The organism is Streptomyces sp. NPDC005004 (assembly GCF_053600675.1).
Genome location: NZ_JBSGAH010000032.1, coordinates 1 through 48747, shown reverse-complemented (window position 1 = coordinate 48747; position 48747 = coordinate 1). Strand labels below are relative to the sequence as shown.

Here is a 48747-nt window from a genome sequence, read left to right as displayed (position 1 = left end):
CTCCAGCTCTGCGCGGCTCGCCTCGGCGGCGGTCTGCTCCGCTCCGTCGAGCACCTGCCGCGCGAACACACCCGCTTCGATGGCCTGCACCGCGGCCGGTGCCGTGGACGGCGCCGACGGCAACCACGGCCACAACGCCTGACCTCCCCCTGAACCACCGTCAACGAAAGGAGACCGGACCCCATGTCCACGGAAGCCGTGACCCATCCGACCTACGGCAACTGGCGTCGGCCGAGGCGGCCGGGGCTCGGACCGCTCGGACTCGTCGGCACCTTCGGTGTCTTCGGCGGGCTCGTCATCACCCTGCTCGCCTCGCTGATCTCGCTCTACGCCGCGCTGGTCGTGCTCGTGCCGACCGTCGTGTTCCTGCTGCCGCTCGCCGTCCGCACCCAGGACGGCCGCAACGTCTACCAGTTGCTCGCCCTGCGCGTCGGCTGGCGCCGCCGCCGGGCCAAGGGCGCGCACCTGTACGTCTCCGGACCGCTGTCCGCGCGCCCGGGCGGCCGGTTCCGCCCGCCCGGGCTGCTCAACAAGGTGACCGTGTCCGACGGCCGCGACGCCTACGACCGGCCCTTCGGCGTGCTGCACCACCCCGCCCGCAACCTGTACACCATCGTCCTGGGCTGCGACCCCGACGGCGGTTCCCTGGTCGACGCCGACCAGGTCGACGTGTGGGTCGCGCTGTGGGGGGAGTGGCTGGCCCGGCTGGCCCACGAACCCGGGCTGCGCGGGGCGAGCGTCGTCGTGGAGACCGCGCCCGACACCGGCACCCGGCTCGCCCACGAGGTGCTGCCGCGCATCCACCCCGACGCGCCGGCCGCCGCCCGCGCCGTGATGGAGGAGGTCGTCGAGCGCTATCCGACCGCCTCCTCCGAGATGCACACCTACGTCACCCTCACCTACGGCGTCCCGCCGGGCCAGCGGCGCAAGAAGGAGGACGTGATCGCCGACCTCGCCGTGCGCGTCCCCGGTCTGCTCAGCGGTCTGGTGGCGGCGGGCGGCGGGGCGGCGTACCCGCTGACGGCCGAGCGGATCGCCGAGGTCGTCCGTGTCGCCTACGACCCCGCCGTCGCCGCCGACGTCCTCAACGCCCGTGCCCGGCACGGCGGTACGGGCCTGGAGTGGGACGACGCGGGGCCGGCCGCCGCCGTCGAGACGGTCGGCAGCTACCAGCACGACTCGGGCGTCTCCCGCACCTGGCTGATGACCCTGGCACCGCGCGGGACCGTACGCTCCTCGGTGCTGCGCGGGATGCTGGAGGCCGCGCCCGGCACCCGGCGCAAGCGGGTCGCGCTCGTCTACCGGCCGATCGACCCGGCGACCTCGGCCCGGATCGTGGAGTCGGACCGGCGCAGCGCCCAGTTCATGGCGACCTCGGGCCGGGGCATGGTGCAGGCCCGCGCCGCCTCCGAGGTACGGGCGGCGGAGCAGACGGCGGCCGAGGAGGCGGCGGGCGCCGGGCTCGTGGAGTTCTCCCTGATGCTGACCGTCACCGTGGACGACGTCGCGCAACTGGCCGACGCCAGCGTGGCGGTGCGCAATCTGACCGCCGCCTCACGGGTGCTGATGCGGCCCGCCGACCGGATGCAGGCGGCGGCGTTCAGCTGCACCCTGCCGGTCGGTGTCCTGCCGTGGGAGCAGACCCTGATCCCGCACGAGCTGCAGGAGGCGCTGTGAGCCGCCGCGCGGAGAAGCGGGCCGAGCGGTTGGACCGCGCGGCCGAGGAGAGGGCCCGCGCCGAACTCCTCGCCGGGCGCCCGGGACAGGACCCGTCCTGGACGGGAAAGCCGGCGGCTGAGGGCGCCGCGGGTCCCGCTGCCGAGCGCCGGGGCGGACGCGGCCGTGCGCGGAGGCAGCCTTCCCCCGCCCGGGAGCCGTTCGTGCCGCCACGCGGCTGGTACGGCGTCGGCGGCGGCCGGGTCGGATACATGGATCCGCCCACCATGTGGCGGGCCACCACCGTCCAGGCGTGCGGCATGTGGCCGTTCGCCGCGGGGTCGGGATCGCCCATGACCGGAGTGCCGCTCGGCCAGCACCTGTTCACCGGTGCCACCGTGTGCGGCGACCCGCTGAACTGGTTCACCCGGGCCCGCTTCATCTCCAACCCGTCGCTGTTCATGCTCGGAATGCCGGGCCTCGGCAAGTCCACGCTCGTCAACCGGATGCTGATCGGGCTCGCCGCCACCGGTGTGGTCCCGCTGGTCCTTGGCGACCTCAAGCCCGACTACGCCGACACCGTACGGGCGCTCGGCGGCCAGGTGATCTCCATCGGCCGGGGCCGGGGCGGCATCAACGTCCTCGACCCCGGGGCCATGGGCGCTGCGGCTGCCCGGATCGGCGGCGAGGCGGGGGAGGTGCTGAAGGCCGAGACCCACGGCCGTGTGCTCAACATGGTGGCCGCCCTGGTCACCATCGTGCGCGGGCGCCCCATGGACGACCACGAGCAGTCGGTGCTCTCCGCCGTCCTGCACCATCTGCGCGAGCGCACCCCGCCCGGCCGCGCCCCGCTCCTGCCCGACGTGCTCCGCGTCCTGGCCGAGGGCCCCGACCGGGTGCGGGCCGTCACCCTGGACCGGGGCGACGACGCCCGCTACCGGGACGCCGTGGACCCGCTGCACCGGTCCCTGCTCGGCATCCTGGACGGCCCGCTCGGCGACACCTTCGCCTCGCAGACCTCCACCCGGATCGACCCGGACGCCCCGGCCGTGTGCATCGACATCTCCGGCATCGGGGAGGCCGACACCCAGCTCACGGCCGCCGCGATGCTGGCCGCCTGGTCCGACGGACTCGGCACGGTCGCCGCCTCGCACGCCCTGGCGGACGCCGGACTCGCGCCCCGGCGCTGGTTCTTCACCGTCCTCGACGAGCTGTGGCGCCCGCTGCGCGCCGCCTCCGGCATCGTCGACCGCATCGACGCCCTCACCCGGCTCAACCGCTCCCTCGGACTCGGCGACGCCAAGATCACCCACACCCTGAAGGACGCCGAGGCGCTCGGCACGGACGCCGACCGGGCCAAGGCGCGCGGGTTCGTGGAACGCGCCGGGATGGTGGTGTGCGCGGGGCTGCCCCGGGCCGAGATGGAGGACCTCGGCAAGGTGGTCGGGCTGTCGCGGCGCGAGATCGAACTCGTCTCGTCCTGGTCCTCGCCGCCCGGCTGGGGCGTCACCGGCGACCACGAGGAGCCGCCGGGCCGGGGCCGCTTCCTCATCAAGGTCGGCGGCAGGCCCGGCATCCCCATCAAGGTCGCCATCACCGACGCCGAACGACGACTGCACAACACCAACACCCGCTGGACGGACGCCGAGGACGCCGTCGAGCGGGCCGTGCGCGCCAGTGCCGCACAGGTCGCCCTGGAGGCGGCCGAGGGACCCCGCGCCCTGCCCGCCGGGCTGCCCGGAGCCGCGGAGCCGGGGCGGTGGACGGCGTGAGCCGCGCGGGCTCCGGCGCCGGAGCGCACGACCAGCTGCCGTGGGCGCTCGCCACGCTCGCCGGGAGCGGCCTCGCCCTGTTCACCGTCGCCTGGGCGGGCGGCACGCTCGGCGCGGGTCTCGCCGGGCACGGCTGGCACGCCCCGCCGTTCGCCCTGTCCACCGCCGCCCGGCTGACCGGGGACGGCCCGGGCGCCCTCTGGCCCGGCGCCCCGGCCGGCGCCGTCTACACCGGGATGCTCGCTCTGCTCGCCCTCCTCACGGTCCCCGTCGTCGTCGCCGTCCGACTGCTCGGCGGGCGGTGGAACCGGCCCAAGGGGCTTGCCGGGCGCCGGGAGCTGGCCGCCATGTGCCCCAAGGGCATCGAGGCCCGCGCCCGCGAACTGCGGCCCTCGCTCAAGGGCCGCGAGCGGCTGCACCCGGACGAGACCGGCAACCTCCTGGGCGACCTCGCCCCCGACGGCCCCGAACTGCGCAGCAGCCACGAGGACGTGGAGCTGGACCTGATGGCGCCGCGCGCGGGCAAGTCCACCGGCATCGCCGTCCCGCGCGTGCTGCGTGCCCAGGGCGCGGTCCTGCTCACCTCCAACAAGTCCGACGTCTACGCCGTCACCCGCGCCATGCGCGCCGAGGCGGGCACCGTGTGGACCTTCGACCCGCAGGGCATCGCCCATTCCCCGCGCGCCATGTGGTGGAACCTGCTCGGGGAGTGCCACACGATCGAGGGGGCGCGCCGCCTTGCCGGTCACTTCGTCGCGTCCGTCAACGACGACACCGCGAAGAAGGACTTCTGGATCTCGGCCGCCCAGAACACGCTCACCGCGCTCTTCCTGGCCGCCGCGCGCGGCGGCGCCCCGGTCCACGAACTGCTGGGCTGGCTCGCCGACCCGGCCGACCGGACCCCGGTGGACCTGCTGAGGGAAGCCGGGATGACCGCCATGGCCGAGCAGTTGCAGGGCACCGTGCGCGGCGCGGTGGAGACGCGGGACGGCATCTACGAGACGGCCCGGCAGACCGTCTCCTGCCTCCTCGACCCCGAGATCCTCGCCTGGGTCACCCCCGATCCGGCGCTGCCCGAGTTCCGGCCCGACCGGCACGTCCTGGGCAGCGACACCCTCTACCTGCTGTCCAAGGACGGCGGCGGCTCGGCCGCGGGGGTCATCGCGGGCCTCGCGGACGCGACGATGCGGGCGGGCGTGGTCGCCGCCGAGCGCATGGGCGGCCGCCTCGACCCGCCGCTGACCGCCGTGCTCGACGAGGCCGCCAACGTCTGCCGCATCTCCGATCTGCCCGACCTGTACTCGCACTTCGGCTCGCGCGGCATCAACGTGGTGACCCTGCTGCAGAGTTACCGGCAGGGCGCCCGGGTGTGGGGCGAGGTCGGGATGGACGCGCTGTGGAGCGCGGCGACCGTCAAGCTGCTCGGCGCGGGCCTGGACGACGCCGACTTCGTGCAGAAGATCTCCACCCTCGTCGGCCAGCACGACGTCCGCACACCCAGCATCTCCCGCAGCAAGGACGGCACTTCGCGGTCCTACTCCTACCGGCAGGAGGCCGTCCTGCCCCCCGACCGCATCCGCGCACTGCCCAAGGGCACCGCCCTGCTGCTCGCGACCGGGGTTCGCCCCGCACTGATCAGGCTGCGGCCCTGGTACAAGGAGCCCGGCGCCGGAGAGATCTCGGCGGCGGCCAGGGCGGAGACGGAGGCCATCACGGCACGGGCCGTGAGCCGGCTGTCGCCCGTGACACTGGAGAAGCCGCCCGTGCCGTGGCGGCGGGACGCCGCGCCGAGGTGACCGTACGCAGCAGCACCTCGGCGGGGCCGTACCGGAACCGCCTCACCAGGCGCACGCTCAGGGCGAGCTGGGCCGCGTAGAGCACCGTGCAGCCCAGCAGCAGTGGTGCGGTGCCGACCCGGTCGTACAGACCGAGCCCGCAGCCGGTGAAGACGAGAGCGAGGACCAGGGACTGCGCCAGATAGTGGGTGAGTCCCAGGCGCCCGGTGGCGGCGAGGGCGGCCGCCGCCGGGCCGCGCCCCCCGAACAGCAGCAGCAGACCGCAGGCGTACGACACCGTCAGCGCCGGACCGGTCAGCACCGCGCACGCCTGCCCGACCAGGAACCACCGGTCGTCCAGCGGCCCCGCGGTGCAGCACGCGGAGACCACCGCGCCGGCCAGCCCGAGCGGCAGCCACCGCAGCGCCGTCCGCCGCAGCCACGCCCGGTCCCGGCCGCGCCGCCCGGCCAGCCCGGTGCGGGCGGCCACCAGCCCGGCCAGGAAGGCGGCCAGCATCTGCGGGGCGTAGAGCAGATCGGCGCCGAGCGCGGGACCCAGGTCCCGCAGATGCACGCCGAGCACGGCGAGGGCGCCACCGCGGTGGGCGGCGACCATACCCGCGACCCGGGGCGCGTACCGCGCCGCCGTGACCGGCTCGGTCAGGGCGACGGTCAGCAGGCCCTCGGCGAGCAGCAGCGCGAAAAGCCCCACCACCAGCCCGGCCGCCAGGCGCAGCGCGGTCCGCGCGCGCAGCCCCCGCAGGCCGTACAGCACCAGCCCGAGGACGGCGTACGTCATGAGGACGTCTCCGGGGTACAGCAGCACGGCGTGCGCGGCCCCGAGCGCGAACAGACAGACGCAGCGCCGCAGATGACGCGGTGCGAAGGGGTGCCCGGACCGCCGGGCGGAGCGCTCCTGGAGGACGAGGCTGTAGCCGAAGAGAAAGGAGAAGAGCGGGTAGAACTTGGCGGTCACCAGCGCGCTCACCAGCCACGCGGCCACCCGGTCCGCCCCGCTCGCGTCCGGCGCCCCGCCGAAGGCGGTGTAAGGACTCGCCATCAACTGGGCGTTGACCAGCAGAATCCCGAACAGGGCGCAGCCGCGCAGGACATCGAGTGCGGCAAGGCGCTCGGAACCGATGCCGGGCGTCCTCACAGCGCCACCATCCCGGTGCCGCACGCCAGTGCCGAGGACAAAAACCAGCCGAACGACGGCGCGAGCAGATGCCGCGTCGTCCAGAGCCGGGCCACGACCGGCCGGTCCCGCGCGTACACCACGGGCACGCTCCGTCCCACCGGCGGCAGCCCGCACAGCGGCCCGCACGTCCCCGGGTCAAGCAGCAGATCCCGGCCGAGGTGGTCGCGGAACAGCACCAGCCCGCCGGGGCGCCGGTCGGCCGCCGCGCGCGCCGTCACGATCCCGGTCACCCGCAGCCCCCGCGCCCACAGCCGTACGGCCGCCAGCAGCGCTCGGAACGCGAGCGCCAGACAGCCCAGGCCGAAGCCCGTGCACAGCGCCGGCACCAGCAACCCCGCGTTCATACAGTCCCTTTCGCCGCCCGTGCTCCGCAGACACAACGGGTGCGGCCCGGAGCCGGTTCACGCCGGGGCTGAACCGCCGTACGGTCCGGCGCCGTTGTACGGGCGCCCCATCCGCCGCACCGGCGCCGCAGCCCGTGCGGCCGCCCCACGAAGGGAGCCGTGGCCCGATGAGAGGGACACTGCGCACGAGACGGCCGTCCCGTCACCGCGCGGCCGCCGCCGTCGCGCTGGCCTGCGCCCTGACGGCAGCCGTCCAGCCGCCCGCCCACGCCGACCCCGAAACGCTGTCCCAGGTGCAGGCCAGGCTCCAGCGCCTCTACCACGACGCCGAGGTCGCCACCGACCAGTACAACGCCGCCGACGAGAAGGTGAGCGCGCAGACCGGGCGCGTGCGCGCTCTCAGGCGCCGGGTCGGCAGCACGGAGGCGAAGCTCGCCCGGCTCACCGCCCTGGCGGGAGCGGCGGCCCGCGCCCAGTACCGGGGCGGCGGACTGCCCGCCGAGATGCAGTTCGTGCTCGCCCCCGACCCCGAACGCGCCCTCGACGACGCCGCGTCGGCCCAGCGCGGTCAGCAGGCGACACAGGACCTGCTGACCGCCCTGGCGACGGCCCGCACGACGCTGCGCACCCGGTCCGCCGACGCCTCCGCCGAACTGCGGCGTCTGGAGGACAACCGCCGTACACGGGCGGCCCGGCGGAGCACCGTACGGAAGAACATCGCGGCCGCGCGGCGGCTGGAGTCCCGGCTGGCCGAGAAGCAGCGCAGGGAACTGGCCGCGCTGGAGAAGCGGCAGGCCGAGCGGTCGCAGGCCGCGTGGGAGAAGACGGGCGTTCCCGAGCGGCTGAGCACCAAGGGCAGCGCGGCGGGCCGCAAGGCCATCGCCTACGCCACCCGGCAGCTCGGCAAGCCCTACGTCTGGGGCGCCGCGGGCCCCGACTCCTTCGACTGCTCCGGGCTCACCTCCCAGGCGTGGCTGCACGCGGGCGTGACCATCCCGCGCACCTCGGAGGAGCAGTGGCGGCAACTGACCCACGTCCCGCTCGACCGGATGCGACCGGGTGACCTCGTCATCTACTTCTCCGACGCGAGCCACGTCGCCCTCTACATCGGCGACGGCAAGATCATCCAGGCTCCGCGCCCCGGCCGGTGGGTGTACGTCTCCCCGGCTGCGTCGATGCGCATTCTCGGCGTGGTGCGGCCGGACGCCTGAGCCGTGCCGTCGTCCTCGAACCGCCTGTCCTGCCCATGCCGTTGATCCAGGAGGGTGCCATGCCGACCACGCGGACCGAGAGCCCGGGTGCGGTGGGGAGCGAACCGGCCGAGACGCAACCGCCCCCCGAACCACCGAGGTTCATCCTCTATCTGGAGGGCGCCGCGTACGCCGGGGAGCTGCGGGGGCTGACCCTGTGGGTCCACCACGTGCTGCTGCCCGTCTACGGCAGGGAGGTCACGTCGTCCTCCCCTTGGTGCCCCCGCTGGTGGGAGCACCCGGAGGCGGTCGCCCTGCTGCACGGACTCTGGCTCGTCTGGGGCGAGTTGACCGGACCCGGCTCGGCGGTGACAGGTCCCGCCGAATGGCACCGGGACCATCTGCCGTCGGTCATGGACGCCCTGCGTGATCCGCAGGGGCCCTTCGCCGGGTGCAAACCCGGAACGCACCGTGCGAAGGAGGCTCCCGTCGTGGACGCCGTCGACCCCTTCGCGCCCCCGCCCCCGTCCGCCTGACCACATGAGGCAGCCGTTGAACCGGCGGACCCGGCCGGGCCGTTGTAGTCGCCAAGCGGAGGAACTGTCCGGCATACCGGGCCGTATCCGGCGACTTTCGCACGTCGCGCGGGGCGTCGTTCCACGGCCTCGCGGGACGGCCGACCACACGGAAGGAAGAGTGAAATGCCAGGATCGGACATCTCCGACGGGAGCGGCCACTCCAACGCCAGCTCCTACACCTCCATCAGGGTCTCAGACGGCGGGAGGCAGGTCGAGGACGGCCGCTCGGCCGTCCCGGACGACGCACCCGCGCTGTTCCAGGGCGCCGAACACGGTGTGTACGACGAGCGGCACCGCACCTACTACGCGGTCGACCCCGACCGGCGGGCCGTGGCCCGCTGGAACGCGCCCCAGAACCGCTGGGACATGGAGACGGCTCGCCGGCTCGTCGGGGGCCTGGTCAGCTGGGTGGCGGAGCATCGCGGCCGGATCGGACAGGCGGTCCGCGACGTCGCGCCCACCGCGCTCCAGGGCGCGTCCGCCTTCGCACCGGGCACCGCCGGCACCGCCCTGAACGTCGCGGGCATGGCCGCCCAGGGCGCCACGGCGCTGAACGAGTTCCGCACCCAGTACAACCAGTACCGGGCGGGCGGCCACGTGGACCCCGTGGACGTGATCGCCAGCACCGGACGGCTGTTGTCCGCGGGCGCGAACGCGGCGGGTGCGGGGCTCGGCGCGGAGTCCACCCTCGGCACACGGCTGACCGGAGCGGGGACCTATCTCGCCGCGGCGGCCACCGCCACCGACATCGTCCACCACGCCCACACCGACGACCCCCGGCGCCGCCAGGACCCGGCGAACGAGATGTACGGGCTGCACCAGAATCCGCGGCTCGGCGGGGGAGTGGGAGAGGTGCCCCCGGGCTGGCAGCCGACCCCCTCGGTGCCCTCGTCCAGTTCCGCCGCGTCGGTGACCACGCCCGCTCCGCAGCCTCCCGTCGCCGCTCCGCCCGCCGCCCACCTGCCTTCCGGCGGCAGCTCCGGCAGGCAGCCGGCCCCCTCCTCGGGCCAGGGCTCGTCCAGCGGCACGACGCACCGCGAGCGGCAGCATCACAAGAAGAAGAACGAGAGCAAGGGCAAGGAGGTCCGCAGGAAGTAGCGGAGACGCGGGAACCCCGCCGTGTCCCGGTCGGGGCACGGCGGGGCCCATCGGTGAAGGGGTGGTGCGGTGTCAGGCGGGGTGTACGGGCGGTTCGGGGACGGGGGTCTCCGCCGGGGCGTCCAGCCGGTCCAGGCGCTCGCGCATCCGGTCGGCGTCCGGGTGGTCGAAGTCGACGAAGACCGCGAGGGCCTGGGTCCAGCTCTCCCGGGCCGCCTCGGTCTCGCCCGCGTCGAGCCGCACGTCGCCGAGGTTGCCGAGGGTGGTGCCCTCGCCCCAGCGGTTGGCGATGTCCCGGTGGGCCTCCAGCGCCCGTCCGTAGTACGCGACGGCCTCCTCGTGGCGGTGCAGGCGGTGGTGGATCGTGCCCAGGGTGTCCAGGGCCACCCCCTCCACCCAGCGGTTGCCCGCCTCGCGCACGAGGGTCAGGGCCTGCTCCAGACAGGCGACCGCCTCGTCGTACCGGCCCTGCCGCTGGTAGGCGTCGCCCAGGTTGCACAGCGCGATGCCCTCGCCCCACGCGGCGCCGGTGGCCCGGTCGAGGACGAGGCCGCGGCGGGTGTACTCGACGGCCTTGTCGAGCAGCCCGGCCTGGAGGTAGGCGTCGCCGAGGTTGCCCACCGCCATCAAGCGGCCCCGCAGATCGCCGAGTTCACGGTGCCGCCGCATCGCCTGGTGCAGATGCTCGATGGTCTCCTCGTACCGCCCCGCCACCCGCAGCGCCGCGGCCGTGTCGGTCAGGGCCTGTGCCTCGCCGGTGCGGTCGTCCGCGGCGCGGGCGGCGGCGAGGCCGGTGCGCGCGGTGTCGAGCCAGTCGTGCGCGTGACTGCGCAGATAGAAGAAGCCCCACAGCACGGCGGGCAGCCGCCAGGCGATGCCGGTCAGCCCGGCCTCGGCCGCCTGGTGCACCGCCGAGACCAGGTTGGCCCGCTCGGTCTCGCACCAGTCCAGGGCCTCGTCGTGCGAGCCGAACTCGGGCGCGGGGCCGCAGTCGGGCAGCCCGCCCAGGGGGACGCGCGGACGGTTCGGGGTGATGTGCGGATAGGCCGCGTCGGCCGCGCGCAGATACCAGGCGAGCAGCCGCTCGACGGCCCGCTCCCGCTCCGGTGGCGCCTCCTCGGCCCGGACCCGCTCGGCGGCGTACACACGCAGCAGGTCGTGGAGGGTGTAGTGGCCGGGGAAGCGCTCGGTGAGCAGATGGGCGCGGGTCAGCTCGGCGAGCGGAGCGCGCACGTCGCACGGGGCGAGTCCGGCGAGGGCCGCCGCGGCGGACACCGGGACGTGCGGTCCGGAGTGCAGCCCGAGCAGCCGGAAGAGCCGCGCGGCGGGGGCGGACAGCGCCCGGTAGGACCAGGAGAACACCGCGCGCACGTCGGTCGTGATGTCGTCGCCCCCGGCGAACGCGTCCAGACCCCGCCCCGCGCGCAGCTCCTTGGCGACGGCACGCAACGGGAAGCCCGGGTGCTCGGCGGCGTGCGCGGCGACGATGGCGAGCGCCAGCGGCAGCCGGGCGCACCGCTCCACGATCTCGTCCACCGCCCCCGGCTCCGCCGCGAGCCGGTCGGCGCCGAGCCTGCGGGCCAGCAGATCGCGCGACTCGGCGGCCGACAACTGGTCCAGCGTCAGCGGACAGGCGCCCTCGCCCGCCACCAGCCCGGCCAGCCGGCTGCGGCTGGTGACGATCACCAGAGAGCCGGGGGAACCGGGCAGCAGCGGGCGCACCTGCTCGGTGTCGCGGGCGTTGTCGAGCAGCACCAGCATCCGCCGCCTGGCCAGCAGACTGCGGTAGAGCGCCGTCTGCGCGTCGAGCCCGGCGGGAATGCGCAGCGGATGGACGCCGAGCGCGTCGAGGAAGATCCGGACGGCCTCTTCGGGCGGCACCACCTGGCCGACCGGGTCGAAGCCGCGCAGATTGACGTAGAGCTGCCCGTCGGGGAAGCGGTCGGCCGCCTCGTGGGCCCAGTGCACCGCCAGCGTGGTCTTGCCCATCCCCGCCATGCCGCCGATCGCACTGATCACCACGGCGGGCGGAGCGCCCCCGTCGTCCGGCAACAGGGCTCGCAGCCGGTCGAGTTCGGCACTCCGTCCGGCGAACGTCGCCAGCGCCGCAGGCAGTTGCGCGGGCCGGGGGGCCCGTACGGCCGCCTCGTCGGCGGGTTCGGCAGGCCCGGCGGGTTCGGTGGGCCGGGGCGCGGGGGGTGGCGGCGTGCCCGGCAGCAGGGAGGCGTCGGCGGCGAGGATGCGTTCGTGGAGCTCCTGGAGGGCGGCACCGGGTTCGATGCCCAGCTCCTCCACCAGGGCGGCGCGTATCGCACGGTAGGCCGCCAGCGCCTCCGCCTGCCGTCCGGACCGGTACAGCGACAGCATCAGCAGCTCGGACAGCCGCTCCCGCAGCGGATGGGCGGTGGTCAGCGCCCTCAGCTCGGCGGTCACCTCGGCGTGCCGCCCGAGCGCGATGTCCAGGTCGAGGCGCGTCTCCAGAGCGTTCAGCCGTTCCTCGCTCAGCCAGGAGCGGCGGGCCTCGGCCAGCGGGCCCGGTACGCCGGTCAGCGGGGGGCCGGACCAGCCGTCCAGCGCGGAGTGCAGCAGCCGGTGCGCGGCGGCGACCTCACCGGTCGCGCGCAGCCGCCGCGCCTCCTCCGCCCGCTGCTGGAACACGGCCAGGTCCAGGGCGTCGTCGGGGACACGGGCGAGGTAGCCGTCCCCGACGGAGACGAGGACGCTCGGGGGCCGGGCGGGGGAGCGGTCGGGCTCGATGGCCTTGCGGAGGCGGGACACATAGGTGCGCAGCACGGACACGGCGGCCGGGGGCGGCTCGTCCCCCCAGACGGCGCTCAAGAGCTCGTCGAGCAGGACGGGGCGCCCCCGGCGTAAGAGGAGAGCGGCGAGGACCGCCCGCTGCTGCGGCGAACCGAGGTCCAGTTCGTCGGCGCCGCGCCACGCCCGCACCGGCCCCAGCACGGCGAAACGCAGGGCATTCTCAATGGCGTTCACGCCACGACCTTACTGAGCCGCGCCTGATCACCGGCGCCCTTGCCGGAACATGCGGTTCCGTCCCTATTACGGCAGGTCACACCCCTTGCGCCCGGACGAGGTGAACCGCCGCGCCCCGGCAGCCGTTGTGGTGCGCGGCAGCCGCCACGAGACAGGCACGAGGGAAGGGGCGCGGATGGGTACGAACGGAAGTGAAGCGGCGGACGCACCGGCGGGGGGAGACGGGCCCCGCTTCACGGTGGTGATGGCCGACGACGGCTCCGCCGCGATCGACGGCGAGCCGGTCCTGCCGGAGGAGGGCGAGTCGGTCGACTCCGCCGTCCTCGACGCCCTGCACCGGCACGCGCGCGAGAGCGGCGCCCCGGTGACGGCGGCCGTCCGCGACCCCTCGGCCGGATACGTGGCGCACGTGGAGGTAGCCCCGGACGGCTCCAGCAGGCTGCTGGGGCAGGAGGAGGAACGGCTGCCGGGGGAGGGCGCCGGGACGTCGGAGCGGAGCCTGGACGGCGCGGGACCGGTCGAGGCGGAGGACGCGGCTGTCGCGGCCGGTGCCCCCGAGGGTGCCGCCCCGCCCGGTGTCGTCGCCGGCAGTGCCGCTCCGGTCGGTGGCGCCGCCCCGCCCGGCACCGCCCCGGGACCCGCGGCGCGCGCCGACAGGCGCGCCCCCGACACCGATGACGCCGCCCCCGTCCCCCCACGCCCCCGCGCCCGCCAGTCCGACGACGAGTACGAGCCGCCCGGCTTCCTCGGCAGGCCGCTGGTCGTCGGTCCCGTGGCCCTCGGGGTGGCCGCCCTCGTGGTCGTACCCCTGGTGATCATCGGCAGCGGCGGCTCGGACGACGGCCACCAGCGGGAGATCGCCCGCGCGAGCGACGTGAAAAGCGCGTCCCCGGGAACCACCGGGGCACCCCCCACCGCCCCGGCCGCTCCCCGAACCGCCTCACCGTCGCCCTCCCCCACCACCTCCGAGCCGAAGAAGCGGCACGGGAAGCCGAAGAAGCCGAAGGCGAAGGGCGGAACCGGAGGCGGAGTCACGGTCACCGTCACCGCGCGCCCGCCCCGGGCCACCGCCACCGTCACGGCGAAACCCCCGGCGGAGACGGCCGGGACCGCCGTGAACCGGCTCGCCGCGAGCGACCCCGGGGGACGGCACATCTGCTACCGCGCGTACGTCTCGGGACAGGGCTGGCAGAAGCCCGTGTGCGACGGCACGATGGCCGGGACGACCGGACGGAACCGTGCGATCAAGGCCCTGGAGATCGCGGTGCGCGGCGTCGGCGGCTCGGCCGCCAACGCCTTCGTCCACAAGCCCGGTTCGACCGACGGCAAGGGCGTCTGGCAGCCCAGCTGGACCGCGGTGACCGGCGACGGCGGGAACTTCCGCGTCGGCGGCGCCGCCCACGGCGCCCCGGACATGCTGGGCTTCGCCGTCAACGTGGGCAGCGGCCGCATCTGCCAGGCGACCCGCCTCGTCGGCTCCACCGCCTGGAGCGGAACGGGATGCGCCGACGCCCGCCCCGCCTATGCCTTCGGCGGCACCCTGGACAACGACCGCCGCCTGGAGGCGGTCAGGTTCACCGTGTGACCGACCGACCGACCGACCGATCGGCCAACCGGACCGACCGACTGACCGCGAGGGCCGCCCCGCCCCGCGCCCGTTGTGGCACGCTTCGGGCGTGAGCAGACGACCCCCCGCCCCCGACCTCCGCGACCTCGTCCGGCTGCGCAAGGTCCGGGACCGGATGGACCGGGAGTACGCGCAGCCGCTCGACGTGGAGGCGCTGGCCCGGGGGATCGGGGTGTCGGCGGGGCATCTGAGCCGGCAGTTCCGGGCGGCGTACGGGGAGTCGCCGTACTCGTATCTCATGACGCGGCGGATCGAGCGGGCGATGGCGTTGCTGCGGCGGGGGGACATGAGTGTGACCGACGTGTGCTTCGCTGTGGGGTGTTCGTCGCTGGGGACGTTCAGTACGCGGTTCACGGAGCTGGTCGGAGTGCCGCCGAGCGTGTACCGGAGCGAGGCGGCGCGGGCCACGGTGGGGATGCCGTCGTGCGTGGTGAAGCAGGTCACCCGGCCGGTGCGGACACCGGTGCGGAAGGCGGGGCCGGAAGCGGTCAGGAATCGAGAAGCGCCCGAGGAGGGCCGCGGCTAGCGTGACGGGCATGGACCTCAGCATTCACGCCAGTTTTCTGCCCCAGGACGACCCGGAGGCGGCCCTCGCGTTCTACCGGGACCTGCTCGGTTTCGAGCTGCGCCAGGACGTCGGCTACAACGGACTGCGCTGGCTCACCATGGGCCCCGCCGGGCAGCCGGAGACGTCCGTCGTGCTGACCCCGCCCGCCGTGGACCCGGGCATCACCGAGGACGAGCGCCGTACCATCACCGAGATGATGGCCAAGGGCACCTACGCCACCCTGCTCCTGGCCACGCCCGACCTCGACGGCACCTTCGAGCGCCTGGCGGCGGCCGACGCCGACATCGTGCAGGAGCCCACCGAGCAGCCATACGGGGTGCGCGACTGCGCCGTGCGCGACCCCGCGGGCAACCTGCTCCGCATCCAGGAACGCCGCTGACGACCGCCCGCCGCACAGGTACCGATGGAGAGACGATGACCCAGGCCAACCGGGCCGACGAGCACGCCGCCGACCGTCACGACATGATCCGTGTGCACGGGGCGCGGGTGAACAACCTCAAGGACGTCGACGTCGAGATCCCCAAGCGCCGGCTGACGGTGTTCACCGGGGTCTCCGGCTCGGGCAAGAGCTCGCTGGTGTTCGGCACCATCGCCGCCGAGTCGCAGCGGCTGATCAACGAGACGTACAGCGCGTTCGTCCAGGGCTTCATGCCCACCCTGGCCCGGCCCGAGGTCGACGTCCTCGACGGTCTGACCACCGCGATCACCGTGGACCAGCAGCGCCTCGGCGCCGACCCGCGCTCCACCGTCGGCACCGTCACCGACACCAACGCGATGCTGCGCATCCTCTTCAGCCGCCTCGCCGAACCCCACATCGGCCCGCCCGGCGCGTACGCCTTCAACGTCGCCTCGGTCGAGGCCAGCGGCGCGATCACGGTGCAGAAGGGGAACAAGCGGACCGAGAAGGCCACCTTCTCCCGCACCGGCGGCATGTGTCCGCGCTGCGAGGGCCGGGGCGCGGTCACCGACATCGACCTCACCCGGCTCTACGACGACTCCAAGTCGCTGCGCGAGGGCGCGCTGACCATCCCGGGCTACAGCGTGGACGGCTGGTACGGGCGCATCTACACCGGCTGCGGCTTCTTCGACCCGGACAAGCCGATCGCCGAGTTCACCAAGCGGGAACTGCACGACCTGCTCCACAAGGAGCCCACCAAGATCAAGGTGGAGGGCATCAACCTCACGTACGAGGGCCTGATCCCGAAGATCCAGAAGTCGTTCCTGTCCAAGGACGTGGACGCGCTCCAGCCGCACGTCCGTGCCTTCGTGGAGCGCGCCGTCACCTTCACGGTCTGCCCCGACTGCGAGGGCACCCGGCTCAACGAGGGCGCGCGCTCCTCGAAGATCGAGGGCAGGTCCATCGCGGACGCCTGCGCGATGCAGATCACCGACCTCGCCGCGTGGGTGCGCGAGCTGGCGGACCCCTCCGTCGCGCCGCTGCTCACCGCCCTTGGCCACACCCTCGACTCCTTCGTGGAGATCGGCCTCGGCTATCTCTCCCTGGACCGTCCCTCGGGCACGCTGTCCGGCGGCGAGGCGCAGCGCGTGAAGATGATCCGGCACCTCGGCTCCTCGCTCACCGACGTGACCTACGTCTTCGACGAGCCCACCACCGGACTCCACCCGCACGACATCCAGCGGATGAACAACCTGCTGCTGCGCCTGCGCGACAAGGGCAACACCGTGCTCGTGGTGGAGCACAAGCCGGAGACGATCGCCATCGCCGACCACGTGGTGGACCTCGGTCCCGGCGCAGGTGCGGCGGGCGGCGCGGTCTGTTACGAGGGCGACGTCGCGGGGCTGCGGGCCGGGGACACCGTCACCGGACGCCACTTCGACGACCGGGCCCGGCTGAAGGAGAGCGTGCGCGAGCCCTCCGGCGCCCTGGAGATCCGGGGCGCCGACGCCAACAACCTGCACGACGTGGACGTGGACATCCCGCTCGGGGTGCTCACCGTCGTCACCGGCGTCGCCGGTTCCGGCAAGAGCTCGCTGGTGCACGGCTCTGTCCCGCCCGGCGAGGGGGTCGTCTCGGTCGACCAGAGCCCGATCCGGGGCTCGCGGCGCAGCAACCCGGCGACCTACACCGGGCTGCTGGACCCGATCCGCAAGGCGTTCGCCAAGGCCAACGGGGTCAAGCCCGCGCTGTTCAGCGCCAACTCGGAGGGCGCCTGCCCGACCTGCAACGGCATCGGCGTCGTCTACACCGACCTGGGGATGATGGCCGGGGTCGCCACCACCTGCGAGGAGTGCGAGGGCAGGCGCTTCCAGGCGGCGGTGCTGGAACACCGGCTCGGCGGGCGGGACATCAGCGAGGTGCTCGCGATGTCCGTGTCCGAGGCGCTGGAGTTCTTCGCGGACGGCGAGGCCCGCACCCCGGCCGCGCACCGCGTCCTGACCCGGCTGTCCGACGTGGGCCTCGGCTACCTCACCCTCGGCCAGCCGCTCACCACCCTCTCCGGCGGTGAACGCCAGCGACTGAAGCTGGCCACCCACATGGCGGAGAAGGGCGGGATCTACGTCCTGGACGAGCCGACCGCCGGCCTCCACCTCGCCGACGTCGAGCAACTGCTCGGCCTGCTCGACCGGTTGGTGGACTCCGGCAAGTCGGTCATCGTCGTGGAGCACCACCAGGCGGTCATGGCCCACGCCGACTGGATCATCGACCTCGGCCCTGGTGCCGGCCACGACGGCGGCCGCGTCGTTTTCGAGGGCACCCCGGCCGACCTCGTCGCGGCCAGGTCGACGCTGACGGGGGAGCACCTGGCGGAGTACGTGGGGACCTGACGGGTCAAGGCCCGGGAGTCCGGCCGACGTTGACGGGAAGGGGTCACGACATCGCGCGCATCCGGCTGATCTCGGCCGTCTGCTGCGCGATGACGTCGTCGGCCATCTCCTCGATCCGGACGCTGTGACCCCGGGCCTTCACATCCGTGGCCATGGTGATCGCCCCCTGGTGGTGGGCGATCATCAGCTTGAGGAAGAGGGCGTCGAACGCCTTGCCCCGGGCGGACGTCAGCCTCGTGAGCTGCGCCTCGGTCGCCATGCCGGGCATCGGCATGTGCGTGTGGGCGTGGGCGTCGCCGTGCGCGTGCCCGCCGCCGTCGGTGCGCAGCCAGCTCTTCATGGCGGCGATCTCCGGTCCCTGGGAGGCGGAGATCCGCTCGGCCAGGCGCTTCACCGCCGCCGACTGAGCGCGCTTCGGGGCGAGTTCGGTCATCCTCAACGCCTGGGCGTGGTGCTCGATCATCATCGTGGCGTACGAACGGTCAGCCGTGTCGGGGGAGTTGTCGTCCCCGCGCCGCCCTGCGGCCTCCTGGGCGGAGAGGGTGCGGTTCGCCTCGCCGGGTCTGCCGGGCGCGATGACCGAAGGGCCGCTCGCCGCACCGGACCTGGTGTCCGTACCGGCATCACAGCCCCCGACCGCGAACACGGCCGCCGTGGCCAACGAGGCCGCGACGAGGGACGCGAGGGACGCACGACGGATGAGCACGGTGATCTCCTGTCGCTGGCGGAACGGGCGGCGGTGCGGTGGGACGAACGGCGGGACGGTGGGCTCGGCCGGGCTCCCGGCGACCGAGAGTTTTCAGCCGTGTCACATTGCCCACTGTTGACCTGTGCATGACGCAGACGATACTGCGGGGGAGCGTGCACCGCGTCCACACGACCGGCACCAGGGAGGCAGCAGTGACCCTGTCGAAGAGATCCCGAACGCTCCACAGACGCCTGGGAGTCGGTGCCGCGGCTGCCGGACTCCTGGCCGCGCTGCTCACCGTCGCCCCGGCATCCGCGACCCCCGACCCCGGCGACGCCCCCGCCGCACGGCACCCCGTCTCCCGGAGCGAGGCCGCCGGGGCGGAGAGCGCCATCGCCGCCGGCGAGACACCCGGCCAGGACGAGATCGTCCACTCGTCCAACATCGAGCACCTCGCCAACGTCCCTAAGGACGCCCTGGCCGGCGTCAACTCCGACCTCGCCTTCCAGGGGAAGTACGCCTTCGCCGGGAACTACGACGGCTTCCGCGTCTTCGACATCAGCGACCCGAGGGCGCCGAAGACGGTCGCCCAGGTCCTGTGCCCCGGCTCGCAGAACGACGTCTCCGTCTCCGGCGACCTGCTGTTCCTGTCCACCGACTCCTCGCGCAGCGACGACTCCTGCGCCAGCACCGCGCAGCCCGCCACCGAGAAGTCGTCGTGGGAGGGCATGAAGATCTTCGACATCAGCGACAAGGCCAACCCCAGGTACGTCGCCGCCGTGGAGACCGCCTGCGGCTCCCACACGCACACGCTGGTGCCGGAGCGGAAGAACGTCTACCTCTACGTCTCGTCGTACTCGCCGAACGCGGCCTTCCCCGACTGCCGGCCGCCCCACGACGGCATCTCGGTCGTCAAGGTGCCGCGCGACGCGCCCGAGAAGGCCGCCGTGGTGGGCTTCCCGGTGCTCTTCCCCGGTGAGGGTCCGGACGGCGGCGGCAACCCCGGCGCCCCGACCAACCCGGGCGTGTCCAAGACGACCGGCTGCCACGACCTGACCGTGCTGCCCTCGAAGGACCTGGCGGCGGGCGCCTGCATGGGCGACGGCATCCTGTTCTCCATCAAGGACCCGGAGCACCCGAAGGTCATCGACCAGGTCGAGGACAACGTCAACTTCGCGTTCTGGCACTCGGCGACCTTCAACCAGAAGGCCGACAAGGTCGTCTTCACCGACGAGCTGGGCGGTGGCGGCGCGGCCACCTGCAACGCGGCGGTCGGACCGAACCGCGGCGCCGACGGCATCTACGACATCACCGGCCGGGGCGAGCACCGCAAGCTGGTCTTCCGGGGCTACTACAAGATCCCCCGCCACCAGGCCGACACCGAGAACTGCGTCGCCCACAACGGCTCGCTGATCCCGGTCAAGGGCAAAGACCTCATGGTCCAGGCGTGGTACCAGGGCGGTGTGTCCGTCTGGGACTTCACCGACTCCACACGCCCGGAGGAGATCGCGTACTTCGAGCGGGGCCCGCTGTCCACCAGCGCCCTCCAGCTCGGCGGCGCGTGGTCGGCGTACTACTACAACGGCTACGTCTACTCGAACGACATCGTCAAGGGCCTCGACGTCCTGAAGCTCGACGACCGGCGCACCGACCCGGCGCGGCGCGTGCGCCTGCCCGGGCTGAACGTCCAGACCCAGCCCGACTACTTCGACTGAGCGGCCGGCTCACGCCTCCCTGGAGAGCACCGACCTCAGGGTGCCGACGCGGTTCGTGGTGATCGCGTCGGCACCGAGGGAGATCAGACGGCGCATGGAGCGGCGGGTGTCCGGGGTCCACACCGAGAGCAGGTAGCCGTCGTGGTGGACCCGGGCGGCCAGGTCGCGGTCGACCAGGGAGAAGCGGTAGTTGAGCCAGCGCGGCCGGATCGCGTCGAGCACGCCGGGGCGCGGGCGCGCCAGGCTGGTCCAGGTCAGGGCGATCTCGGCGGAGGGGTCGGCGGCGCGGAGGGTGAGCATCGACTCGGCGCCCGCGCAGTAGTAGACCCGGTCCTTCGCGCCGCAGTCGCCGACCACGCCGAGGATCCGCTCCACCGTGCGGCGGTGGACCGGACCGCACAGGTCCACCAGGACCCGGGCGCCCTCGGTCGCCTCCAGCGCCTCGACGAGCGTCGGGACCCGGCCGTCGGTCAGCTCGCGGAGCCGCTCGGCCGTCAGCGTGGATAGCGGGCGCTCCGTCTCCCACAGCCGCTTCAGCGTCTCGTCGTGCAGCAGCACGGGGACGCCGTCGCGGGTGAGCCGTACATCGATCTCGACCGCGTCCGCGCCCTGGTCGAGCGCGGAGCGCAGCGAGGCGACGGTGTTCTCGCGGAAGCGGTAGGGGTCACCGCGGTGGGCGACGGCGGTCACGGTCTGCATGGGGCCATTCTGGCAGCCGAGTGGATCTCCGTGGAGTACCCGCCACTCCTCAGCGGGCGAGCCAGGCGTTCGTGTACGCGTCGATCTCCGCCGCGATCCGCGCCTTGCCCGCCGCGTCCAGGAAGGACGCCTCGACGGCGTTCTTCGCCAGCTCGGCCACGCCCCGCTCGTCCAGGTCGAGCAGACGGGCGGCGACCGCGTACTCGGTGTTCAGGTCGGTACCGAACATGGGCGGGTCGTCGGAGTTGACGGTGACCAGCACACCCGCGTCCACGAAGTGCCTGATCGGGTGCTCCTCGAGGGTGCGCACCGCGCGGGTGGCGATGTTGGAGGTGGGGCAGACCTCCAGCGCGATGCGGTGCTCGGCGAGGTGCGCGAGCAGCTTCGGGTTCTGTGCGGAGCTGGTGCCGTGCCCGATGCGCTCGGCGCGCAGCTCGGTCAGCGCGTCCCACACCGTCTGCGGGCCGGTCGTCTCGCCCGCGTGCGGCACCGAGTGCAGACCGGCGGCGATCGCGCGGTCGAAGTACGGCTTGAACTGCGGCCGGGGCACGCCGATCTCGGGGCCGCCGAGGCCGAAGGACACCAGTCCCTCGGGGCGGACGGCGTCGTCGGTGGCCAGCCGGGCCGTCTCCTCGGCGGCGTCCAGCCCCGCCTCGCCGGGGATGTCGAAGCACCAGCGCAGCAGCGTGCCGAAGTCCGCCTCGGCCGACTTGCGGGCGTCCTCGATCGCCTCCATGAACGGCCGCGCCGGTATGCCGCGCCGGGTGGAGGAGAAGGGGGTGATGGTCAGTTCGGCGTACCGCACCTGCTGGCGGGAGAGGTCGCGGGCGATCTCGTAGGTGAGCAGCCGGACGTCCTCCGGGGTGCGGACCAGGTCCACGACCGACAGGTACACCTGGATGAAGTGCGCGAAGTCGGTGAACGTGAAGTACTCCGCGAGCGCCTCGGGGTCGGTGGGCACCTTGGAGTCGGGGTGGCGGGCGGACAGTTCCGAGACGATGCGCGGGGAGGCGGAGCCGACGTGGTGGACGTGCAGTTCGGCCTTGGGCAGCCCGGCGATGAAGGCGGCGCGGTCGTCGCGCGCGGGGGCGCCTGCGGTGCTGCTGTCGGTGCTGCGCTCGGTCAAGGGGTCCTCCCCGGGGGAACGGCGCTCGCGGACGCACGGTGGTACGCCGGGCGCGGGCGATCGGCTGATCGGTGGTGCCCGGACATCCTAGGCCGGGCCGCCGACAACGCCCGAAAACGGTCTCGGAGCCGGGTGCGCGGTCCGCGTCGTGCCCTGTCCGGTGCCGCCTGTCACAGGTCGGACACCGAGCACCGGGAAGGTAAAAGCAAGGCTTTACGATGATCCGACGATCAGACGGAGGGGGATGGGTCACGTGAGCGAACAGCAGCCCGGCGCGGGTGAGGGATCGGGCTACGACCCGTGGGCGCCGCCCGCGAGCGGACCGTCGCTGGAGAAGGGCGCCCCGGTTCCCGGCTCCGCCCCGGCACCGGCCCCCGGCGCGCAGCCGCCCGCCCAGCAGCCGTCCGTGCCCCCGTCCTCGGTGCACGACCAGGCGACGATGACCTCCTTCCCGGCGACCGGTTTCGGCCCGCCGACGGTGGCCGGCCAGCCGTTCGCCGGTCCGCCGGTGGGCGGTCCTCCCGTCGGTGGTCCCCCTGCCAAAGGTCCCCACCTTCCGCCCCCGTCACAGGGCTGGAGCGATCCCTCCGTCCCGCCCCCGCCCTACGCCCCCACCGGCCCCGGCATGGCCGCCCCGCAGCCGCCGGGCGGTTACGGCTACCCCAACTACCCCGGCCCCGCGCAGGGTTACGGCTGGAGCGGCGGCCCGGCACTGCCGCAGAACGGCATGGGCACCTCCGCGATGGTGCTCGGCATCCTGTCCCTCTGCCTGTTCTGCTTCTACGGCATCCCGTCCATCGTGCTCGGCATCATCGCGGTGGTCCTCGGCGTCAAGGGCAAGCAGCGCGCCGACCGGGGAGAGGCCACCAACCGGGGCTCCGCCCAGGGCGGCTTCGTCATGGGCATCATCGGAATCGTGCTCGGCATCCTGGTGGTCGCCTTCTGGGGCGTGCTGATCGCGAAGTTCGCGCACGACTCCGACACCGGCTCCGACGACGACCCGTACGGCTCGTACAACTCCGCGCCCAGCGTGTCCGCACCGCTGCTGCCCCGCGCCTGACCCGGCACCCGGCGGAAGACACCGGACACCAGTCACCCGGCGCCCGACGGCCCGCCCCCCCGCTCCGGGAGGGCGGGCCGCGCCGTTCAGTCGCCGCGCAGCCGCTCCCGCGCCGCCATCAGCGCGAAGCCCAGCAGGTTCGGGCCCCGCCACCGCTCGGGGTCGCCGGCCCGCTCGTCGTCCGCCGCGAGGCCGATGCCCCACACCCGGTCCACCGGGCTCGCCTCCACCAGCACCCGCTCACCGGTGCCGAGCAGGAACGCGCGCAGCTCGTCGTGCGCCGCGAACTTGTGCACGCTGCCCTCCACGACGATCCCGAACCGCTCGCGCTGCCATGTGGATTCGTCGAAGCCCCGGACCAGCCGCCCCGCCTTCTTCGCCTGCGAGGGATGTGCCGAGGCCAGCACCCTGTCCTCGGCCTCCGCGTCCTCGAACAGCCGGGCCTTGGCGGCCATCATCCAGTGCTCGGCCGTCGCGTACTCCACGCCGTCCACGGTGAAGGGCGCCGGCCACCACTGGCTGAGACAGCCGGCGCCCGCCGTGCCGTCCGGGCGCGGCCGGTGCCCCCAGAAGTGCAGATACCTCACCCGGGCCCCCGCCCGGACCTCGCTGATCAGTGTCTCCAGGCCCTCGATCGTCCCCATGATCGCGAGTGTGGCACGCGGCGCCGACACTCCGTCCGCCCCGGCGCATGGCGACTCGACACCTGGTCGACAGATTCCGTCGCGTAACCAAAAGGCAACAACGGAATCCCTTGTTGGCTGGATATCGCTCTGTCAGGATCGGCACTCAAATCGAGCTGGAGCCACGCCACCCGGCCCCCACGGGGTGCACGGCGGAGGAGAGCGACATGCACATCCCGGGCACCGTCATCCCGGAACGATTCCCCGCACGCGACCGATTTGCCGACGGCGCGCAGTTCATCGCGGGCCGGACCGCCCGGGGCACCTCCGGCCGGACCCACACCGTGACCGACCCGGCCACCGGTGACGAGATCCTGACCTACGAACTCGCGGGCACCGACGACGTGGACGCGGCCGTCGCCGCCGCGCACGCCGCCTTCCCCGGCTGGGCGGCCACCACTCCCGGCGAGCGCTCCGACACCCTGCACCGCCTGGCCGCACTGCTCGCGGAGCGCGCCGAGGAGTTCGCCCGCGCCGAGTCCCTCCAGTGCGGCAAGCCGCTCAAGCTCACCCGCGAGTTCGACGTGCCCGGCACGATCGACAACACCGCCTTCTTCGCGGGCGCCGCCCGGCACCTCCAGGGCCAGTCCGCCGGGGAGTACTCCGGCGACCACACGTCGTACGTGCGGCGCGAGCCCCTCGGGGTCGTCGGCTCGATCGCGCCCTGGAACTACCCGCTCCAGATGGCCGCCTGGAAGATCCTCCCGGCCGTCGCGGCGGGCAACACGATCGTCCTCAAGCCCTCCGAGCTGACCCCGCTGACCGCCCTCCTCTTCGCCCGGGCCGCCACCGACGCGGGCGTGCCCGACGGCGTGATCAACATCGTCACCGGGACGGGTCCGGAGGCGGGAGAGCGGCTGATCGGGCACCCCCGGGTCGTCATGACCTCGTTCACCGGCTCCACCGCCGTCGGCCGGCGCGTCGCCACGCTCGCCGCCGGCACCGCCAAGCGCCTCCACCTGGAGCTGGGCGGCAAGGCCCCCTTCGTCGTCTTCGACGACGCCGACCTGGAGGCCGCAGCCAACGGCGCGGTGGCGGGCGCGCTCATCAACACCGGGCAGGACTGCACGGCCGCCACGCGCGCGTATGTGCAGCGCCCGCTGTACGAGGCGTTCGTGGAGCGGACCGCCGCCCTGATGGAGACCGTACGGCTCGGCGATCCGTTCGCCCCCGGCACCGACCTCGGGCCGCTCGTCTCGCACGTCCAGCGCGACCGGGTCGCCGCCTTCGTGGACCGGGCCCGCGGGTACGCGCGCGTGGTCACCGGCGGCGAGGCTCCGCGGGGCGCGCTCGAGGACGGCGCCTACTACCGGCCCACCCTGGTCGCCGACGCCGCCCAGGACAGCGAGATCGTCCAGGCCGAGATCTTCGGTCCCGTCCTGGTCGTCCTCCCCTTCGACACCGACGACGAGGGCCTGCGGCTGGCCAACGACACCCCGTACGGGCTGGCCGCCTCCGCGTGGACCCGTGACGTGTACCGCGCCAACCGGGCCACCCGTGAGATCGCGGCGGGCTGTGTGTGGATCAACGACCACATCCCGATCATCAGCGAGATGCCGCACGGCGGCTACAAGGCGTCCGGGTTCGGCAAGGACATGTCGGCGTACTCCTTCGAGGAGTACACGCAGGTCAAGCATGTGATGTTCGACAACACGGCGGTCGCGCGCAAGGACTGGCACCGCACGGTCTTCGGGGACCGCGCGCACCCGGACACCCTCTGACCGCCCCGCGTCCCCTTCTCCTCTCCGACCTCTTCTCCGACGGTTCTTCCGAAAGGGCACCACGCGCATGGAGCAGTACGAGCCCGACTGTCCGAGCCCGGCCGTGGCGGCCGCGATACGGCGCAGCCTGAGCGGCGGCCGGGCGGCGCTCACCCGCCGGTCCCTGCTGCGCGCCGGAGTGGGCGGCGCCTTCGCCGCCGGGGGACTGGCCGCCCTGAGCGCCTGCGGGATCCCCCCGGCCGGGCGGGCACCCGGCGGCATCTCCGCCGACGACCACTCGGCGCGGGAGAAGACGGTGAACTTCTCCAACTGGACCGAGTACATCGACGTCGCCGACGACAACAAGCGCCACCCCACCCTCGACACCTTCCGGCGGCGCACCGGCATCAAGGTCGCCTACACCGAGGACATCAACGACAACAACGAGTTCTTCGGCAAGATCAAGCCGCAGCTCGCCGCGGGCCAGGACACCGGCCGCGACCTCATCGTCGTCACCGACTGGCTCGCCGCCCGGATGATCCGCCTCGGCTGGGTGCAGAAGCTCGACCCGGCCAACCTCCCGCACGCCTTCGCCAACCTCTCGGCCCAGTTCCGCACCCCCGACTGGGACCCGGGCCGCGCCTACTCCTACCCCTGGCAGGGCATCTCCACGGTCATCGCCTACAACAAGAAGGCGCTCGACGGCGTCGAAGTGACATCCGTCTCGGACCTGCTCGACAATCCGAAGCTCAAGGGGCGCGTCGGCTTCCTCTCCGAGATGCGCGACAGCGTCGGGATGACCCTGCTGGACATGGGCAAGGACCCGGCGCGCTTCACCGACGACGACTACGACGCGGCGATCGCCCGTCTGCAGAAGGCCGTTGACAAGGGGCAGATCCGCCGCTTCACCGGCAACGACTACACCTCGGACCTCACCAAGGGCGACTTCGCGGCCTGTGTCGCCTGGGCCGGAGACGTGGTCCAGCTCAAGGCGGACAGCCCCGACGTCGACTTCGTCATACCCGACAGCGGATACCTGACGTCGACGGACAATATGCTGATCCCCAACAAGGCACGTCACAAGACGAACGCCGAGCGGCTGATCGACTTCTATTACGAACCCGAGCAGGCCGCCGCGCTGGCCGCCTACATCAACTACGTCACTCCGGTCGACGGGGTAAAGCCCTGGCTTGCCAAGATCGACCGGGACGCGGCGGCCAATCCGCTGATCGTCCCCGACAAGGCCATGCAGGCGAAGTCCCACGCCTTCCGCTCCCTGAGCCAGAAGGAAGAGACGGCCTACGAAGAAAAATTCGCGAAGCTCACAGGGGCGTGACGAGGATGAAGACGACGACAGACGGCAGCGGAGACGTCCGCCTCGACGGGATCGGCAAGACGTACGGCGATTTCACCGCCGTGCATCCGCTGGACCTGACCGTGCCCCAGGGCTCCTTCTTCGCCCTGCTCGGCGCCTCCGGCTGCGGCAAGACCACCACCCTGCGCATGATCGCCGGGCTGGAGGAACCTTCCTGCGGCACCGTGCGCCTCGGCGACCAGGACGTCACGCATCTGCCGCCGTACAAGCGGCCGGTGAACACGGTCTTCCAGTCCTACGCCCTCTTCCCGCACCTCGACATCTTCGAGAACGTCGCCTTCGGCCTGCGTCGGCGCGGCATCAAGAGCGTGAAGAAGCAGGTCGGGGAGATGCTGGACCTGGTCCAGCTCGGCGAGCAGGCGCGCAAGAAGCCGCACCAGCTCTCCGGCGGCCAGCAGCAGCGCGTCGCGGTCGCCCGCGCCCTGATCAACCACCCCAAGGTGCTCCTGCTCGACGAGCCCCTCGGCGCCCTCGACCTCAAGCTGCGCCGCCAGATGCAGCTGGAGCTCAAGCGCATCCAGACCGAGGTCGGCATCACCTTCATCCACGTCACGCACGACCAGGAGGAGGCCATGACCATGGCCGACACGGTCGCCGTGATGAACGCGGGCCGCGTCGAGCAGCAGGGCTCGCCCACCGAGCTCTACGAGAACCCGCGCACCACCTTCGTCGCCAACTTCCTCGGCACCTCCAACCTGATCGAGGCGGAGGTCGACTCCCGCTCCGGCGACGACATCGTGCTGCGCGCGGGCGACGGCAAGCTGCTGCTGCCCTCGGCCCGCTGCTCCGCCCCCGCGGCGACGGGGGAGAAGGTCCTCGCCGGAATACGCCCCGAGAAGATCGCGCTCACCCACGCCGACGACGCGGGCTCGGTCCCGGGCGGCCGCAACCGCCTCACCGGCACCATCGCCGACGCGAGCTTCATCGGCGTCTCCACCCAGTACGTGATCGACACCCCGGTCGCGGGCGCGCTCGCGGTGTACGCGCAGAACGTCGAGCGCGACACCCGGCTGGTCCCCGGCGCCGAGGTCGTCCTGCACTGGAACCCGGCGCACACCTTCGCCCTGGACGCCGCCCAGGACATCGACGCGGGCACCGAGGAAGAGGCGGCCGTCTGATGCCGACGCTCACCGAGGCGCCCCCGCCCCTCACCACGGCCGAACCCGCCGCGGCACCTCGCAGGCGTGGCCGCCTCACCCCGTACTGGCTGCTGCTGCCCGGCATCCTGTGGCTGGTCGTGTTCTTCGCGCTGCCGATGGTCTACCAGGCGTCGACCTCCGTGCAGACCGGTTCGCTGGAGAAGGGCTACCAGGTCACCTGGCACTTCGCGACGTACTGGGACGCCCTTGCCGAGTACTGGCCGCAGTTCCTGCGTTCGGTGCTCTACGCCGCCGCCGCGACCGTGCTCTGTCTGCTGCTCGGGTATCCGCTGGCGTACCTGATCGCCTTCCGCGCGGGCCGCTGGCGCAACCTGATCATGGTGCTGGTGATCGCGCCGTTCTTCACCAGCTTCCTGATCCGCACCCTGGCCTGGAAGACGATCCTCGCGGACAACGGTCCGGTCGTGCACGCCATGAACAGCCTGGGCCTGCTCGACCTCACCGACTGGCTCGGCTGGACGGCGGGCGACCGGGTGCTCGCGACCCCGCTCGCGGTGGTGTGCGGGCTGACGTACAACTTCCTGCCGTTCATGATCCTGCCGCTGTACACCTCCCTGGAGCGGATCGACGGCCGGCTGCACGAGGCGGCGGGCGATCTGTACGCCCGGCCCTGGACCACCTTCCGCAAGGTCACCTTCCCGCTGTCGCTGCCCGGCGTGGTCTCGGGCACCCTGCTCACCTTCATCCCGGCGGCCGGCGACTACGTCAACGCCGAGTTGCTCGGCTCGACCGACACCCGGATGATCGGCAACGTCATCCAGACCCAGTTCCTGCGGGTCCTGGACTATCCGACGGCCGCCGCGCTCTCCTTCATCCTCATGGCCGCGATCCTGGCCATGGTGACCTTCTACATCCGCCGGGCCGGGACGGAGGACCTCGTCTAAATGCCGCTCGTCACCTGGCTCAAGCGCCGGCTCGTGGTCATCGCGGGTCTGCTCACGCTCGCCTATCTGCTGCTGCCGAACATCGTCGTGACGGTGTTCTCCTTCAACAAGCCCAAGGGCCGCTTCAACTACGAGTGGCAGCGGTTCTCCACCGACGCCTGGAAGGACCCGTGCGGGGTCGCCGACATGTGCGGCTCGCTCTCGCTCAGCCTCCAGATCGCCCTGTGGGCCACGCTCGGCGCCACCGCGCTCGGCACGATGATCGCCTTCGCGCTGGTGCGCTACCGGTTCCGGGCGCGCGGCGCGGTCAACTCGCTGATCTTCCTGCCGATGGCGATGCCGGAGGTCGTCATGGCCGCCTCGCTGCTCACCCTGTTCCTCAACATGGGCGCGCAGCTCGGCTTCTGGACGATCCTGATCGCCCACATCATGTTCTGCCTGAGCTTCGTCGTCACCGCGGTCAAGGCGCGCGTGATGTCGATGGACCCGCGCCTGGAGGAGGCCGCCCGCGATCTCTACGCGGGACCGGTGCAGACCTTCTGCCGGGTCACCCTGCCCATCGCGGCACCCGGAATCGCCGCGGGCGCGCTGCTGTCCTTCGCGCTGTCCTTCGACGATTTCATCATCACCAATTTCAACGCGGGCTCGACCGTCACCTTCCCCATGTTCGTCTGGGGCTCGGCACAGCGCGGTACGCCCGTCCAGATCAATGTCATCGGCACGGCCATGTTCCTGGTCGCCGTGCTGTTCGTGCTGGTCTCGATGCTCGTCACGGGCCGGCGCGGCCGTCAGAAGGCGTGAGCCGTCACCAGGCGTAGAAGCCCTGTAGGGAGTTGAAATCATGGCCCCGAGCGCCATGAGCCGTGGAAAAGACAACTGGATCTCCGCTCTCTCCGAAGCCCAGCCGGTCCCGTACTGGCTGGAAGACCCCGGCAGGCCGCACGCCGAGGCCGCCCTGACCACCACCGAGACCTGCGACCTGCTCGTGGTGGGCGGCGGCTACAGCGGACTGTGGAGCGCGCTGGGCGCCAAGGAACGCGACCCCGGCCGCGACGTGGTGCTCCTGGAAGGCCGCGAGGTGGGCTGGGCCGCCTCCGGCCGCAACGGCGGCTTCTGCGCCGCCTCCCTCACCCACGGGCTGCCCAACGGCATGGCCCGCTGGCCGGGGGAGATCCACACCCTCCAGGAACTCGGGACGCGCAACCTCGACGAGATCGAGGCCGCCCTCGACCGCCACGGCATCGACTGCGACTTCGAGCGCACCGGCGAGATCGACGTCGCCACCGAGACCTACCAGGCGTGGGAACTGCGCGACTGGCACCGCGAACTTCAGGACAAGGGCCTCGCCGACGGCATGGAGTTCCTCGACCGCGACGCCCTGCGCGCCGAGGTGAACTCGCCCACCTTCGAGGCGGGGCTGTGGGACCGCCGGGGCGTGGCCATGGTGCACCCGGCCAAGCTCGCCTGGGGCCTGAAGCGCGCCTGCCTCGCCCTCGGGGTGCGGATCTACGAGCACACCCCCGCCCTCACCCTGAAGCCGTACGGCGCGGGCATGGCCGTCACCACGCCCTACGGCGCCGTCCGCGCCCGCAAGGTCGCCCTCGGCACCAACATCTTCCCGAGTCTGCTGCGCCGGGTGCGCTCGTACACCGTGCCGGTCTACGACTACGCGCTGATGACCGAGCCGCTGAGCCCCGCGCAACTGGAGTCGGTCGGCTGGAGGAACCGCCAGGGCCTGGGCGACTCGGCCAACCAGTTCCACTACTTCCGGCTCTCCGCCGACAACCGCGTCCTGTGGGGCGGCTACGACGCGATCTATCCGTACGGCGGCCGGGTGCGCGCGGAGTACGACGACCGGCCGGAGACCTACGCCAAGCTCGCCGGGCACTTCTTCACCTGCTTCCCCCAGCTGGAGGGCGTCCGCTTCACCCACGCCTGGGGCGGCGCGATCGACACCTGCTCGCGCTTCTCGGCGTTCTTCGGCACCGCCCACCGGGGCCGGGTCGCGTACGCGGCGGGGTACACCGGGCTCGGGGTCGGCGCGACCCGGTTCGGCGCCGACGTGATGCTGGACCTGCTGGACGGCGCGGACACCGAGCGCACCCGTCTGGAGATGGTGCGCAGAAAGCCGCTGCCCTTCCCGCCGGAGCCGTTCGCCTGGACCGGGATAGCGCTCACCCGCTGGTCGCTGGCCAGGGCGGACGCGCAAGCCGGGCGGCGGAATCTGTGGCTGCGGGCGATGGACCGGCTGGGGCTGGGGTTCGACAGCTGAGGCGTGGCGCGGGGGCGGCCGGGGTGGCGTGGTCTCAGGACCGCGCCGCCCGGGACCCGTCGCGTGACCCGGGTCACCCGAAAGAGTGCCGGAAAGCCGCGTAATGCTCCCCGGTCCACCTTCCTCTCCCTCCCGGGCGCGACGGCGTCCAGGTGAGAGAGGGAGGTCCGCATGACAGGGGCGAAGACGGCGGTCGAGTGGCTGGCATCCGTCGCACCGGATCCGGAAGCGTGCCGGTGGGAGTGGGAACGCAGCGCCCTCGGGGTGGCCCTGCTCCCCGCGGGCAAGGCGTGGGACGTGCTGATCCTGCCCGGTGACCTCGGCTATCCGACGCTCGACGTGCTCACCCGCGTCCTCGACCAACCCGGCCCGGTGCTGGCCGACTTCGGGGACAACCGGGTGGGATTCTTCGTGCCGCCGGGCACCGCGGCCCGCTGGCTCGGCACCGGTATCCGCACCGCGGGGTCCGGCACCTGGATCGTCGTGCCGTATCCCGGGCGGCCGGCGCACGGGGTGCGCTGGCTGGTCCCGCCGGACGGGTCCGGGACGCTCACCGACCCGGCGCTGCTGGAGCTGGCGATGCACGAGGCCGCCGCGGGGCTGGCGCGGGACGGAGACGGATAACCCCCGGGCGACTTGACAGGAGGATTGGTCTGGACCAGGTTTGGTGCGCCCCCTGACCTCCAACTCCCCCATTCCTGGAGGCATTTCGTGGATCGCTCCAGACCTCTGGTCGCCCTGCTCGCGGCAGCGGCCCTGGCCGTGCCCGGCGTCACCGCGCTCTCGTCGGCCGCCCGTGCGGCCGACGCGGACGCCGTGGTCAACGGCGGTTTCGAGTCCGGCCTCTCCGGTTGGACCTGCACCGCCGGCACCACCGTCAACTCACCCGTGCACACCGGTAGTTCCGCCCTCCAGGCGACCCCGGAGGGCAGCGACAACGCCCAGTGCACCCAGAGCGTGACCGTGCGCCCCAACTCCCAGTACACGCTGTCCGGTTGGGTGCGCGGCTCCTACGTCTACCTCGGCGCGAACGGCACCGGCACCACCGACGTGTCCACCTGGACCCAGTCCGCGCCCGACTGGCAGAAGCTCACCACCACGTTCACCACCGGACCGAACACCACCAAGGTCACGCTCTACACCCATGGTTGGTACGGCACCGGCACCTACCACGCCGACGACATCTCCCTCCTCGGTCCCGGCGGCGGCTCCACCACGCAGCCGCCCGCCGCACCGGGCGGCCTGACCACCGGCACCGTCACCGCGACCTCCGTCGCCCTGTCCTGGTCGGCGGTCTCCGGCGCGACCGGCTACTCGGTCTACCGCGACGGCACCAAGGTCCAGACGGTGAGCGGCACTTCGGCGACCGTGAGCGGCCTTTCGCCCTCGACGGCGTACAGCTTCCAGGTCACCGCCGCCAACGACGCGGGCGAGTCCGCCAAGTCGGCCGTCGTGACCGCCACGACCAAGGCCGACGGCGGCGGCGGCGGAGGCGGTTCGACCGACCTGCCCACCCACGCGCTCGTCGGCTATCTGCACGCGAGCTTCGCCAACGGCTCCGGCTACACCCGCATGGCCGACGTGCCCGACAGCTGGGACGTCGTCGACCTGGCCTTCGGCGAGCCGACCTCCGTCACCTCCGGCGACATCCGCTTCAACCGCTGCCCGGTCTCGGAGTGCCCGGGCGTCGAGAGCGACGCCGACTTCAAGGCCGCGATCAAGGCGAAGCAGGCCGCGGGCAAGAAGGTGCTGATCTCCATCGGCGGCCAGAACGGCCAGGTCCAGCTCACCACCACGGCCGCCCGCGACGCCTTCGTCTCCTCCGTCTCGAAGATCATCGACCAGTACGGACTCGACGGGCTCGACATCGACTTCGAGGGCCACTCGCTCTCCCTGAACACCGGCGACACCGACTTCAAGAACCCGACCACCCCGGTGATCGTCAACCTGATCTCCGCGCTGAAGACCCTCAAGGCCAAGTACGGCGGCAAGTTCGTGCTCACCATGGCGCCCGAGACCTTCTTCGTGCAGAACGGCTACCAGTTCTACGGCAGCGGCAAGTGGGGCGGGCAGGACCCGCGCTGCGGCGCCTACCTCCCGGTGATCTACGCCCTGCGCGACGACCTCACCCTGCTGCACGTCCAGGACTACAACTCCGGACCGATCATGGGCCTGGACAACCAGTACCACTCCATGGGCGGCGCCGACTTCCACATCGCCATGACCGACATGCTGCTCACGGGCTTCCCGGTCGCGGGCGACGCGAACAACGTCTTCCCGCCGCTGCGCCCCGACCAGGTCGCCATCGGCATGCCCGCCTCCGTGAACGCGGGCAACGGCTATGTCGCCCCCGCCGAGGTCACCAAGACCCTGGACTGCCTCACGAAGCGGACGAACTGCGGCTCGTACGCGACCCACGGAACCTGGCCCGCGCTGCGCGGTCTGATGACGTGGTCGGTGAACTGGGACCGCTTCGCGAACTGGGAGTTCCAGCGGACCTTCGACGGCTACTTCGGCTGAGCGTCCACGCGAGCGCCGTCAGCAGCACCGTGCCCAGGCACCAGGAGGCCAGCACGTCCAGCGGCCAGTGGAAGCCGCGCCGTACCAGGCCGTACGACACCGCGAGCACCAGTGCGGCGCCGACGGCCGGCACGGTGCGGCGGCTGGTCGGTGTGCGGCACCAGGGGAGGAGCAGCAGCACCGCCGAGCCGTAGGCGACGCACGCCGTCGCCGTGTGCCCGGACGGGAAGTAGCCGGTGGCCGGGGGCACCGCGGGGGTTCCCGGCCGCGCGGTCCACAGCTTCAGCGGCACGACCAGCGCGGGCAGCAGGGCCATCGGCAGGGCCGCCGCGAGCGGGGGCAGCCACCAGCGGGGCGCACCGGCCGAGCGTCCGCGCACCGCGGCGTAGCCGGCCGCGAGGAGCAGCACCGGGACGGCGACCTGGATGTCGCCGAGGTCGGAGAGCAGCTCCGAGAAGCGGTCCGGGTGGACCAGGTCCCGGCTGAGCCGGGCGTCCTCCCGCAGCAGCGGGCCGTGGACCAGCACCTGCCAGGTGAGCAGCGCGAACAGCAGACCGGGCAGCGCGATCAGGGCGGCGTACGGGGTGCGGCGGGGGAGGGACACGGGACCCAGCTTCGCAGGTCGGCGCGTTTTGTCCGAGGAGGAGGTCGGCCGCCCCGGAACAGGGGGGGGTGGTTCCGAGGCGGCCGTCCGGACCGGAAACGCCGCACGCCCCGGGGGGTTTGGGGCGGCGGCCGTCCGATCGGTGAGGAGATCCCGGAGCCGTCGGGCCCCGGCTGTGTGCGCGAGGGCACGACCAGGTCGAAGCTGGGGAGGCCCCGGCCTGAACCCGCCCGCAGTCCCCTGGGGGCGAGGTGTATCTCTCTTCTGGACGAGAACCTACGGCAGTCCTCGCCGCTTGGGCAGCCGGAATCCGGTCCCGCCATCCACCCCGCACACCTTCTTCACACGGCCTGCGGGTACGGCGCCCGGGGGCGCCGCACCCGGCCGGACCGGCCTACTGCCCGGGCCGGGTCCGGGGCCGTGTCCGCTCCGGCTCAGATGCGGGTGAAGGCCTGCTCGATGATGTCCAGACCCTCGTTCAGCAGGTCCTCGCCGATGACCAGCGGGGGCAGGAAACGGAGCACGTTGCCGTAGGTGCCGCAGGTCAGGACCAGCAGACCCTCCTGGTGGCACGCCTTGGCCAGCGCGGCGGCGGCCTCGGCGTTCGGCTCCTTGGTCCCGCGGTCCTTGACCAGCTCGATGGCGATCATGGCGCCGCGGCCGCGGATGTCGCCGATGATGTCGAACTTCTCGGCCATCGCCTCCAGGCGGCCCTTCATGACCTCCTCGATGCGCTTGGCCTTGCCGTTGAGGTCCTGCTCCTTCATCGTCTCGATGGCGCCGAGCGCGGCGGCGCAGGCCACCGGGTTGCCGCCGTAGGTGCCGCCGAGTCCGCCCGCGTGCGCGGCGTCCATGATCTCGGCGCGGCCCGTGACGGCGGCGAGCGGCAGACCGCCCGCGATGCCCTTGGCGGTGGTGATCAGGTCCGGGACGATGCCCTCGTCCTCGCACGCGAACCACTGGCCGGTGCGGCAGAAGCCGGACTGGATCTCGTCGGCCACGAACACGATGCCGTTGTCGTTCGCGAACTTCACGATCTCCGGCAGGAAGCCCTTGGCCGGCTCGATGAAGCCGCCCTCACCGAGCACCGGCTCGATGATGATCGCGGCCACGTTGTCCGCGCCGACCTGCTTGGTGATCTGGTCGATCGCCATCTTGGCGGCCTCGGGGCCCGCGTTCTCGGCGCCGGTCGGCCAGCGGTAGCCGTAGGCGACCGGGACGCGGTAGACCTCGGGCGCGAACGGACCGAAGCCGTTCTTGTACGGCATGTTCTTCGCCGTCAGCGCCATCGTGAGGTTGGTACGGCCGTGGTAGCCGTGGTCGAACACCACGACCGCCTGGCGCTTGGTGTACGCGCGGGCGATCTTCACCGCGTTCTCGACGGCCTCGGCGCCGGAGTTGAACAGCGCGGACTTCTTGGCGTGGTCACCCGGGGTCAGCTCGGCCAGCGCCTCGGCGACGGCGACGTAGCCCTCGTACGGGGTGACCATGAAACAGGTGTGGGTGAAGTCGGCGAGCTGGGCGCTCGCGCGGCGCACGACGGCCTCGGCGGAGGCGCCCACCGAGGTCACGGCGATGCCGGAACCGAAGTCGATCAGGCTGTTGCCGTCCACGTCCTCGATGACGCCGCCGCCGGCGCGCGTCACGAAGACGGGCAGCGTGGAGCCCACGCCCTGGGCGACGACCGCGGTGCGGCGGGCCTGAAGCTCCTGCGACTTCGGGCCGGGGATGGCGGTGACGACGCGGCGCTCCTGCGGAAGTGCGGTCATGCGGGGCTCCTGGGGGGTGATTACGGACGCTTGTCTTCTTTTCTCGCAGGTTAGGACCGTTGCCGGGGGGCGGTCATGCTCCATGTGGGCGTTGTCCGGCATGGCGGTTGTCCGCCGTGGACATAGCAGTGGGTGGGAGCCCCGCCCGACCGGTCCCGGACACCGGCCGCGTAACCGGTGAACTCCCCTTTCCGGGGCGTTAGATTGACTCGCTGACGGTGGACGGAGCGGCTGCTCAGGGGGCAACGGCGATGGAGAGCGACGGCACGCGGGACACGCACGGCACGGGAGCCGGACCGGTCCCACGTCCGGCGGTACCGGCCCAGGGGCCTGCCGTGCCGCCCATGCCGTCGGCGCCGCCCGGCATCTCGCCCAGGTCCGACGGCAACGCCTTCCTGGCCTGGCTGCGCGCTCCCCGCCCCGCCGCCCCGCCCGGCGTCTGGCGCTTCGGCCACCGGCCCCGGCCCGAGGAGGAGCCCGAGGTGATCCCCGGCCGCCAGTTGCTGAGCGGTGCGCTGATCTCGTTCCTCGTCGGCTGGCTGGTGTGGTCCCTGCTGTGGAACGGCTACCTCGGCGGCTGGTGGACCCTGCCCCTGGAGCTGCTCGCGCCCGACGCCTGGCTGGAGACCGAGAGCCGGATCGGCACCGCCGTCCTCTGGTACTCGTACTACACGCTCATCGGCGGCACCCTGCTCCTCGTCGTCTTCCGGCTCGGCCGCTGGGCCGAGGTCTGGCGGCGCTACGGACCCCCCGCCTGGATGTCCGCCACCCCGCCCGAGCCGCCGCCGCCCACCCCGGGGCAGGACCCCGCGAGCTGGCCCGAGCTGCGGGCCGCGGGCGCGCACGAGGCCGCCGACCGGCTTGCCGCCGACGCACAGGCGGGACACATGCGCGACGTGGACCAGGCGCGGATCGGCCGCGCCTGGCAGGGCGTGCGCTCCGGCCTGCACACCCTGGCCGCCTTCACCGGCGCGGTGGTGCGGGACGGCGCCGCCGCCTGTCCGCACCCCTCCGGCGAACGCGACCTGCCCGTGCGGCAGGCCCGCCACGACCTGCTCACCGGTCAGGTCCGGGTCGGCACCGCCGCCGACGACCCGCGCAACCCCTACCGCTACCGCGGCGCCGGGCTCGCCCTCGATCCCGAGCTGCTCGGCACCTCGCTGCTCGCGGTCGGCCCGGCGGGCTCCGGCAAGACCGGCAGCCTGATCCGCCCGCTCGCGGAGTCGATGTGCCTGCATGCGCTGGCCGGCCGGGCCGCGGTGGTGGTCGTCGGCGCGGCGGGCGCCAGCCTGGGACCCGCCGAGGCGTACGACGTCGTCATCCGGATCGGCCACCCCGACTCCGCCTACGACCTCGACCTCTACGGCGGCACCACCGACCCGGACGAGGCCGCCGCCATACTCGCCGAGGCCCTGGTCGGCGACCTGGCCGACCCGCACCCCGGCAGCGACAGCCGCCGCTCCACCACCGTCCTCGCCCAGCTCCTCGGCCCCTTCCACGCGGTCCACGGCCGCTTTCCTTCCGTGCCCGAACTGCGCGGGCTCCTCGACGGTGCCCCCGGGCCGCTCGCCGCGCTCCGCAAGGCGCTCACCGAGACCGGGCACGCCTCGCTGCTGCGCGAACTCGACGCCCGCGAACGCCAGTCGGCCCACCCCGACGACGTGGGCGCGGTGCTCGCGGACCGGATCGCGCTGCTGGACCGGCCTGCCTTCGCCTCCTTCTTCGACACCTCCGGGCAGTCCCGGCCGTTCTCGCTCAAGGCCCTCGACCACCCTGTCCGGGTCCGCGTCGACCTGCCCCAGCGCGGCCACGCCGACGCCTCGCGCATCCTGGCCCGGCTCGTTCTCGCCCAGTTCACGGCGAGCGTGACGGCCCGCGAGGACCGCTCCCTCTTCGCCTGTCTGCTCCTCGACGACGCGGGCGGGGTCGTCACCCCCGAGGCCGTGCGCGGCATCCAGCGGCTGCGCTCCGCCAACGCGGGCATCGTGCTCACCCTGCGGACCCTGGACGACGCCCCCCGGCCGCTGCGCGGCCCGCTGATCGGCGCCACCGGCTGCCGCGTGGCCCTGTCCGGCCTCACTCCCTGGGACGGGCAGGACTTCGCCGAGGTGTGGGGCAAGGAGTGGATCGAGACCCGCGACGTCACCGACCGCCAGATCATCGCCGAGACCCCGGCGGGCAAGGCCGTGCACATGCTGCGCCGCGTCATCACCGGCAAGGCGCCCACCGCCCGCGCGGTCACCGTCCGCCAAGTCGAACGCGAGCGGTGGTCCGCCTCCGAGCTCGCGCACGGGGTGCCGCCGGGACATGCGGTGCTGTCGTTGACCACCGTGCGGGGGGAGCACGCGCCGCCGTTGCTGGTGGATCTGCGGGGGTGAGGTGCGGGATCGTACGGTGAGGCAGAATCGGGGTGGGCCGTTCGTACGCGGCGGCCAATTGATCTCCGGTGGCGTCACACCGGACCGCTTCGACCTGAAGGCCCCATGCCCCCGACCCTCGCCTCGCTCGTCCACCACTCCGCGCTCAAGCTCACGGTCCGCGCGGGGGAGGACCGGCTCGACGTGCCGGTCCGCTGGGCGCACGTCAGCGAGCTGGCCGACCCCGTTCCGTACATGGAGGGCGGGGAACTGCTCCTCGTCACCGCGCTGAAGCTGGACGCCGAGGACCCCGAGGCGATGCGCCGGTACGTCAAGCGGCTGGCCGGAGCGGGGGTCGTCGGGATCGGCTTCGCCGTCGGGGTCAACTACGACGAGATCCCCGAGGCGCTGCTGGACGCCGCCCGCGAGGAAGGGCTGCCGCTCCTGGAGGTGCCCCGCCGCACCCCGTTCCTCGCGATCAGCAAGGCCGTCTCCGCCGCCATCGCCGCGGAGCAGTACCGCGCCGTCACCGCCGGCTTCGCCGCCCAGCGCGAGCTGACCCGGCAGGCCCTGACCACCGGCCCCGAGGGCCTGCTCGGCGCGCTCGCCGCCCAGCTCGACGGATGGGCCGCGCTGTACGACGCCTCGGGCGCCGTCGTCGCCGCCGCGCCCGAGTGGGCCCACCGCAGGGCCGCCCGGCTCACCGCCGAGGTCGAACGGCTGCGGGAGCGCCCCGCACCCGCCTCCTCCGTCGTCGGCGGCCCCGACAACGAGGACCGCGTCGAGCTGCACTCCCTCGGCACCGGCCGCCGCCCGCGCGCCGCGCTCGCCGTCGGCACCGCCGCCGCCCCCGGCACCGCCGAGCGCTACGCCGTCCACTCCGCCATCGCCCTGCTCACCCTCACCACCGAACGCTCCCGCTCCCTGCACGCCGCCGAACAGCGCGTCGGCGCCGCCGTGCTGCGCATGTTGCTGGCCGGGGAACCGGACCACGCCCGCGCCGTCGCCGGGGACCTGTACGGAGGGCTCCTCGACGCGCCGTTCCGCGTACTGGTCGCCGAGGCGGGCACCGGAGCCGACGGCGATCCGCTCGGCGCGCTCACGGAGGCCGTGGAGTCGGCCGCCGCCCGCTCCGGCGAAGCCGTCCTCGCCGTGTCCGACGGGGAGCGCCTGGTGGTGCTGGCCGCCGACGGGGGAGCGGCGGTCGCCGCCTGTCTCGCCCACGCGGGCGTCCTGGAGACCACCCGTACGGCCGCCGAGACACGGGCCGGCGACGAGAACGCGCTGGTCGTGGGGCTGTCGGCACCGGCGGGTCCCAGCGCGGCGGCCGCCGCCCACCGCCAGGCCGAACAGGCGCTGTCGGTCGCCCGGCGCCGCGGCCGGGTCCTCGTGGAGCACGAGCACCTCGCGGCCGGCTCGGTGCTGCCACTGCTCGCCGACGACGCCGTACGCGCCTTCGCCGACGGCCTGCTGCGCGCGCTGCGCGAGCACGACGCCACCGGGCGCGGCGATCTCGTCGCCTCGCTGCGCGCCTGGCTGTCCCGGCACGGCCAGTGGGACGCGGCCGCCGCCGACCTCGGCGTCCACCGCCACACCCTGCGCTACCGGATGCGCCGCGTCGAGGAGATCCTCGGCCGCTCCCTGGACGACCCGGACGTGCGCATGGAGCTGTGGCTGGCGCTGAAGACGACGGGCGCGGAACAGCCGTAGGGCCACGTGCGGGGCGCGACCTGCCTCTTCACGCCAAACCGGAGCATCACCGCCCCGCATCCGTACGACTCGGACAAGCGACGCCCCCGCACGGCCGCCCTACCGTGGACCACGCACCGAAGAACAACTCCGACAACGCGGAAGGGCCGGGACCCGTCAAATGACTTCCACCCACGCCTTCTGGCTCGCCGGCCGCCAGGTCACCGGCGAGGACAGCTTCGACGTCACCAACCCGTGGGACGGGCGCCTGGTCGGCCGGGCCAGTGTGCCGACCGACGCCCAGGTCGAGGAGGCCGTGGCCGCCGCGTACGCCGTCCGCGACGACTTCGCCGCCGTGCCCGCGCACGTGCGCGCCGCCGCCCTCGACCACGTGGCGAAGCGGCTGACCGAGCGTGCCGAGGAGATCGCCCAGCTCATCTCGGGCGAGAACGGCAAGCCGATCAAGTGGGCCCGGGGCGAGGTCGGCCGTGCCGTCTCCGTGTTCCGGCTCGCGGCCGAGGAGGCCCGCCGGTTCAACGGCGGCGAGGCCCAGCGGCTCGACACCGACGCGGGCGGCCAGGGCCGCATGGCGCTGATCCGCCGCTTCCCCAAGGGCGTCGTCCTCGGCATCGCGCCGTTCAACTTCCCGCTGAACCTGTGCGCGCACAAGGTCGCCCCGGCCATCGCCGCCGGTGTCCCGATCATCCTCAAGCCCGCCCCGGCCACCCCGCTGTCCGGCCTGGTCATCGGTGACTTCCTGGCCGAGACGGACCTGCCCGCCGGTTCCTGGAGCATCCTGCCGGTCGCCAACGACAAGATGCCCGCGCTGGTCCAGGACGAGCGCCTGCCGGTGATCTCCTTCACCGGGTCCGAGAAGGTCGGCTACGCGATCATGGACTCGGTGCCGCGCAAGCACTGCACCCTGGAGCTGGGCGGCAACGGCGCGGCCGTCGTCCTCGGCGACTGGTCGAGCGACGCCGACCTGGACTGGGCCGCGTCCCGCATCGCGACCTTCTCCAACTACCAGGGCGGCCAGTCCTGCATCTCGGTGCAGCGCGTGATCGCGGACGCCTCCGTGTACGACCGCCTCCTGGAGCGCGTCGTCGCCGCCGTCGAGGCGCAGGTCACCGGCGACCCGGCCGACGAGCGCACCGAGGTCGGCCCGCTGGTCAGCGAGGACGCCGCGCAGCGCGTCGAGTCCTGGGTGAACGAGGCCGTCGAGGCGGGCGCCACCCTGCTCGCCGGCGGCAAGCGCGAGGGCGCCACCTACGCCCCGACCGTCCTCACCGATGTCCCGGCCGGTGTCACCCTCGCCACCGAGGAGGTCTTCGGACCCGTCCTCACCGTCCAGAAGGTGGCCGGCGAGGCCGAGGCATTCGCGGCCGTCAACGACTCCAAGTACGGCCTCCAGGCAGGCGTGTTCACCCACGACATCCAGGCCGCCTTCCGCGCCCACCGCGCCCTCGAGGTCGGCGGCGTCGTCATCGGCGACGTCCCCTCCTACCGCGCCGACCAGATGCCGTACGGCGGCGTCAAGCAGTCCGGCGTCGGCCGCGAGGGCGTCCGCTCCGCGATGGACGACTACACCTACGAGCGCGTCCTGGTCCTCACCGGACTCGCTCTCTGACCTGACACCGACAGGTCGCCACGACGGCCGGAGCCCACACTGTGCGGGGGCTCCGGCCGTTGGCGTTTTCCTCACACCAACCAGCCTGATTCCAGGCGCGGTTCATGTCGGATTCCGGCCAGAGGGCGGGCCGCGCAGGGTGCTTGACTGCCGTCATGACGCACACGCGCGCGGCCGACGCCCGCCTCTTCCGCTCCCTGCACATCCCCTCCGCCCCGCTCGCGCTCGCCAACGCGTGGGACGCGGCGAGCGCCCGTCTCGTCGAGGCGGCGGGCGCCAGTGCCATCGCCACCACCAGCGCCGGGGTCTCCTGGGCGCTCGGTTGGCCCGACGGCGGCACGCTCACCCGGGAGCGCGCCCTTGAGGTGATCGCCCGTGTCACCGCCGCCGTCACGGTGCCGGTCACCGCCGACATCGAGGACGGGTACGGCGCGGACGCCTCCGCCGTGGCCAGGACCGTCGCCGGGGTGATCGAGGCGGGCGCCGTCGGCGTCAACATCGAGGACGGCACCCGGCCTCCGGCCGAGCTGGGCGCCCGGCTCACCGCGGCCCGGCGGACCGCCGAGCGGGCGGGCACGGACCTGTTCCTCAACGCCCGGGTCGACACCTATCTGCTGGGCCTGGGCGACCCGGAGACCCGCCTCGCGGAGACCCTGGCCCGGGCCCGGCGGTACGTCGAGGCGGGCGCCGACGGCGTCTTCGTCCCCGGCGTCACCGATCTCTCCACCCTCAAGGCGCTGGCCGAGGGCATCGCCGTACCGCTCAACGTCCTGGCGGGTCCAGGGGCGCCGTCCGTCGCCGAGCTGGGCACCCTCGGCGTGGCCAGGGTGAGCCTCGGGCCGGGCGTGGCGCTGGCCGCGTACGCCGCCGCCCGCCGGACCGCGCGGGAGTTGTTCGGTACCGGTGCGGTCACCGCGCCCGGCGACGCCCTGTCCTTCGCGGAGCTGGACGGGCTGCTCGCCCAGCCACCAGTGATAGGCACGGCCGATGACGCGATAGATTTGACCGATTAAGTCGGGATAAGTAATGCCTATCACGTCATTAATTCGACTTTTGACATTTCCCGGTCTGCGGGCGCACACTGCTCCACGCGTGACAGTCGGACAATCCGACCACGAGTGAGCAGCATGAGAGGGCCACCGTGCCGATACCCCTTGAAGAAGCCCTGGACGACCAGATCGCGGCAGCGCGCGGCAAGGCGAAGCTGCTCCGCTCTCCCGGGCGCTACCTGGTGCTCTCCGCGCTCGCCGGTGCCTTCATCGGCGTGGGCGTCGTTCTGATGGTCATGGTGTCCGCCCCGCTCACCCTCGCGCACTCTCCCTGGGTCAAGCTGATCCAGGGCCTCGTCTTCGGTGTCGCGCTGACTCTGGTGATCTTCGCCGGCGGAGAGCTGGCCACCAGCAACATGATGACGATGGTCCAGGGCGCGGTCCGTCGCGCCTTCTCGCCCCTCGTGGCGCTCGCCGTGATCGTCGGCTCCTTCGTGGGCAACCTGGTCGGCTCGGTCGGCTTCGCCTGGCTGGTCCACTGCTCCGGCGTGCTGGGCGTCGCGCCCGCCCCCGGAGCGCCCGCCCCGGGTCTGGCCGGTCTGACCGGCATGCTCACCGCCAAGATGGCCGAGAGCGGCGAGGCGATGTTCTTCCGCGGCGTGCTCTGCAACTTCCTGGTCTGCCTGACCGTGTGGATGGGGATGCGCACCCGCTCCGACGCCACCAAGATCCTGCTGATCTTCGCGGGCATCCTGGCCTTCGTCGCCTCCGGCTTCGAGCACGTGGTCGCCAACATGACGACCTTCTCGCTCGGCCTGTTCGAGCACGTCCCCGGCGTGACCGTGGGCGCCTTCGCCCACAACCTGCTCTTCGTGGGCCTCGGCAACCTGGTCGGCGGCGGACTGCTGGTGGGCGTGGCGTACGCGTACAGCGGACGCCGTGCGAAGCCCGTCGCTCCCGCGACCACCGTGCCCGCACCGCGCGCCGGGGACGTCCCGGCAGCCGCGGCCCCGGTGGCCGAGAAGGTCTGAGGCCCGCGACAGTCCGACGTCCCCGACGGTCCGAGACCCTGTCCGGCACGATCCCCCGAGACGCCCGCGACTCACCCCGCCCCCGCCACACTTCACCCGTTCGCCGCACTGGACGCGTGAGGGGTGGTGGGGGCGCCGCGTTTCCGGTACCAACGATCCAGTAGCACCCCTTTCCGGGTGATCCGGATCAGGCAGCAACGGTCGGTACCGCACGGACCGCATCCGTCCCTCTTCGCGGTGAGGTGAGCCTCATGTCCGCTCCCACCACTCAACGCACCACCGTCTCCGAGCGCGAGGCCCGCCAGGTGGCGGAGGCCGCCCGGGAGCAGGGCTGGCGCAAACCGAGCTTCGCCAAGGAACTGTTCCTCGGACGCTTCCGGCTGGACCTCATCCACCCCCACCCGCTCCCGGACCCCGAGAGCGTGCGGCGCGGTGAGACCTTCCTCGCGGAGCTGCGCGCCTTCTGCGAGAACGAGATCGACGCGGCCCGCATCGAGCGCGAGGCCCGCATCCCCGACGAGGTCGTGGCCGGGCTCAAGCGGCTCGGCGCGCTCGGCATGAAGATCGACCCCAAGTACGGCGGCCTCGGCCTGTCCCAGCTCTACTACAACAAGGCGCTCGCGCTGGCCGGCTCGGTCAGCCCGGCGATCGGCGCGCTGCTCTCCGCGCACCAGTCGATCGGTGTGCCGCAGCCGCTGAAGATCTTCGGCACCCAGGAGCAGAAGGACGCTTTCCTGCCGCGCTGCGCGAGCACCGACATCTCGGCGTTCCTGCTCACCGAGCCGGACGTGGGCTCGGACCCGGCGCGGCTGGCGACCACCGCCGTGCCGGACGGGGACGACTACGTCCTCGACGGCGTGAAGCTGTGGACCACCAACGGCGTGGTCGCGGACCTGCTGGTCGTCATGGCGCGGGTGCCGAAGTCCGAGGGGCACCCCGGCGGCATCACCGCGTTCGTGGTGGAGGGCACCGCCGAGGGCGTCACCGTCGAGCACCGCAACGCCTTCATGGGGCTGCGCGGCATCGAGAACGGCGTGACCCGCCTCCACCGGGTGCGGGTACCGGCGGCCCATCGCATCGGGCCCGAGGGCGCGGGCCTGAAGATCGCGCTGACCACGCTCAACACCGGGCGCCTCTCGCTGCCCGCGATGTGCGCGGGCGCGGGCAAGTGGTGTCTGAAGATCGCCCGGCAGTGGGCGGCCGAGCGCGAGCAGTGGGGCAAACCGGTCGCGCTGCACGAGGCGGTCGGGTCCAAGATCAGCTTCATCGCGGCGACCACGTTCGCGCTGGAGGCCGTCGTGGACCTCGCCTCCCAGATGGCCGACGAGGACCGCAACGACATCCGCATCGAGGCCGCGCTCGCCAAGCTCTACGGCTCCGAGATGTCCTGGCTGATGGCCGACGAGCTGGTCCAGATCCGCGGCGGCCGGGGCTACGAGACCGCCGAGTCCCTCGCGGCGCGCGGCGAGCGGGGCGTACCGGCCGAGCAGATGCTGCGCGACCTGCGCATCAACCGCATCTTCGAGGGCTCGACCGAGATCATGCACCTGCTGATCGCGCGCGAGGCCGTCGACGCCCACCTCTCCGTCGCCGGTGACCTCATCGACCCCGACACCACCCTCCAGGACAAGGCGAAGGCCGCCGCCGACGCGGGCGTCTTCTACGCCAAGTGGCTCCCGAAGCTGGTCGCGGGCCCGGGCCAGCTCCCCACCTCCTACGGTGAGTTCAAGCACGGCATCGACCTCTCCGGCCACCTGCGCTTCGTCGAACGGCACTCCCGCAAGCTCGCCCGCGCCACCTTCTACGGCATGTCCCGCTGGCAGGGCCGCATGGAGACCAAGCAGGGCTTCCTCGGCCGCATCGTGGACATCGGCGCCGAACTCTTCGCCATGAGCGCCGCCTGCGTCCGCGCCGAACGCCTGCGCCGCGAGGGCGATCACGGCCGCGAGGCCTACCAGCTCGCCGACGCCTTCTGCCACCAGTCCCGCCTCCGCGTCGACGACCTCTTCACCCGCCTCTGGTCCAACACCGACGACCTGGACCGCAAGGTCGTCAAGGGCGTCCTCAACGGCTCCTACGACTGGCTGGAGGACGGCATCCTCGACCCCTCGACCGAGGGCCCGTGGATCGCGGACGCGACGCCCGGCGCGAGTACGCAGCCGAGCGCCCGTCGTCCCTTCGTGTGACGCCCGCCGCACGACCCACCGCCCGCGAACACCGGACGCGCTGTCCGAGCCGGTGTCGCGGGCGGACACAATAGGTGGATGACCGACAGTCTCGTCAGCCCCGCGCCCCTCGCCGATCCGCACCTGGTGTACGACCCGCTCGCCGGTGGCGGGCCGAAGGATGTGGTGATCCTGGGGTCCACCGGGTCGATCGGCAGGCAGGCCATCGACCTCGTGCTGCGCAATCCCGACCGTTTCCGGGTGACCGCGCTGTCCGCCAACGGCGGGCGGGCGGCGCTGCTCGCCGAGCAGGCGTACCGACTGCGGGTGCGGACCGTGGCGGTGGCGCGGGAGGACGCCGTGCCGGAGCTGCGCGAGGCGCTGGCCGGGCACTACGGCGGCGAGCCGCTGCCGGAGATCCTCGCCGGGCCCGACGCGGCCGCGCAGCTCGCCGCGTCCGACTGCCACACCGTGCTGAACGGCATCACCGGCTCGATCGGTCTCGCGCCGACGCTGGCCGCCCTGGAGGCGGGCCGCACCCTCGCGCTCGCCAACAAGGAGTCGCTGATCGTCGGCGGCCCGCTGGTCAAGGCGCTCGCCAAGCCGGGCCAGATCATCCCCGTGGACTCCGAGCACGCCGCCCTCTTCCAGGCCCTCGCCGCCGGCACCCGCGCCGACGTCCGCAAGCTGGTCGTCACCGCCTCCGGCGGCCCCTTCCGCGGCCGTACGAAGGCGGAGCTGGCGAACGTCACCGTCGCCGACGCCCTCGCGCACCCCACCTGGGCCATGGGCCCGGTCATCACCGTCAACTCCGCGACCCTCGTCAACAAGGGCCTGGAGGTCATCGAGGCGCACCTCCTCTACGACATTTCCTTCGACCACATTGAGGTGGTCGTGCATCCCCAGTCGTATGTCCACTCGATGATCGAGTTCACCGACGGCTCCACGATCGCCCAGGCGACGCCCCCCGACATGAGCGGGCCCATCGCCATCGGTCTCGGCTGGCCCGAGCGGGTCCCCGACGCCGCCCCGGCCTTCGACTGGAGCAAGGCGTCCACATGGGAATTCTTCCCGCTGGACAACGACGCCTTCCCCTCGGTGAACCTCGCCCGGCACGTGGGGCGGCTCGCGGGGACCGCTCCGGCGGTGTTCAATGCCGCCAACGAGGAGTGCGTCGCGGCCTTCCTGAGCGGCGCGCTGCCCTTCAACGGGATCATGGAGACCGTCACCCGGGTCGTCGAGGAGCACGGCACCCCGGTATCGGGAACTTCACTCACGGTGTCGGACGTCCTCGAAGCGGAGACCTGGGCCCGCGCCCGGGCCCGCGAACTGACAGCCACGACGGCGACCGCGGAGGCGCGTGCATGACGACCCTGATGTTCATCCTCGGTATAGCGGTCTTCGCGGTCGGCCTGCTCGTCTCGATCGCCTGGCACGAGCTGGGGCACCTGTCGACCGCCAAGCTCTTCGGCATCCGCGTCCCGCAGTACATGGTCGGCTTCGGCCCCACCATCTGGTCGCGGCACAAGGGCGACACCGAGTACGGCATCAAGGCCGTCCCGCTCGGCGGCTACATCCGCATGATCGGCATGTTCCCGCCGGACGACGCGGGCCGGGTCTCCGCCCGCTCCACCTCCCCGTGGCGCGGCATGATCGAGGACGCCCGCTCGGCGGCCTTCGAGGAGCTCCAGCCCGGTGACGAGACGCGCATGTTCTACACGCGCAAGCCGTGGAAACGCGTCATCGTCATGTTCGCCGGCCCCTTCATGAACCTGATCCTCGCGGTCGGACTGTTCTTCACCGTGCTCATGGGCTTCGGCATCCAGCAGCAGACCAACACGGTCGCCTCGGTCTCGCCCTGCGTCATCGCGCAGAGCCAGCACCGCGACACCTGCAAGAAGTCCGACCCGGCCTCCCCGGCCGAGGCGGCGGGGCTCAAGGCGCACGACAAGATCCTCTCCTTCGACGGCAAGCCGACCAAGGACTGGAACACGCTGTCCGACCTCATCCGCGACAGCGCGGGCAAGAGCGTCCCGATCCTGGTCGAGCGCGACGGCAAGCAGCTCACCCTGCACGCCACCATCGCCACCAACCAGGTCGCCAAGAAGGACGCGAGCGGCACCTACGTCCAGGGGCAGTACGTCAAGGCGGGCTTCCTCGGCTTCAGCGCCGCGACCGGCGTCGTCCAGCTCGGCTTCGGCGACTCGGTGGTCTGGATGGGCGACCAGGTCGGCAACGCGGTGGACTCCCTCGTCGCGCTGCCCGGCAAGATCCCGGCCCTGTGGAACGCCGCCTTCGGCGACGGTCCGCGTGAGCCGGACTCCCCGATGGGCATCGTCGGCGCCGCCCGCGTCACCGGTGAGATCGCCACGCTGAACATCCCGGCCTCGCAGCAGGTCGCCATGTTCGTGTTCGTGCTCGCCGGGTTCAACCTCTCGCTGTTCCTCTTCAACATGCTCCCGCTGCTCCCGCTCGACGGCGGGCACATCGCGGGCGCGCTGTGGGAGTCGCTGCGGCGCAACCTCGCCCGGGTGCTGCGCCGCCCCGACCCGGGCCCCTTCGACGTGGCCAAGCTGATGCCGGTGGCCTACGTCGTGGCGGGAATCTTCGTCTGCTTCACGCTCCTCGTGCTGATCGCGGACGTCGTGAACCCGGTCAAGATCTCCTAGCGGTACGGCACCTGGAAGGCGGCCCGGAGCGCTCTGCCCCGGGCCGCCTTCCATTGAGTGGGTTTGCCGGGTGGGATGTGCTCGCGCGCGGGGCCGTACCGTAATCTCAGAGCCTGGAGCCCGGCGTTTCATGGGGCCGGATCTTCATCCACGACTTGGGGTTGCACAGCAGATGACTGCGATTTCTCTCGGTATGCCGTCCATCCCGACCAAGATCGCCGAGCGTCGCAAGAGCCGGCAGATCCAGGTCGGCACCGTCGCGGTCGGCGGCGACGCCCCCGTCTCGGTGCAGTCCATGACGACGACGCGTACGTCGGACATCGGGTCGACGTTGCAGCAGATCGCGGAGCTGACGGCGTCGGGCTGTCAGATCGTGCG

General features: G+C 72.7%; 36 protein-coding genes and 2 pseudogenes. 29 read left to right on the top strand and 9 right to left on the bottom strand.

Annotated features, from left to right (window positions below):
* The first annotated feature begins 183 nt into the window (after positions 1-183).
* Genes ACWEEU_RS29290 through ACWEEU_RS29280 form a run of 3 tightly spaced genes read left to right on the top strand, consistent with a single transcriptional unit; the run spans position 184 to position 5224 of the window.
* Positions 184-1677 (top strand): SCO6880 family protein, encoded by a 1494-nt coding sequence (locus ACWEEU_RS29290; protein WP_385743134.1) that lies wholly within the window; start codon positions 184-186, stop codon positions 1675-1677.
* The gene (locus tag ACWEEU_RS29285; protein ID WP_451736462.1) at positions 1674-3428 is read left to right on the top strand and encodes an ATP/GTP-binding protein; all 1755 of its coding nucleotides are present in this window, start codon (positions 1674-1676) and stop codon (positions 3426-3428) included. Before ACWEEU_RS29290 ends, ACWEEU_RS29285 begins: the two co-directional genes overlap by 4 nt.
* Positions 3416-5224, top strand: coding sequence for a type IV secretory system conjugative DNA transfer family protein (locus tag ACWEEU_RS29280; protein WP_451736459.1), 1809 nt, complete (start codon positions 3416-3418; stop codon positions 5222-5224). Before ACWEEU_RS29285 ends, ACWEEU_RS29280 begins: the two co-directional genes overlap by 13 nt.
* Here the strand turns inward: ACWEEU_RS29280 and ACWEEU_RS29275 are convergent.
* Together ACWEEU_RS29275 and ACWEEU_RS29270 are read right to left on the bottom strand one after the other, a co-directional pair.
* Entirely contained in the window at positions 5139-6359 is a 1221-nt protein-coding gene (locus ACWEEU_RS29275; RefSeq protein WP_451736456.1) for a DUF418 domain-containing protein, read from the bottom strand. The two genes, ACWEEU_RS29280 and ACWEEU_RS29275, sit on opposite strands and share 86 nt — an antisense overlap.
* Positions 6356-6745: a hypothetical protein gene (locus ACWEEU_RS29270; protein WP_451736454.1), complete on the bottom strand. Its 390-nt coding sequence runs from the start codon at positions 6743-6745 to the stop codon at positions 6356-6358. The genes ACWEEU_RS29275 and ACWEEU_RS29270 overlap by 4 nt, the downstream gene beginning before the upstream one ends.
* Before the next feature lie 167 nt (positions 6746-6912).
* Here ACWEEU_RS29270 and ACWEEU_RS29265 point away from each other — a divergent pair, with 167 nt between their 5' ends.
* The 3 genes from ACWEEU_RS29265 to ACWEEU_RS29255 all read left to right on the top strand — a co-directional run bounded on the left by ACWEEU_RS29265 (position 6913) and on the right by ACWEEU_RS29255 (position 9611).
* On the top strand, positions 6913-7956 hold the full coding sequence (locus tag ACWEEU_RS29265) for a C40 family peptidase (protein ID WP_451736451.1): 1044 nt from the start codon (positions 6913-6915) through the stop codon (positions 7954-7956).
* 59 nt (positions 7957-8015) lie between these two features.
* Entirely contained in the window at positions 8016-8471 is a 456-nt protein-coding gene (locus ACWEEU_RS29260) for a DUF4913 domain-containing protein (protein WP_451736448.1), read from the top strand.
* A 165-nt stretch (positions 8472-8636) separates the two neighbouring features.
* Positions 8637-9611 carry a hypothetical protein gene (locus ACWEEU_RS29255; protein ID WP_451736445.1) on the top strand — a complete coding sequence of 325 codons (975 nt, stop codon included), beginning with the start codon at positions 8637-8639 and terminating at the stop codon, positions 9609-9611.
* Between the two features lie 72 nt (positions 9612-9683).
* Here the strand turns inward: ACWEEU_RS29255 and ACWEEU_RS29250 are convergent, their stop codons facing one another.
* Complete coding sequence (locus ACWEEU_RS29250; protein ID WP_451736442.1) at positions 9684-12605, bottom strand: AfsR/SARP family transcriptional regulator; 2922 nt, start codon at positions 12603-12605, stop codon at positions 9684-9686.
* A gap of 175 nt (positions 12606-12780) precedes the next feature.
* On the opposite strand from ACWEEU_RS29250, the gene ACWEEU_RS29245 reads away from it, so the two are divergent.
* From ACWEEU_RS29245 to ACWEEU_RS29230, 4 genes are all read left to right on the top strand, one after another.
* Positions 12781-14190, top strand: coding sequence for a hydrogenase expression protein HypA (locus ACWEEU_RS29245; protein ID WP_451736439.1), 1410 nt, complete (start codon positions 12781-12783; stop codon positions 14188-14190).
* Positions 14191-14347: 157 nt separating this feature from the next.
* Positions 14348-14758 (top strand): helix-turn-helix transcriptional regulator, encoded by a 411-nt coding sequence (locus ACWEEU_RS29240; protein WP_385743181.1) that lies wholly within the window; start codon positions 14348-14350, stop codon positions 14756-14758.
* 10 nt (positions 14759-14768) lie between these two features.
* On the top strand, positions 14769-15179 hold the full coding sequence (locus tag ACWEEU_RS29235; RefSeq protein WP_199585250.1) for a VOC family protein: 411 nt from the start codon (positions 14769-14771) through the stop codon (positions 15177-15179).
* 35 nt (positions 15180-15214) lie between these two features.
* Positions 15215-17587, top strand: a complete 2373-nt coding sequence (locus ACWEEU_RS29230) for an ATP-binding cassette domain-containing protein (RefSeq protein WP_385743122.1) — start codon at positions 15215-15217, stop codon at positions 17585-17587.
* Positions 17588-17630: 43 nt separating this feature from the next.
* On the opposite strand, the gene ACWEEU_RS29225 is transcribed toward ACWEEU_RS29230, so the two are convergent.
* Positions 17631-18293 carry a DUF305 domain-containing protein gene (locus ACWEEU_RS29225; RefSeq protein WP_451736435.1) on the bottom strand — a complete coding sequence of 221 codons (663 nt, stop codon included), beginning with the start codon at positions 18291-18293 and terminating at the stop codon, positions 17631-17633.
* 194 nt (positions 18294-18487) lie between these two features.
* On the opposite strand from ACWEEU_RS29225, the gene ACWEEU_RS29220 reads away from it, so the two are divergent.
* Positions 18488-19990, top strand: coding sequence for an LVIVD repeat-containing protein (locus ACWEEU_RS29220; protein ID WP_451736465.1), 1503 nt, complete (start codon positions 18488-18490; stop codon positions 19988-19990).
* A 9-nt stretch (positions 19991-19999) separates the two neighbouring features.
* On the opposite strand, the gene ACWEEU_RS29215 is transcribed toward ACWEEU_RS29220, so the two are convergent.
* Together ACWEEU_RS29215 and ACWEEU_RS29210 are read right to left on the bottom strand one after the other, a co-directional pair.
* The gene (locus tag ACWEEU_RS29215; RefSeq protein ID WP_451736432.1) at positions 20000-20689 is read right to left on the bottom strand and encodes a glycerophosphodiester phosphodiesterase; all 690 of its coding nucleotides are present in this window, start codon (positions 20687-20689) and stop codon (positions 20000-20002) included.
* 49 nt (positions 20690-20738) lie between these two features.
* Positions 20739-21876 (bottom strand): annotated as a pseudogene (locus tag ACWEEU_RS29210) (adenosine deaminase).
* Positions 21877-22059: 183 nt separating this feature from the next.
* On the opposite strand from ACWEEU_RS29210, the gene ACWEEU_RS29205 reads away from it, so the two are divergent.
* Positions 22060-22875, top strand: coding sequence for a DUF4190 domain-containing protein (locus tag ACWEEU_RS29205; protein ID WP_451736429.1), 816 nt, complete (start codon positions 22060-22062; stop codon positions 22873-22875).
* 86 nt (positions 22876-22961) lie between these two features.
* Here ACWEEU_RS29205 and ACWEEU_RS29200 read toward each other — a convergent pair whose 3' ends face one another.
* Positions 22962-23519, bottom strand: coding sequence for an NADAR family protein (locus ACWEEU_RS29200; RefSeq protein WP_385743115.1), 558 nt, complete (start codon positions 23517-23519; stop codon positions 22962-22964).
* A gap of 206 nt (positions 23520-23725) precedes the next feature.
* On the opposite strand from ACWEEU_RS29200, the gene ACWEEU_RS29195 reads away from it, so the two are divergent.
* The 8 genes from ACWEEU_RS29195 to ACWEEU_RS29160 all read left to right on the top strand — a co-directional run bounded on the left by ACWEEU_RS29195 (position 23726) and on the right by ACWEEU_RS29160 (position 33469).
* Positions 23726-25279: a gamma-aminobutyraldehyde dehydrogenase gene (locus ACWEEU_RS29195; RefSeq protein ID WP_451736426.1), complete on the top strand. Its 1554-nt coding sequence runs from the start codon at positions 23726-23728 to the stop codon at positions 25277-25279.
* Between the two features lie 67 nt (positions 25280-25346).
* A complete protein-coding gene (locus tag ACWEEU_RS29190; protein WP_451736423.1) occupies positions 25347-26594 on the top strand; it encodes a polyamine ABC transporter substrate-binding protein in 1248 nt (415 codons plus the stop codon).
* Positions 26591-27751, top strand: coding sequence for an ABC transporter ATP-binding protein (locus ACWEEU_RS29185; protein ID WP_385743109.1), 1161 nt, complete (start codon positions 26591-26593; stop codon positions 27749-27751). The genes ACWEEU_RS29190 and ACWEEU_RS29185 overlap by 4 nt, the downstream gene beginning before the upstream one ends.
* Positions 27751-28677 carry an ABC transporter permease gene (locus tag ACWEEU_RS29180; RefSeq protein ID WP_451736420.1) on the top strand — a complete coding sequence of 309 codons (927 nt, stop codon included), beginning with the start codon at positions 27751-27753 and terminating at the stop codon, positions 28675-28677. The genes ACWEEU_RS29185 and ACWEEU_RS29180 overlap by 1 nt, the downstream gene beginning before the upstream one ends.
* Entirely contained in the window at positions 28678-29478 is an 801-nt protein-coding gene (locus tag ACWEEU_RS29175) for an ABC transporter permease (protein ID WP_385743105.1), read from the top strand.
* A gap of 40 nt (positions 29479-29518) precedes the next feature.
* Positions 29519-30949, top strand: a complete 1431-nt coding sequence (locus tag ACWEEU_RS29170) for an NAD(P)/FAD-dependent oxidoreductase (RefSeq protein ID WP_385743103.1) — start codon at positions 29519-29521, stop codon at positions 30947-30949.
* Between the two features lie 171 nt (positions 30950-31120).
* Positions 31121-31573, top strand: coding sequence for a hypothetical protein (locus ACWEEU_RS29165; protein WP_385743101.1), 453 nt, complete (start codon positions 31121-31123; stop codon positions 31571-31573).
* 87 nt (positions 31574-31660) lie between these two features.
* Entirely contained in the window at positions 31661-33469 is a 1809-nt protein-coding gene (locus ACWEEU_RS29160; protein WP_451736416.1) for a chitinase, read from the top strand.
* Here the strand turns inward: ACWEEU_RS29160 and ACWEEU_RS29155 are convergent.
* Together ACWEEU_RS29155 and gabT are read right to left on the bottom strand one after the other, a co-directional pair.
* Positions 33411-34082 (bottom strand): annotated as a pseudogene (locus tag ACWEEU_RS29155) (phosphatase PAP2 family protein); the annotation flags it as partial. The gene ACWEEU_RS29160 and the pseudogene ACWEEU_RS29155 overlap by 59 nt on opposite strands.
* A 425-nt stretch (positions 34083-34507) precedes the next feature.
* Complete coding sequence (gene gabT, locus ACWEEU_RS29150; protein WP_451736414.1) at positions 34508-35842, bottom strand: 4-aminobutyrate--2-oxoglutarate transaminase; 1335 nt, start codon at positions 35840-35842, stop codon at positions 34508-34510.
* A 251-nt stretch (positions 35843-36093) separates the two neighbouring features.
* On the opposite strand from gabT, the gene ACWEEU_RS29145 reads away from it, so the two are divergent.
* The 9 genes from ACWEEU_RS29145 to ACWEEU_RS29105 form a co-directional block, all read left to right on the top strand.
* Entirely contained in the window at positions 36094-38220 is a 2127-nt protein-coding gene (locus ACWEEU_RS29145) for an ATP-binding protein (protein WP_451736411.1), read from the top strand.
* Positions 38221-38325: 105 nt separating this feature from the next.
* Positions 38326-39909 carry a PucR family transcriptional regulator gene (locus tag ACWEEU_RS29140; protein ID WP_451736408.1) on the top strand — a complete coding sequence of 528 codons (1584 nt, stop codon included), beginning with the start codon at positions 38326-38328 and terminating at the stop codon, positions 39907-39909.
* Between the two features lie 160 nt (positions 39910-40069).
* Positions 40070-41515 carry an aldehyde dehydrogenase family protein gene (locus tag ACWEEU_RS29135; RefSeq protein WP_451736405.1) on the top strand — a complete coding sequence of 482 codons (1446 nt, stop codon included), beginning with the start codon at positions 40070-40072 and terminating at the stop codon, positions 41513-41515.
* 155 nt (positions 41516-41670) lie between these two features.
* Positions 41671-42528, top strand: coding sequence for an isocitrate lyase/PEP mutase family protein (locus tag ACWEEU_RS29130; protein ID WP_451736402.1), 858 nt, complete (start codon positions 41671-41673; stop codon positions 42526-42528).
* Positions 42529-42656: 128 nt separating this feature from the next.
* Complete coding sequence (locus ACWEEU_RS29125) at positions 42657-43535, top strand: formate/nitrite transporter family protein (RefSeq protein WP_451736400.1); 879 nt, start codon at positions 42657-42659, stop codon at positions 43533-43535.
* A 251-nt stretch (positions 43536-43786) separates the two neighbouring features.
* Positions 43787-45721, top strand: coding sequence for an acyl-CoA dehydrogenase family protein (locus ACWEEU_RS29120; RefSeq protein ID WP_385743085.1), 1935 nt, complete (start codon positions 43787-43789; stop codon positions 45719-45721).
* Between the two features lie 78 nt (positions 45722-45799).
* Positions 45800-47068 carry a 1-deoxy-D-xylulose-5-phosphate reductoisomerase gene (gene dxr / locus ACWEEU_RS29115; RefSeq protein ID WP_451736396.1) on the top strand — a complete coding sequence of 423 codons (1269 nt, stop codon included), beginning with the start codon at positions 45800-45802 and terminating at the stop codon, positions 47066-47068.
* A complete protein-coding gene (locus ACWEEU_RS29110) occupies positions 47065-48369 on the top strand; it encodes a M50 family metallopeptidase (RefSeq protein ID WP_385743082.1) in 1305 nt (434 codons plus the stop codon). Before dxr ends, ACWEEU_RS29110 begins: the two co-directional genes overlap by 4 nt.
* A 172-nt stretch (positions 48370-48541) precedes the next feature.
* Positions 48542-48747, top strand: a 206-nt coding sequence (locus ACWEEU_RS29105; protein ID WP_451736393.1) for a flavodoxin-dependent (E)-4-hydroxy-3-methylbut-2-enyl-diphosphate synthase, incomplete at its 3' end; no start/stop codon positions are given.

Coding starts and splice junctions, on each gene's coding strand:
- ACWEEU_RS29180 (WP_451736420.1), top strand. CDS start 27,751: ATGCCGACGCTCACCGAGGCGCCCCCGCCCCTCACCACGGCCGAACCC.
- gabT (WP_451736414.1), bottom strand. CDS start 35,842: ATGACCGCACTTCCGCAGGAGCGCCGCGTCGTCACCGCCATCCCCGGC.
- ACWEEU_RS29200 (WP_385743115.1), bottom strand. CDS start 23,519: ATGGGGACGATCGAGGGCCTGGAGACACTGATCAGCGAGGTCCGGGCG.
- ACWEEU_RS29175 (WP_385743105.1), top strand. CDS start 28,678: ATGCCGCTCGTCACCTGGCTCAAGCGCCGGCTCGTGGTCATCGCGGGT.
- ACWEEU_RS29165 (WP_385743101.1), top strand. CDS start 31,121: ATGACAGGGGCGAAGACGGCGGTCGAGTGGCTGGCATCCGTCGCACCG.
- ACWEEU_RS29235 (WP_199585250.1), top strand. CDS start 14,769: ATGGACCTCAGCATTCACGCCAGTTTTCTGCCCCAGGACGACCCGGAG.
- ACWEEU_RS29230 (WP_385743122.1), top strand. CDS start 15,215: ATGACCCAGGCCAACCGGGCCGACGAGCACGCCGCCGACCGTCACGAC.
- dxr (WP_451736396.1), top strand. CDS start 45,800: ATGACCGACAGTCTCGTCAGCCCCGCGCCCCTCGCCGATCCGCACCTG.
- ACWEEU_RS29255 (WP_451736445.1), top strand. CDS start 8,637: ATGCCAGGATCGGACATCTCCGACGGGAGCGGCCACTCCAACGCCAGC.
- ACWEEU_RS29190 (WP_451736423.1), top strand. CDS start 25,347: ATGGAGCAGTACGAGCCCGACTGTCCGAGCCCGGCCGTGGCGGCCGCG.
- ACWEEU_RS29265 (WP_451736451.1), top strand. CDS start 6,913: ATGAGAGGGACACTGCGCACGAGACGGCCGTCCCGTCACCGCGCGGCC.
- ACWEEU_RS29110 (WP_385743082.1), top strand. CDS start 47,065: ATGACGACCCTGATGTTCATCCTCGGTATAGCGGTCTTCGCGGTCGGC.
- ACWEEU_RS29260 (WP_451736448.1), top strand. CDS start 8,016: ATGCCGACCACGCGGACCGAGAGCCCGGGTGCGGTGGGGAGCGAACCG.
- ACWEEU_RS29170 (WP_385743103.1), top strand. CDS start 29,519: ATGGCCCCGAGCGCCATGAGCCGTGGAAAAGACAACTGGATCTCCGCT.
- ACWEEU_RS29145 (WP_451736411.1), top strand. CDS start 36,094: ATGGAGAGCGACGGCACGCGGGACACGCACGGCACGGGAGCCGGACCG.
- ACWEEU_RS29135 (WP_451736405.1), top strand. CDS start 40,070: ATGACTTCCACCCACGCCTTCTGGCTCGCCGGCCGCCAGGTCACCGGC.
- ACWEEU_RS29120 (WP_385743085.1), top strand. CDS start 43,787: ATGTCCGCTCCCACCACTCAACGCACCACCGTCTCCGAGCGCGAGGCC.
- ACWEEU_RS29245 (WP_451736439.1), top strand. CDS start 12,781: ATGGGTACGAACGGAAGTGAAGCGGCGGACGCACCGGCGGGGGGAGAC.
- ACWEEU_RS29215 (WP_451736432.1), bottom strand. CDS start 20,689: ATGCAGACCGTGACCGCCGTCGCCCACCGCGGTGACCCCTACCGCTTC.
- ACWEEU_RS29140 (WP_451736408.1), top strand. CDS start 38,326: ATGCCCCCGACCCTCGCCTCGCTCGTCCACCACTCCGCGCTCAAGCTC.
- ACWEEU_RS29270 (WP_451736454.1), bottom strand. CDS start 6,745: ATGAACGCGGGGTTGCTGGTGCCGGCGCTGTGCACGGGCTTCGGCCTG.
- ACWEEU_RS29205 (WP_451736429.1), top strand. CDS start 22,060: ATGGGTCACGTGAGCGAACAGCAGCCCGGCGCGGGTGAGGGATCGGGC.
- ACWEEU_RS29130 (WP_451736402.1), top strand. CDS start 41,671: ATGACGCACACGCGCGCGGCCGACGCCCGCCTCTTCCGCTCCCTGCAC.
- ACWEEU_RS29195 (WP_451736426.1), top strand. CDS start 23,726: ATGCACATCCCGGGCACCGTCATCCCGGAACGATTCCCCGCACGCGAC.
- ACWEEU_RS29240 (WP_385743181.1), top strand. CDS start 14,348: ATGGACCGGGAGTACGCGCAGCCGCTCGACGTGGAGGCGCTGGCCCGG.
- ACWEEU_RS29290 (WP_385743134.1), top strand. CDS start 184: ATGTCCACGGAAGCCGTGACCCATCCGACCTACGGCAACTGGCGTCGG.